We start from the raw sequence: 57,341 nt of genomic DNA, 5'->3' as shown, positions 1-57,341 counted from the left end.
CCAACTGACCCGGCTCGGCCTGCGGGCCCTCGCCCACGGTGATGTCCTCGATCACGAGGTCGGCCGGCGGCGCACCTTCGATCGGCCCCACCTCGGGCTTGCCCGAACGGGCGTCTGCTGCCTGGTTCATGCGGGAACTCCTGCCGTTTGGGTGATGTGTCCGGTCACCGTCGATCCTGCCGGATCGTCCGTGGCGAATGTCCGGCGGACCCGTCACCTGCCCAACCGGCGGTGTGAAGCCCTCGAAACACGCCCGGCGGGGATGAAGTTTGGGCGCACGAGCTTGCGGGCGTCACCGATGGTGACGCCCGCTGTGGAGGTGGTGCGGTGTTCGGTCATCGCAGCCAGGGCAGCTGTCGGACGATCGGCAGCTTCGCCCAGATCCGGCCGAGGCCCCAGGTGTCGCCGGCGTTGACAAGCGCCAGGACTGCGAGCACCGCGGCGTAGATCAGGTGGTCGTCCATGAAGGGGTTGTTCTCCGGAGGCAGGACGGCGGTCCACATGAGAACCAGCAGCAGCCCACCGGCGACGGCGGCGATACGCATTCCGATGCCGAGCAGGAGAGCGACGCCGATACCCGCCAGGCCGATCATGAAGAGCCAGTCCGCCCAGGCGGCGCCGGCGATCCCGGTGTAGAGGTCCTTGAACGGCCCGCTCACGCCGAAGGTGAGGAAACCCTTGGTGGGGCTGCCCCCGTTGATCCAGGCGTTCTTCGACTCGGTGGCGAACCCGAGGCCGAACAGTTTGTCGATGAACGCCCAGAGGAAGATCCAGCCGAGTGCCATCCGGGTGCCGGCCAGGATGTAGCGGGTGGCCCTCTCCCGGGTGGTGTCGGCCGCCGGAGCGGTGGTCTTCGCGGTGTTCCGCTCGATCGTCGCGGTCATGATGTCCACGTCCCTTCTCTGCCTCGCACCGCGCTTCCCGGTGGCATCTCTATTGGACACTTGCGGCGTCGCCCCTGGCAGGGCCGACCGGACCGCGATGGCCCGGGACCTTCGACCCCTCCCGACCCGGTCCGTCGGCACTGACCACCGTCACTGTCTGTCACTAACGTGCGAGGTGCAGGCGTACGAGGGAGGCCGTGATGAGGACCTGGCAGGTGGGCGATGTGATGACCCGGGAGGTCGTGACCGTGGAGGCCGCGACGCCGTACCGGGAGATCGTCGATGTGGTGTTGCGCCGCGGGGTCAGCGCGGTGCCGGTGGTCGACGGGTCCCGCCGGGTGTTGGGCGTGGTGTCCGAGGCGGACCTGTTGCACCGGGTCGAGCGCGCCGGTGAGCCGGCGCAGCGGCGGGTCTTCGAGAGCCGCCGTCGGCGCGGCGCGCGCGGCAAGAGCGAGGCGTTGCTGGCGGGCGGCCTGATGACAGCGCCGGCGGTGAGCACCCACCCGGAGGCGCCGTTGTCGGCAGCCGCACGGCTGATGGACCGCGAGCAGGTCAAGCGGCTGCCGGTCCTGGACGACCTGGGCCGGCTGGTAGGCATCGTCAGTCGCGCGGACCTGCTGCGGGTGCACCTGCGGTCGGACGCCGAGATCCGCGAGGACGTGGTCCAGGAGGTGCTGCGCCGGGTGCTGGCAGTGCGGGACGGCCTGGTGACGGTCACCGTACGCCACGGTGAGGTGACCCTGGCCGGTCGTCTGGACCGCCGTTCCGCAGTTGACCTCGCCGGGCGACTCGCGGGCCAGGTCAGTGGTGTCGTGCGGGTGGTCAACGCCATCGCCTACGACGCCGACGACACTGTCGCCGACCCCGCTCAGGTGATGCCTGTCGCCTGAGTGTCGCCGGTGCTCCGGCCGTGAGCTTCGGCCGGAGCACCGACGACAGGCGGGCCGTTTCGCCTAGGCTCGGTAACGGCCGGGCCGGCGGGCCGGTTCACCTGTCAGCGGCGGCGTACGAGCGAGGCAGCGGGGCGGTTCGCCGTGGGCGAGGCGGTGGAGCACTGGTGACTGATGTGGTCGCGGTGCCGCTGTGGGCGTGGCTGGTGGTCGGTGTGGTGATCACCGCGCTGCTCGCGGTCGACCTCGTGTCGCACCGCGACAGCCACGTCATCGAGCTACGTGAGGCGCTGCTGTGGAGCGCCGCCTGGATCGCCGCGGGCCTGCTGTTCGGGGTGGGCGTCTGGTGGGGCCTCGGCGGCGACGCGGCCATCGCCTACTTCTCCGGCTACCTGCTGGAAAAGGCGCTCTCGGTGGACAACGTGTTCGTCTTCGCCCTGCTCTTCGGCTACTTCCGGGTGCCGGCGGGCTACCAGCACAAGGTGCTGTTCTGGGGGGTTGTCGGGGCGCTCGCCTTCCGCCTGCTGTTCGTCGTGGCGGGCGCGCAACTGCTGGAGCGGCTGGCCTGGGCCGGGTACGTGCTGGGCGCCTTCCTGGTCTGGACCGGCTGGCGGCTTGCCGTACGCGGGAAGCCCGACGTCGACCCGGACCGCAACGTGGTGGTCCGGGTGTTCCGCCGGGTGGTGCCCACCGACGCCCGCTATCACGGCGACCGTTTCACCGCCCGGGTCGGGGGTCGCCGGGTGGCGACGCTGCTGCTGGTGGCGCTTGTGGCCATCGAGGCCACCGACGTGGTCTTCGCGATCGACTCGGTGGCGGCGATCCTGGCCATCACCACGAACATCTTCCTGGTCTGGACGGCGACCGCGTTCGCCGTGCTGGGACTTCGCAGCCTCTACTTCTGCCTCGCCGGCCTGCTGCGGCACTTCGGCTACCTGCGCTACGGGCTGGCGCTGCTGCTCGCGTTCGCCGGAGCGAAGCTGATCCTCGCCGGGACACCGGTGGGCGAGCTGCCGATCTGGTTGACGCTCGCAGTGGTGGTGGTGACCCTGACGGTCGCCGTCGGGGCGAGCATCGTCCACAGCGACCGAACCGCCCGCTGAGGGCGTGCGCGGATCAGGGACGACCCGGTTCGATGCGGGCTGTCACGTCGAGGTGCGCCGGTTGGCAGCCGGCGGTCACTGCGAAGCGGCGGACCGCGGCGTCGACGTGTTCGCGGGCGCCGCCGCAGGTGTCGGCGGCCAGGTCCACGCTGATCCACACGTCGGGGTGCGGCGGCGCGCCGGTCAGCACGACCCGTGCCCGGCGTACGCCGGGGCCGCCGGTGAGGTCGCGTTCCAGCGCGTGGGCGAGCACGTCGGCGGCCAGTCGGGTCCGGCCCGGGCGTCGACCGGGGTGGCTGAGCGTTCCGCGCAGTGCGGTGCCGGGCTGCCGCAGCTCCCGGGCGAGCAGTCGTTGCCCGGCCAGGGCGAGCAGCACGCCCGCGACCGCCGCGGCCAGGGTGCTCCACGGGGTAGCCAGCCGCCACCGGTCCAGCAGCGCGGTACTGAGCACCGTCGCGTCCGGGTTTCCGCCGTACGTGAGGGCGAGCGTCGCCGTACCGACGGCCACCAGCAGCAGCGCGACGATGGTCCAGAGCAGCCGGTGCGCGGCGTTCGTCATGCGGGCCGTCCACGGGGTGGCAACCGGACCTCGATCCGGTCTGTGGGTGGCGCGGCCAGCCGGCGTAGTTCCTGACGCACGGCGTACTCGACCTCCGTGCGGGCTGCGGGATCGCCGGTGGCGCGTACTCGGGGACGCCACCGGCCGTCGCGCCGCCGGACCTGGACGCGGGCCCGGCGTACGCCCGGAACGGCGCCGGCCACGTCGGCGAGTCGCCGCTCCACGCTGCGGCGGTGCAGGTGCCAGCTGTCGGCGTCGTCGAGGCGCAGCCGTACCGGCGTCCACCGGCGTAGTTGGGCGACGAGGATGGCCAGGCCCAGGAGTACTGCCGCACCGGCTACCGCCCGGACCGTCGGGTCCCGCAACCGGGTGGCGGTCAGCGTGTCGTACCAGCCGGTACGGTCCAGCACCGACGCCGGCCGGTGCAGGCTGACAAGCAGCGCCTGCACGGCCAGCAGGGCGCCACCGAGCAGCAGGGCGGCGGCCAGCAGCAGCGAGGCGACCCGGTTGACCGTACGCACGTCAGCTGCCGTCCACGCCGGGGACGAGCAGGTCGTCAACGGTGACGGTCACTGTCGCCACGGTCAGGCCGGTGCTCGTGGTGATCCGGTCGGCCACCGCTGCCCGTACCGTCTCGGCGACGGCGGCCACGTTGTGCCCGTACCAGGTGATGAGGTGCAGGTCGAGGCCCACGGATTGGTCGTGCAGGCGTACGGAGGCCGGGTTGACCGCGCAGACGCCGTCCACCTGCCGGGCGGCCTCCGTCGCGATCCGCGCGACTGTCGCCGCGTCGATGATCGGCTCGGGCAGGGCGACGCCGGGCGCGGTGGGCGGGTGCGCGGTCATCGGCGACGCCGGGAGTCGGCGCGGTCGCCCAGTCCGGTGACCGCGAGGTCGCCGTCGAGCACCCGGACCACGAGCCAGCCGAGCAGGCCGGCCAGCACGGCGCCGACGGTCACCTCGACGCCGGCGAGCGCCCAGACCGCCACCCCGAGGAAGCCGGCGAGGAAGCCGAACTGCTGACGCGACATGTCACCTCCCGACCGGCGGTACCGGCGATCCCGCTGGATACACAGGGAGGCCATCCCTGGAACGTCAGCGAGATGTGATCTGCATCACACGGTGCCTCGGCTCGCCATGATCGACCACCTAGACTCGGCCCGGTTCGAGCGACCGGGGGATGGCAGATGACGAGCAGCGACGAGCGCGGCTGGCTGCGGCCCCTGTCCGCCGACGGTGGGCGCGACGCGCTGTTCACCCGCGCCGGTCACCGGGTGTACGCCGACTGCCGGCTCAGTGAGCTGGTCCCGGGGCGTCCGCCGGGCGTCACCGGCAGCCAGTGGAGTTCGGCCAGCCGGGCGGCCTTCGACCTCGTGGTCTGCGCCGCCGACTCCGGCCGGCCGGTCGTCGCGGTGGAGATCGGCCCCGTCGCGCTTCCCGGTTCGGCCGAGCAGCGCGCCGAGCGACTGAAGGACGCCGTCAGCGCGGCCGTCGGGCTGCCCGTGCTGCGGGTCGGCTCGCCGACGCTGCGGGCCGTCGACTCCGGCCGGCGCCTGGTCGAGTACGTCATCGACGCGCGCGCCTACGCGTCAGACGCCGGGATGGGCGGTGCCGAGGACGAGCCGGCCCCGGTGGGTTTCCGGGACATCCTCGGGCGGCTCCCGGACGGGCGTACCGGCCCGGTCAACGACCTCGGCGCGTTGAGTCGCGCGGCGGCGGTCGACGCGTACGTGGCGGGGCGGCTGGCCGACCCGATCGTGCGCGCGCTGCACGTGCGCTGGGCGGACGGCCCGGCGCAGGGGTGGAGCTGGGTGCAGGTCCGCCCGGACGTGTGTCTGGTGGAGCGGGTCTCGGTGACCGAGCAGAGGTTCTCCTGTGGAGTCGACGCGGCCCGGCTGGCCGAGGATCTCGCGGCGGTCGCCGTCGGTGTGCGGCTGCGAGGGCTGGAGCCGGACGACCCGGCACTGCGGGCGCGGGCCGATCTCACCGCGGAGATCGTCGCGTTGAGCCGGCGCCGCCACGAGTTGGTCGGCGGTTTCGCGTTCGACCATCTCTGCGTCGACTGATCGGCCGTTTCCCCTCTGACCTGCTGCGCCTTCGGTCAGTGCCGGGTCGGAGCAATTTTTTGTGCGCCGGGTTGAACCTTCCCGGACGCGGTCCCGTACTCCTGCGCGAATGAAGAGGATCTCCCCATCCGCGTCGACCGGACGCGGGAGACGGTGCGGAAAGGGCATCGTCGGCCATCGACACGTTACCGGGTAGGTCGCGGTGGTCGCCGCCGTGGCGTGCCATCTCACATCCGTCGGTCCGCCGAGGGCAGGAATCCACTACCGGATCGAGAAGGAGAGCAATTCGATGCGCAGGTCCACTCGGGCGCGCCGGCCATCCGGCATCGCGCGGAGCAAGCGTCTGCTGGCCGTTGTCGGCACGCTCGTGGTCTTCGGCGGAGTAGTCGCCGTCACCCAGATTTCGTCGGCCCAGGACCGGCGGACGAACAAGCCCCGGCCGGCCGCCGGACAATGCGTGGAGCCGAGCCCCGGATCGACCGCGCCGAGCGGCAACTCGACAAGCCGAACCTGGCAGAACGGCCGGTGGGTACGCAATCACTGGGGTGACGGTCAGCAGTCGGTCGCGGAATGCGAGGACGGTAAGGACGGCACTGTCGGCACCGGTTCGGCAATCGCCTGCCCGGATGTGGCGGCGCGGCTGCCGCAGGTGCCGGACCGGGCGCGCGCAGAGGTCGACCGCAATCTGGCGCAGTTGCAGACCCAGATCGCGGATGCCGACCGCCGGCTGGCCGCCGAGGGCAACAAGGGCGAGACGTTCATCCGCAACGCGATCCTGCAGCCGTTGGCCGCCAAGCGGAAGGCGGTGTTGGACCGGATCACGCTCGCCATCGACCGGGTGGGGCCGCGCCCGCAGGGTCTGGCGCAGCTCGCCGATTGCCAGGTGCAGCCGACCGGCAACACGGGCGGTAACAACGGTGGCGGTAACAACGGCGGTGGGAACAACGGCGGTGGGAACAACGGCGGTGGGAACAACGGCGGTGGGAACAACGGCGGTGGGAACACCGGCGGTGGGAACACCGGTGGCGGCAACAATGGCGGTGGCAACAACGGTGGCGGCAACAATGGCGGCGGGAACAACGGTGGCGGCAACAACGGTGGCGGTAACGCCCCGGGTGCCGGCCTCGGCGTGCTGGCCAACAACTGCGACGAGAGCCAGTTGCAGGCGCACGACGGCTTCCAGAACGGCAACCGCTGCGTGAGCACCGCGTTCGGTGAGGTCGGCGCCGCCGCCAACAACCCGTCGCTGCTGATCACCCAGTTCCCGCAGCAGGTCGACCGCAACCAGACCTTCACCCTGCGGATCAGCACCCGCAACCTGGTCCGGGACCGCTTCCTCGCGGCCGGTCAGGGCGGGTACTACGTGGAGAGTTCGCTGCTCAACGCCCAGGGCCTGGTGCGGGGTCACTTCCACACCGCCTGCCGGATGCTGGACAGCCTGACCGCGCCGCCCGAGCCGCAGGAGGTGCCGGCGTTCTTCGTCGCCACCGAGGACGGTCGCGGCGGTGCACAGCCCGACGAGGTGACCATCCAGGTCCCTGGCCTGCCGGAATCGGGTACGGCGCAGTGCTCCGTCTGGGCCGGCGACGGGTCGCACCGTCTGCCGATGATGGAGCGGGCCAACCAGACCCCGGCGTTCGACGCGGTGCGTATCGAGGTCAACTGATTCGGAGTGGACCGGCGGCGGCCGGCCACCCGGGGTGGTAGCCCCGGGTGGCCGGCCGCACACAAACTGACGGGGTCACGCCGTTGCCGGCGGGACCCCGTCGTTGTGTCGCCCGATCAGCGGTTCTTGTACGCCTCGACGACCTCGACCGGGATCCGACCCCGCTCGGAAATCTTGTAGCCGTTCTTGACGGCCCATTCCCGGATGGCCCGGTTCTGCTCCCGGTCCATTCCCGCGCCGCTGGGCCGTCCAGGGCGCCGAACGGTCCGCGTGCTCTCCGCCGGGCCCCGACCGATGCGCCGGCCGGCATTGATGTACGGATCCAGAGCCTTGCGCAGCACGCCGGCATTCTCGTCCGAGACGTCGATCGTGTAGGCCGCGCCGTCGAGGCTGAACTCGACGGTCCGGTCGGCCTTCCCGCCGTCGAGGTCGTCCGTCAGCACCGTGATTACTTTTCTCGCCATTGCCAATTACTCCCTGTGTGTGGCGGGATGTGCCCAAAGTCTGACCTATCATCCGGGGAAACCGCAACAATATGCGTCCCATTCATTTCGGCGGGTCGCGATTGGGTGACGAGCAAAACCGGGAACAGCTGCTGAATCAGCGGCGCTGGCGCAATGTCATTCGGTGAGGAGACCGCTCTGACCGGCGACGGCAGCGGCCTCCGCGCGGTTGGACACCCGCAGCTTACGCAGCAGCGCGGCGGTCATCCGTTTCACCGTCCGCTCCGACACGTGCAGTTCCTCGGCGACGTCGAGGGTGTTGCGGCCGGCGGCGATCGCCCGCAGCAGTCGGCATTCCTCGCTGTCCAGGTCGACGGGCGCGGGCCGGTTGGGGCGCAGCAGCGTGCGCAGCAGTTCGGCCGGTAGCACCGCCCATCCGTCGAGGATGGCCAGCAGCGGGGGCAGTAGTTCCTCCGGCTCGCTGGTCTTCGGCAGGAACCCCTCGGCGCCGGCCCGCAGCGCCTCCAGCGCGGGCGCGGGGTCGGTGGAACCGGACATCGCGACCACCCGTACCCGGGGGGTGGTCCGGCGGATCGCGGCGATCGCCCGGATGCCGCCGGGCGGCGGCATGTGCAGGTCGACGAGCGCCAGGTCGGGGCGGCAGCAGCGGACCAGGGCGGCGGCACCGGCGGCGTCACCGGTCGACGCGATCACCTCGGCGCGGCCGTCGGTCGTCGCCGGGAGCAGCAGCTCAAGGCCACGGACGAAGAGGGAGTGGTCGTCCACGACGGCGAGTCTGAGGGTGGGTGCGTCCGGCATGTCTGCGCCGTTCCCCAGCGGGTACCAATCATGCGGGTATGCACCAAAAGAGGGGAGTCGGGTGGATGCACGCACGGCACGGCTTGCGGGGCCTGCTGCGAGAGTTGCGCCGGCCCGCGCCCGGACCGGTCGACGCGACACCGGGCCACTCGGATCTGCTGCTGCGGGTGCTCTGCCACGAGTTCCGTACGCCGGTCAGCACGTTGACGTCGTTGACCCGGGCGCTGGCCGACGAGCGTCGGGCGCTCACCGACGCCGACCGTCAGGCGATCACCGAGTTGGCCCGCGACCAGGCACTGCACCTCCAGAGCCTGCTGCGGGACGCGACCGCGGGCACCGGCGCGCTGACGCCGACAGCCCAGGCGGACACCACAGTGCCCCTGGTCGGCATCCTGCGCGAGGCGGCCGCGCTGGTGCCACCGTCGCGGCGGCGGGCCCGGGCCACGCGCCGGGCGGCCACCTGCCCGGTGCCGGCCGGTCGAACGCGGCAGGTGTTGGTGAACCTCGTGGAGAACGCGCTGCGACACGGGCCGACCGGGGGGCACGTCGGGATCTACGCGGCGCTGCGCGGCTCCGGCCTGAGCATCGTGGTGACCGACCAGGGGCGGGTGAGTGAGGATCTGCTGCTGGCGCTGCGCCGCCCGGCGCCGGCGGTCGGGATGTCCGGGCTCGGCCTGTGGATCGTGCGGCAACTGGTGGCCGTCGACGGGGGAACGCTGCGGGTGTTCCGGCTGCGCCCTCGTGGCGTGGCGCTGGAGGTGCTGCTTCCGGCTGCCGCCCCGCCACGCTGACCCCGTCGGGACGCGGATTGGCCCGGCAGGGTCACCGGTCGGGGAACCGCATCGGTGCCAGCATTCCCGGCACTGAGGAGGATCGATGTTCAGCCACATCAAGGATCTACAGTTCGAGGCCAAGCCGGATGGTCCGGACGCCGCCTTCGCCCGCCGGCTCCAGGAGGTCCTGGGCGGCAAGTGGGGCGAGATGACAGTCGCCAACCAGTACCTCTTCCAGGGGTGGAACTGCCGGCTGCCCGGCAAGTACAAGGATCTGCTGCTCGACGTCGGCACCGAGGAGGTCGGTCACGTCGAGATGATCGTCACCATGATCACCCGATTGCTTGACAACGCGCCGCTGTCGCTGTCGGAGGGCGTCGCGGACAACCCCGGGGGCGCGGCGACCTACGCCGGGTCGAACCCGGCGCACTTCATCCACGGCGGTGGCGGGGCGTTGCCCGCCGACTCCAACGGTGTGCCCTGGAACGGCGCGTTCATCACCGCCAGCGGCAACCTGATGGCTGACTTCCAGCTCAACGTGACCGCCGAGGCCCAGGGTCGACTCCAGGTCGCCCGCCTGTTCAACATGACCGACGACCCGGGCGTCAAGCAGATGCTGCGCTTCCTGCTGGCCCGCGACACGATGCACCAGAACATGTGGCTGGCGGCCATCGAGCAGTTGAAGGAGGACGGCCTGGAGGACATGCCGGTGCCCGAGGCGTTTCCGGATTCGGGCGAGTTCTCCGACGAGTTCAGCTACACCTACCTGGGCTTCTCCGCAGGCACCGACGCCGCGCAGGGGCGGTGGGCGTCCGGGCCCACGCCGGACGGCAAGGGCGAGTTCCGGTACGACGACAACCCGGTCGCGAACGCCCCGGAGCCGGCGTTGGCCCCGGGTGACCCGCGGCTGTACGGCACCAATCCGGGCGTGGTCGGCGGGTGGTGAACACGGTCAAGAGCAAGCTCACCTGATGCCGTCCCGTCGGGTCGCCCGGGTTCCCGTGCGGCCCGACGGCGGGTGTCAGCCCGCGTCCGGCCGTGCCGCTGGAAGTGGTCTGGGTCACATGATGGAACAAGGGGAACGTTTTGTTACTTGAGTGGTACACGCTCAAGTCAACGTGATAGCAGGTGTTCGATGGCAACTCTTCCGGTACTTCCCCTGACCGACGCCGTTCTCCTTCCCGGCATGGTCATCCCGGTGACCCTCGACCCGACCACCCAGGCCGCCATCGACGCGGCGCGGGCGACCGGCGACCGCAAGCTGCTGGCCGTCCCGCGCATCGACGGCGAGTACGGCCCCGTCGGCGTGGTCGCCACCATCGAGAAGGTCGGCCGGCTGCCCGAGGGTGAGCCCGCCGCCGTCATCCGTGGCCTGTCCCGGGCCCGTATCGGCTCTGGTGTGCCGGGCCCCGGCGCGGCGCTCTGGGTCGAGGCGGCCGAACTCGACGAGCCGGCACCCGCCGGCCGGGCCCGGGAACTCGCCCGCGAGTACCGCGCCCTGGTGACCTCAGTGCTCCAGCAGCGGGGCGCCTGGCAGGTCATCGACGCGGTGGAGCGGATGACCGACCTCTCCGAGCTGGCCGACTCGGCCGGGTACGCGCCCTGGCTGACAGTGGACCAGAAGAACGAACTGCTCGCCGCGCCGGACGTCACCGCCCGGCTGGAACTGCTCGTCGGCTGGGTGAAGGACTACCTGGCCGAGCAGGAGGTCACCGAGCAGATCAACAGCGACGTCCGCGAAGGGCTGGAGAAGTCGCAGCGGGAGTTCCTGCTGCGCCAACAGCTCGCCGCGATCCGCAAGGAACTGGGCGAGGACGAGCCCGACGGTTCGGCCGACTACCGGTCCCGCGTCGAGAGCGCCGACCTGCCGGAGAAGGTCCGTGAGGCCGCTCTGCGCGAGGTGGGCAAGCTGGAGCGGTCCAGTGACGCCTCCCCGGAGGCCGGCTGGATCCGTACCTGGCTGGACACCGTTCTCGAAATGCCGTGGGGCACGCGTACCCAGGACAACACCGACCTGGCCGCGGCCCGGGAGGTGCTCGACGCCGACCACGCCGGCCTGGCCGACGTGAAGGACCGCATCCTGGAGTACCTCGCGGTGCGCAACCGCCGGGCCGAGCGCAACCTCGGCGTGGTCGGCGGGCGCGGCTCCGGCGCGGTGCTGGCCCTCGCCGGTCCTCCCGGTGTCGGCAAGACCAGCCTCGGCGAGTCGGTGGCCAGGTCGCTCGGGCGTAACTTCGTCCGGGTCTCCCTCGGCGGTGTGCGCGACGAGGCCGAGATCCGCGGTCACCGGCGCACGTACGTCGGCGCGCTGCCGGGTCGGATCGTCCGCGCCCTGCGCGAGGCCGGTTCGATGAACCCGGTCGTGCTCCTCGACGAGGTGGACAAGCTGGCCGCAGGCTATGCCGGTGACCCGGCCGCCGCCCTGCTGGAGGTGCTCGACCCGGCGCAGAACCACACCTTCCGCGATCACTACCTGGAGGTCGACCTCGACCTGTCCGACGTGCTCTTCCTGGCCACCGCCAACGTGGTGGAGTCCATCCCCGGCCCGCTGCTGGACCGGATGGAGCTGGTCATGCTCGATGGCTACACCGAGGACGAGAAGGTCGCCATCGCCCGGGACCACCTGCTGCCCCGGCAGCGGGAACGGGCCGGTCTGACCGCCGACGAGGTGCAGATCGCCGACGAGGCGCTGGCACTGGTCGCGGGGGAGTACACCCGGGAGGCAGGCGTCCGGCAGCTCGAACGTGGCCTGGCCAAGATCCTGCGCAAGGTGGCGGTGACGCTGGCGACCGACCCGTCGCCGGTACGCGTCGACACCGGCAACCTCGCCACCTACCTGGGACGGCCGAAGTTCACTCCGGAGTCGGCAGAGCGCACCGCTGTGCCCGGCGTGGCGACCGGGCTCGCCGTCACCGGCGCGGGTGGGGACGTGCTCTTCATCGAGGCGACCAGCATGGAGGGCGAGCCGGGGCTGACCCTTACCGGTCAGCTCGGTGACGTGATGAAGGAGTCGGCGCACATCGCGCTGTCGTACCTGCGCTCCAACGGGCGGCGGTTCGGCATCGACCCGAACGTCCTGGCCGGACGCCGGATCCACGTCCACTTCCCGGCGGGCGCGGTGCCCAAGGACGGCCCGAGCGCCGGCATCACAATGGTGACGGCCCTGGCGTCGCTTGTCACCGGCCGGCCGGTCCGCCCCGAGTTCGGGATGACAGGCGAGGTGACGCTCTCCGGGCGGGTGCTGCCGATCGGCGGGGTGAAGCAGAAACTGCTCGCCGCGCACCGGGCCGGCCTCACCGAGGTCATCATCCCGGCCCGCAACGAGCCGGACCTGGACGACCTGCCGGCCGAGGTACGCGAGGCGCTGACAGTGCACACCCTGGCCGACGTGGCCGACGTACTCGCCCTGGCGTTGCGTCCGGCCGACGTCGAAGCGCTGGACGGTCCGGCGCTCGCCGCGGCCTGACGCTCCACCGCAACGGCCCCCACCGTCTCGTGTAGACGGTGGGGGCCGTTTGCGTACTACTGTCTCGGTCGAGCTCTCAACAACCCTCACCGCCGCGAGGCGGCGCCCCCGGAGGAACCCCCGTGAACACCGTGCTCTGGGTCATCCAGATCCTGCTCGCCGCCATCTTCGCCGGCGCCGGCCTGGCCAAACTGACCCAGCCGAAGGAGAAGCTGCGCGACCGGATGGGCTGGGTCGACCCCGTCCCGCCCAGCCAGGTCAAGGCGCTCGGGGCCGTCGAGGTGCTTGCCGCCTTCGGCCTCGTGCTGCCCGCCCTCACCGGTATCGCCACCGTCCTCACCCCGCTGGCAGCCCTCGGGCTGGTCATCGTCATGATCGGCGCCATCCTGGTGCACCTGCGCGACATGAAGAAGCAGGACACCGCCGACCGGCGCCGCACGGAGATCCAGGGCGCCGTCACCTGCGTGGTGCTGCTCGTCCTCGCCGCCGTCGTGGCGTGGGGTCGCTTCGGCCCGTACTCCCTCTGATCCGCGCCGGCGGCGTGCTCAGCGCTCGTCGCCTCCACGGTCTCGACGGACTGTGGCCTTGCGGCCCTTGATCGTGCTCTGGCGCAGCCCCGAGATGACCTCGTCGGCAACCCCCTGCGGCACCTCCACCAGCGAGAACCGGTCGGCGATCTCGATCGAGCCGATGTCCCGGCCACGGATACCGGTCTCCCCGGTGATCGCGCCCACCAGATCCTGCGGGCGTACGCCGGCACGCCGACCCAGGCCCACGAAGACCTGGACGGTGTTGCCGCCGCCCGAACGAGGCCGGCCCCCGCCACGACGATCGCCGCCCCGGCCACCGGCCTCCGGGCGACCCTCACGCGGGCCGCGCACCGGCACCTGCGGGATCTCCTCCTCGTCGTCGGAGCCCGGCGAGGTCACCTCGTGCGCGAGCTTCACGGCGGCGAGGGCGACCTCCATCAGGTCGAACTCGTCGGTAAGCGTCTCCACGATCACCCGGTACGGGTCGAGGTCGTCCTCCAGCAGGCTCTCCCGCAGCGCCGCCTGCGTCAGCTCCAACCGGCGGGTACGCATGTCCGCAACCGTGGGGATCTTGTCGATGGTGATCCGCTGGCCGGTCACCCGCTCGATCGTCTTGAGCATCCGGTGCTCGCGCGGCTCGGCGAGGGTGATCGCCACGCCCTCACGCCCGGCCCGACCCACCCGCCCGATCCGGTGCACGTACGACTCCGGCGCCGACGGCACGTCGTAGTTGACCACGTGGGTGAGCTGCTCGACGTCCAGCCCTCGCGCCGCCACGTCGGTGGCCACCAGCAGGTCGGCCGTGCCGGCCCGCAGGCGCCCCATCACCCGGTCCCGCTGTTCCTGGCTCATCCCGCCGTGCAGCGCCTCGGAGCGGTAGCCCCGGCCGTTCATCGTCTCGGTCAGCCGGTCGACCTCCTCGCGGCTGCGGCAGAACACGATGGCGGCCGTCGGCGACTCCACGTCAAGCACCCGACCCAGCGCGGCAGGCTTGTGCGCCCGCGTCACGATGTACGCGCTCTGCCGCACCCGGGGCGCCTCACCCGCGACCTGCTGCTCCCGGCCGATCTCGATGCGGACCGGCTCGCGCAGGTGCTGGCGGGCCATCCCGTCGATGCGCGACGGCATGGTGGCCGAGAAGAGCACGGTCTGGCGCTGCGCCGGAGCGTGCTCCAGGATCGCCTCGATGTCCTCGGCGAAGCCCATGTCGAGCATCTCGTCGGCCTCGTCGAGCACCACCGTGGCCAGGCCGCCGAGGCGCAGGGTGCCCCGGGCGATGTGGTCCAGTGCCCGCCCGGGGGTGGCCACCACCACGTCAACCCCGCTGTCCAGCGCCCGCAACTGCCTCCCGATCGGCTGCCCACCGTAGATCGGCAGCACCCGCGCGCCCAGGTCCTTGCCGTAGCGGTGGAACGCCTCGGACACCTGCACCGCCAGCTCCCGCGTCGGCACCAGCACCAGCGCCACCGGGTCGCCGCCCTGGCGGTGCGGCGTCATGAGGTTCAGCAGCGGCAGCGCGAACGCTGCCGTCTTGCCGGTGCCGGTGGCTGCCTGCCCCAGCAGGTCCCGACCCTCCAGCAGGGGCGGGATGGCCTCCCGCTGGATGGGAGTCGGCTCCTCGTAGCCGAGGGCTGCCAACGCGCCCAGCAGCTCGGAGCGCAGCCCCAGCTCCGTGAAGGCGTTCGCCTCGTCGGTGGCGTCGGGGGCGTTGTCGGTCGGGGCGTCGTGCTGTGCAGGTGCGGAACTCATGCGTCAAGTTTTTCATCACCCCGTCGCGCCCGCTGCGCCGCCCGGCACAACATCAGTGGCCGTTGCCGTGCGACACCGCTCCGGACCGACGCCAGGGCCGCCCGCCGCCCCGTGTCGGCGGGCGGCCGGATCAGCCGCCGTCCGGTGTCGGCGGGCGGCCGGATCAGCCGCCGTCCGGTGTCGGCGGGCGGCCGGATCAGCCGCCGACGCTCAGGAGCGCGAAGATCATCGTGGCGGCGATGGCCGCGTCCAGCACCCCGCACCACTCGGAGAAGGCGCGTGGCACCACCCGCCCGGTGCGGTGATGCGCAAGATCCCAGACGGCGTGCGCCAACCAACCGAAGGCGACCAGCCAACCGGCGGTCCGCCCACCGGCCGCCACCGCGACCAGCGCCAGGCCGACCCAGCCGGCCAGACCGAGGAACTGCGTGGTGAGCACCCCGGGCCCGCGCAACGTCCGCCGTGCCAGACCGATCAGCAGGTACGCCCCGGGCAGCACCAGCATCGTCCACGGGCTGAGCAGAGCCGGGTCGACCCACATGTCCACGGTCATCAGCAGGGCCAACCCGGTCGGCCAGCGGCGGGCGAGCGCCACGACGGCCGGGTGCCGGCGTACCGCCACCGGTGCCGCGTGCCGGTGCCGCAGCGCCACCAGCACCATCGCCGGCACCATCAGCAGGTGGCCGCCGAGCAGCATCGCGTCGGCGTCCAGCAGACCGGCCCACATCGGCACGAACAGCAGCAGGAACGGGACGTACATCGCGGCGGCCATCTCGCCGACCGCGTCCCATCCGTGCGCCCGGTACCGCATCCAGACGGTCATGCCGATTGTCATGTTGGTGGCCATCGTGAGCGCGGCCACCTCCGGGCTGCCCAGCGCCCCGGCGACGCCGAGCAGCGCGCCGGCCGTCTCCCACACCGGGCCGAGCAGCAGCATCCCGGCGATCATGGCGATCGCCATCTCACCGAGGTGCCACAGCAGGCGCCTGGTGCCGCCGGCCGGCGGGACCCTGCCCGGAGGCGCGGCGTCCGTCGGCGCGCTGTCCGGAGGCGCGTTGTCCGACGGTGGGTTGTCCGGCGGCGCGTAGTTCGGCGGTGTCGTCGGCGGCTGCGGTCCGGTCGGCGGTGCGACGGGAGTGTCGGCGTGTGTCTCTGTCTGTCCCATGACGTTCACACTGCCGGCGCCGCCGCGCGGTGGGCAGGCGCGTCCGTCACCGGAAAACCGTGCGGACCGCACGGGTCGACAGTGACATCTCGCAGGGGTGGACCGGGCGCGGGCCGGTCCTAGGATCGGTGCGTGGCGATCGAGGCGGTGATCCCCCGGGCGGACCGCCGGCTGCACCGGGCCCGGCAGGCGACACTGCTGTCACTTGCTACCGGTGTCTGGGCGAGTGTCCTGCTGCCGGCGGTCGGTCTGACCCGCGAGCCCGACCCACGCCGGGTGGCGCTCGGCGCGGCCGGCATCCTCGCCTTCATGATCGCCCAGACCGCCGTGCTGTACGCGGCAGTGACGCCCTGGCTCGACCCACTGTGGCGTCGCCGTGCCCAGCTGAGCCTGGTCGGGGCGGCGGTCCTTACCGTCCCGTTCGTGGGGCCGGTGGCGGCAGGCGCCTGGCCGACCTGGGCCTGGTTGGGCGCGGCACTGATCGGCATGGCGCCGCTGCTGCTCCGACTGCGGGCGGCACTGGTGATGGCGGCCGGCGTCGTGCTGGTGACGGCGGCTGTCGCCGCGTGGACGGGAGGTTCCGTCGCGCGTCACCTCGCTGTGACCGGCGGAGTCGGCGTCGGCGTCGCCGCCGTCAACGGATTCCAGGTCTGGTTCTGGGATCTGCTCGTGGACGCCCGGCAGGGGCAGGCAGCACAGGCCCGACTGGCCGCCGCCGAGGAGCGGTTGCGTTTCGCCCGCGACGTGCACGACGTCCTCGGGCACAGCCTCACGGTGATCGCGTTGAAGGCCGAACTCGCCGCGCGGCTGGCCACTGTGGACCCGGAGCGGGCCGGCCGGGAGGCCACCGAGGTGCAACGGCTCGCCGCGTCCGCCCTGACCGAGGTACGGGAGACGGTGCACGGCTACCGGGCCGTCGACCTCGGCGAGCAGTTGGAAGCCGTGGTGGGCGTCCTGCGCTCCTGCGGTGTGCGCTGCACTGTCGTTTCACCACCGGCCGACCTGCCCCAGCGTGTCGCCACCGAGCTGGCGGCCGTGCTGCGGGAGGCGGGGACGAACGTGCTGCGGCACAGCCGCGCCGACTGGTGCCGGATCCAGTTTCAACGGGAGGACGACGTGGTCAGGATGACCGTGGCAAACGACGGCGCCGACGACCGAGGGCCCGACGGGCACAGCCACGGGCTGCGTGGGCTGGGCGACAGGCTCACCGCCGTCGGCGGCGAACTGCGGGTACGCCGGGACGACGCGGTGTTCACCATCGAGGCCGCCGTGCCGGTGACCTCGTGATCCGCGTCCTGCTCGCCGACGACGAGGACCTGATCCGGGTCGCCGTCGGCGCGCTGCTCGCTCTGGAGCCGGACATCGAGGTGGTGGGACACGCCGCCGACGGCCCGGCGGCGGTCACCGCGGCACTCGCACACCGCCCCGACGTGGCCGTCGTGGACCTGGAGATGCCCGGCCTGGACGGCATCGCGGTCGCCGCCGAGCTGACCCGCGCCCGCCCTGACTGCGCGGTGGTCGTCCTCACCGGGCACGGCCGTCCGGGTCACCTGCGCCAGGCGTTGACCGCCGGGGCCCGGGGGTTCCTGCCCAAGGGCGCCCCCGGCAGCGCGCTCGCCGACGTGATCCGCCGTGTGCACGCCGGCGGCCGGTACGTCGACCCGTCGCTGGCCGCCGACGCGTTGACCCTTCCCGCCTGCCCGTTGACACCCCGCGAGCTGGAGACACTGCGGCTGGCCGAGTTCGGCGCCCCGGTCGCGGTGATCGCCCGCCGGGTGCACCTGTCCACCGGCACGGTGCGCAACCACCTCTCCGCCGCCGTGCAGAAGCTCGGCGCGGCAGACCGGGCCGAGGCGCTCCGCACCGCCCGAAACAACGGCTGGCTCTAACCCATCCCGCAGCCCACCTCCGCCCGCCCGTCCCAGCCGCCTGTCCCCAGCCGCCCGTCCCCGGTGATCATGAGGTTGACGGGGTCCCGGCCGGCATTTCCCTCCGTCAACCTCATGATCGACCCGAAGGGTGGGGGGTGGGGGGTGGGGGGTGAGGGCGCGGGTGGGGCACGGGGCGCGGGGTGGGGGTGGGGGATAGCTTTTGGGGGTGCGGACGGTGGAGTTGGTTTGTTCGAACGGGTTGGACGGTGCGGTGCGGGCGGTGTGGGACCGGTTGGCGCAGGTCGGGCTGCCCAGCCTGGCCCGCAACACCCACCCCACCAACCGGCCGCACCTGACAGTCGCCGCCGTGGACGAGTTCCCACCCGGGGCGGAGCACCGCATCGCCGACCTGCTGGACGCCGCGCTTCCGCTGCCGGTCACGCTCGACCGGGTCGTGGTCCTCGACGGCAGCGCGCCGTTGGTCTGGCTCGTACGCCCCACTCCGGCGTTGACCGCGCTCCACGCCGCCGTCTGGGACGTTCTCGCCGACGCCGACGGGCACCGCCCGTGGCACGCGCCGGGGGCGTGGGTGCCGCACCTGAGCCTTGCCCTGCGGTTCCGCGACGCGGACCTGCGGCTGGCCCGTGCCGTCACCGGTGGGCAGCGCCCGACGGGCACGTTCGCGTCCGCCCGCAGCTACGACAGCACGGACCGGACGGTGACGCCGCTGACCCGGCTGCGATAGCGCGCCGCGTCGGCCCGGACGGCCCGGGTGCACAAGGGCCGTCCGGACGTCGACGTCCTAGCGGTAGAAGCGCAGGTAGTCGAACTCGGCGGTGACCGACGGTTCGGCGCCGCCGTGCGCGACGAGCCCGATCCGGGGGGTGGTGTCAGCCGGGAAGGTCCACACCGCACCCCAGGTCCAGGTACGCCCGTCCCGGCTGGAGCCGGCCCGGAAATCGTGTTCACCGGTTGCCCGGTCGACGTGGTGCGCCAGGCGCAGCCACGTGGTGGTGGCCGGGGTGCCGACGATGCTGCCGCCGTAGACCGGCTGGCCGGCGTACGGCAGCTCGTAGCCGTACTCGACCTGGCGGGTGTTCCAGATCGCCACCTGGGCGAGGCGGGCGAACCGGTCGTCGTCCACGTAGGCGACCAGGCCGGCCTGCTGGTAGTTGCGGACGGTCTCCTCGCCCAGGTCCAGGGTCACCTTTGTCTCGACGACGTAGTCGCCGGTGGGCGCGTCGCGCAGCAGCACACCCGCCGTGTTGCCGGTGCCGGTCAGGTCGGCGGCCTGCACCGGCCAGCGCAGCGCCCCGCCGGAGACGGTGGCCGCCGGATCCTCGCGCACCCACCGCCAGTCGCCGTCGAGCCCGTCGTCGAACTCGTCGGAGTACGCCCGCAGCGGCGCACCGGTCACGCGGGGTTCGGGCACCGCCCGCTTCGCCGGCTGGTACAGCCGGGCCACGCTTACGTTGTCGAACTCGGCCGGGCCGCCGGTGGCCGTCAACCCGACCGGCCCGGCCGCCGGGTGGTCCAGCCGCAACGACACCACGGCGAGTTGGTCACCCAGTCGGGCCGGGCTCAGTTCGGCGACGAGCTGCCGCCCGCGTACCTCGATGGCCAGGTTGTGCTGGTCGGCCTGTGCGAAGCCGGCGGGCAGCGGCGCGGTGGCGGTCCTGCGGCCGTCGCTGGCGACCAGACGGCCGCCGTCCACCCGGACCGCGACCCGGTCGCCCAGGGTGATGCCGACGCTTGTCGCGCCGGACAACCGCAGGTCGGCCTCCGCGCGCACGTCGCCGCCGACTGTGGTACGGCTGGTCAGCGCGCCACTGCCGGTGAGCCGGCCGTCGGCGACCCGCCACTGGCCGGCGCGTCGCCAGTGGGCCAGGTCGGCGGTGTCGAACCGTTCGTCGACCCGTCCGGTCGTGACCGGCGCGGGTCGGAGCCCGTCGGACGGGCCGGCGCCCGCGTTGACAGTCGGCCAGCCGTCGATCCAGTCGAGCCGGTCCAGCAGCATCGGGCGTTCGTTGATGCCGAACGGTTCGTCGAGGTACGGGTCGGCGCGGTCGATTGCGTGGTAGACGATCCAGTCCTGGCCCGACAGGTCGGTGACGAACCCGTTGTGTCCGGCGCCGATCCACCGGTTGCCGTTCTGGGTGAGGACCGGGGTGCCGCCGGCCCGGGACGCGGTCAGCGTGACGCCGTCGCGGTCGGTGAACGGGCCGCGCGGGCTGCGCGCGCGTCCGACCTGGACGGAGTAGCCGGTGGCCGGGCCTGCGCAGCAGTTCGCCGTGGACGCGAACAGGTAGTACCAGCCGTCGTGGCGCAGCACGTAGCTGCCCTCGAACTTGTTGTCGACGGCCACCAGCGTCGGGGCGCCGACCGCCCGCAGCCCGTCCGGGCTCAACTCGGTGACCGAGATGCCACCGTAGTAGCTGCCGTAGTAGAGGTAGTGGCGCCCGTCGACGTCGGTGAACTGGCTGGGATCGATGGTCCACAGGTAGCCGCCACCGCCGCCGGGGCGCGGCGCGACGACGGGCTGCGCGGCGAAGGTCCACGGCCCGGTCGGGCTGGGCGCGGTGGCCGCGCCGATGGCGTAGTCGCTGCCCTCGGCCGAGACGGTCGTGTCGGTGACCGTCACGTACATGACCCACCGGTCGCCGATCCGGCGCACGTCAGGTGCCCAGAACGCCGCACCGGCTGCGGCGTAGGGCGGGCGCTGGTCCGGGCCGAACGCGTCGCCGACGTACGTCCAGTCGACAAGGTCTGCCGAGCGGGCCGTTGGTACCCGGTGGAACTCGTGTTCGCCCTCGCGCAGCGGGTCGGTGGTGCCGTAGGCGTACCAGAAGCCGTCGTCGCCGCGGACGATGACCGGGTCGGCGAATGTGTCGCCGACGGCGGCGGAGACCGGGTTGCGGTAGCGCGACGGGCCAGGTGAGCCGGCGACTGACGTGGACGGGGTCGCGGCCAGGATCAGAAGGAGCACGGTGGCGAGCGCGCCGCCGCGGCGGAAATGTCGCATGGGGCCTACCTTCGCGAGAGTGGGTGGCGGTGTGGCGACAGGGGACGGTGTGCGCCCTCGTTTCTACAACGATGGATACAACGTTGTAAAGGGCGGGGCCTGCCCGCCGGATGTGCACGGGCGGGATCCGCCCGAACGGTGCGACGCGGTCGCAGCGATGATGGGGGCATGAGTGGTGGCACCGAGGGACGGCCGATGGCCGAGCTGGCCACGCTGCTGGCCGACGGCACCCGCGCCGACATCTGCGTGGCGCTGCTCGACGGCCGCGCCTGGACCGCCGGCGAGTTGGCCCGTCGGGCCGGCGTCGCCCCGTCGACGGCAAGCGACCACCTCACCCGTCTCGTCAGGGGTGGACTGCTTGTCGAAGAGCGGCAGGGCAGGCACCGGTACCTGCGGCTCGCCGGGCCGTCCGTGGCCCAACTGATCGAGGCGCTGGCCGGCCACGTACCCGCCGCACCCCGTCCGGCCACGTCACTGCGCGCGGCCACGGCCGCAACCGCGATGGCGTACGCCCGGACCTGCTACGACCACCTGGCCGGGCGGCTGGGCGTGCTGATGTACGACGCGCTGCTGGCCGGCGGGAAACTGGACCGGACCAGTGGGCTGGCGCTGACGCCCGATGGGTGGGCCTGGGCCGCCGGGCTGGGCGTACCTGTGGATGTGCTGCGCGCCGGGCGGCGTCCCGTGGTCCGCGACTGCCTTGACTGGACCGAGCGCCGCCCCCACCTGGCCGGCGCTCTCGGCGCGGCACTCTGCCGACGCTTCGCCGAACTGGACTGGACCACTCCCGGCGCCGGCCGCGCGGTCCGGCTGACGTCGGTCGGCCGCACGGCCCTGGCCGAAACCCTCGACGTCAGCGACGAGTCCCTTGCTCCCGCCGGCTCTCCACCATTGGCCAGCGGCCGGGCCTGATGCCGGATGGCGTCGCGCGCGCCCGCGTGACTGGCGACCTGACCGGCCGGGCTCACCCGGTCCAGCGTGGCCGGGCCGGTTCCCCCACCCGCACCAGCGGCCGGCCCTGCATCCGGCGCCCTGGCGCGGCCCTGTGCCTCGGCCGCTGGCGCCCGCCAACGCCACCACCGATCCGGCCAGGCACGGTGGTCCGTGCCGCCTGGTGCCGGCGCAGCCACGCCACCGCCGCCATCAGCAGCACGAGCACGACAACCATCCGCAGCGTGGTGATGACGGTCTGCGGGCCCGACCCGTACTGCAGGGCGCACTGCCCGAGCCCCATCGCGAACACCACCCGTACGGTGCTCATCGAGCGGAGCGCGAACGCCTCCGCAGCCCCGAAGCCCAACCCGAGCAGCAGGGCGATGAGCAGCAGCCCCACCGGCCCGTAGTAGGCGACCACCGACCCGAGGATGGTGGGCAACCAGTCGACGTACTGACTCAGCCCGTGTGCCGAGTCGATGTACGCCTCTTCACTGCGCTGCTCCAAGCTGCGGTTCTGCAGTTTCTGCGGGGAGAGGAAACTGGGAACGAGCATCGCCAGGTTGTTGCCAATCGTTTCCGAGCCGACGGGCTGGCCCGCGCCGCGAAGGCTGTCGAACACGAGAGCCCCGAAGGTGTTTCCGTCGAACCTGTAGATGACGTCGTTGGTGATCGCTTCCCGGCTCTGCGCGGTGTGGATCGACGTCGCGCCGTCCAGCAGCGCCTCGACGCGTTGCCCGCTACCGGCACCTGCGTCGAAGACCTCCCGGCCGGCGACCGCGCGGGTGGAGGAGATCAACGCGGTGAACGCGGCGACGATCACCACCATGAGGGCCACCTGCCGTCGAGACGGTCGGAGGCCGTGCAACGCTGCGCCGATCAGGGTGAGGACCGCCGCGAAGACGATCATTGCCCGGGTGCCCGCCAGCGCGAGCAGCACGCCCTGCACCGCCAGGACGGGCACGAGCCACCGCATCCCCCAGCGCACCAGGATGACCGCTCCGATGATGCCGACCACCGGCACCAGGAACTCACCGGCCAGATCGACGAGCACCCCGCCACGCTCGGGGATGTCGCTATCGGCGGCCACCGGTGCCAGCGGTTGCAGCGCACCCTTGCCCTGACCGGTCGCCACGAGGAGCGGCAGGACCAGAAGGAGCAGCCACGGTAGGCGCAGCCGTGCGAGACCGGCCTCGTCGTGGGCGTGGGCGGCCGGCTTGCGGCGACGCGAGTGCATCACGACCGACCCGTAGGTGACGGCGTAGCAGGCGATGGCGACGGAGACGAGCAGTATCCAATTGTCGATCAACTGCTGATCGACGTACGTGCGGAAGAAGTTGCGCCCCGGCCACATCGCCTGCATGACCTCTGTGACGCCGTGGAAGACCACGGCAGCGGCCAGCATCAACGCCCCCGGCCTGCGCCCCCATTCACCTCGGACCACTGTGTGCACCCAGATCAGGGCCGCCGCCTGAATCGTCAGACCCGCCCACACCGCCACCGTCACAACTGGTTCCCCCGAACCTGCACCCGGGCTGGATGTCGATCTCCGGCAGCCGGCACCAGCCCCAACCACCAGACCGCCGCACTACTCAACGCGCCGGCGCGAGTCAAGTAACCGCCCCGACCCGAACGGCACCCGTTCGCGCCACGGGGGCGTTCCCCCGCCCGAAAGTGGGCACAAGATCCAGGATCCAGTTGGTATCGCTCGCGGTCGAGGCCACCGGATCCTGGATCGAGCACGATCATGCGGGCGCAGGGGCGGACTGTTCGGTCGGGGGCGAACGGTTCGGGTCCTACGGTCGGGCGGTGACCGACACCTGGCCTGTCATCGCGCCCGCCGCCGCAACCCCGGCATGTGGCCCACCCTCGTTCGAGCCCGCCCGTGGCTGGTGGGTGACCCGCCACGCCGACGTCCGGGTGGCGCTCACCGATCCGGCCTTCCAGGTGCCGGCCGTCGACACCGGTCCGGCCGGCACACTCGCCTGGCTGCGCTCCGAGGTCAGCAGGTTCAGCCCGCCACAGCGGCACGCCGGGCGGCGGGCGATCGGAGTGGACGCGTTGGCCGCCCTTGATCCGGACGACCTGCGACACGAGGCGGGCCACCTCACCACAGGTGTCCTGGACGCCGCCGGTGACCGCCTCGACGTGATGCGTCACCTGGCCAGGGCGGTGCCGCTGCGGGTGCTGGCACGGCGGCTCGACTACGCCGATCCGGTCGCCGCCGCGTCGGCGGTGGAGGTCGTCGCCGCCGCGTACCACCCGGGGGCCGGCCCGTCGCTTGTGGAGCGGGCCGACCGGGCGGTGGCGACGTTGCTGACGCTGGCACCGGCTGGCCCGCCGCAGGTGCGGGCGAACCTGATCGGCCTGCTCGTCCAGGCGTGCGACGCCACCGCCGGTCTGATCGGCGCCGCCACCCACCACCTGCTGGCACCGGCCGCGCCCCGACCGCCCTGGGCGGCGGAAACCACCGAGATGCTGTCCGAGGTGCTCCGGCTCGACCCGCCGGTGCCTGCCACCCGCCGGGTGACGGTCACCGGGGTACGCCTGGGCGGTCGTCACCTTCCGTCGGGCAGCCCGGTGCTACTGCGCTTCGACGCGGCCAACCGCGACCCGCAGGAGTTCACCGACCCGGAGGCATTCCGGCCGGGTCGGCCCGGAGCGCGGATGGTGACCTTCGGCGCGGGGGAGCGCGGCTGCCCGGGTGACAGGCACGCCGTCGCCCTCGCGGCCGGGGTGTTCGACGTGCTGCGGAAGCGGTGCCGGCGTACCGATGCCGCGCTGCGGCATGAGCCGCACCCCACACTGCGCGTGCCGACGGCGCTGGAGGTGACGCTCCGATGACCGGCACCTCTGTCCACACCGCGCGGCGTGCGGCGTTCCACGCCCTGCACGACGCCGGCCGGTCCGGCCGGCCGCTGCTGCTGCCCAACGCCTGGGACCACGCCTCGGCGGCGGCCCTCGCGGCGCGCGGCCATCCGGCGATCGGCACCACAAGCCTCGGCGTCGCCGCGGCCGCCGGCCGACCCGACGGCGTCGCGGCCACCTCCGTCGAGACGCTGGCTCTGGCCCGCCGGGTCGCCCGGCTGCCGGTGCTGCTCACCGTCGACGTGGAGGCCGGGTTCGGCGACGACCCCGCGACCGTCGCCGGGTACGTGTCGGAGCTGGCCGGGCTCGGCGTGGTCGGGATCAACCTGGAGGACGGACGCCCCGACGGCACCCTCGCCGACCCCGACGGCACGGCCGACACCATCGCGGCAGTGAAGGCGGCCGTACCGGACCTGTTCGTCAACGCCCGTACCGACGCGTGGTGGCTGGGCGTGGCCGACCCGTTGCCGCAGGGTCTGGCCCGCGCCCGGATCTACCGGTCCGCCGGAGCGGACGGGATCTTCGTGCCCGGCGTCGTCGACGAGGTGACGCTGCGTGTCCTCACCGGGCGGATCGACGCGCCGGTGAACGCGCTGTACCAACCGGGCGGGCCGAGCGTGGCCGAGCTGGGCAGCGCCGGGGTCGCCCGGGTCAGCACCGGCTCCCTGCTGTTCCGCGCCGCGTTGGCCGCCGCGCTCGACACCGCCGACGTGGTGCGCTCCGACGGGGTCGTCGACCCGGCGGGCCTGCCGTCGTACGCCGAGGTGCAGGGCCTGGCGACGGCGGCCGGTGCCTGACGGCGCGGCCCGTCGCCTTCAGTCGCCTGACCCGCTCCCGTGTGTCGTGCCTGCGGCGCCTCGCCCCACCCGCTCCCGTTCGGGGCAGATAGGAGGATTGTTCGGTACATGCCGGTCCCGATGATTACGGTGTGTTTCAGGGCGATCTGCCAGTGCCGTGACCGGAGAAGGGACCCCGTCATGCGAGTGCCCAGTCGTAGCCCGGGACAGCAGCCCGGCACGCCCGCGTCGCCCACCGCACCGGCCCGTCGCCAGCCCTTCGGCAGCAGCCCTCGACGGCTCGCCGCCACCGCACCCGACCTCGCCGCCTACCGGGCGGCAGTGGCCGAACTGCTTGTCGAGGTGGGCGCCCTTGCCGACGCGGCCAGCACCCGGGCCCGGCAGGTGCTCATCGACCAGCGGCTGCGCGAGCCCGCCCTGGCGGCGGTGCTCGACGCCACCCCGCAGGGTCTCCTCGGCGCGCGCGAGACGCTGCTGCTGGAGATGGCCCGCTACCAGCCGAACGACCGCACCTCGGCGCGGGACCTCACCGCGCTGGTCCGCATCTACCTGCTCTCCCGCATCGACGTGCTGTGGTGGCAGGACGCGCCGGTGTTCGTCACCGACGACCAGGTGAACGGCAGTGCCGAGCTTGTCGACCTGGAGTGGCTGCGCCGCCGCGACCTGCTGAGCTTCCGCTACCAGGAGCAGCCCGCCACAGTGCTGGGCCGCGCGGCGCGCGGGCTACGCCGCCGACTGCGGCCGGACGCGACACCGCGTACCGCCGGACTGCTGTTCCGGCGCGCCCGGCGGGAGGTCGTGGCGCTGCTCAACGACCTCGGGCGGGAGTTCGCCGCCACCGCGCCCCCGGCCACGCCGCCACTGTGGGTGACAAGCCTTGTCCGCAGTACGGAGCATCAGTACCGCCTGCGCCGCCTCGGCTACGCGGCGATGCTGCCCAGCGGACACTGCCTCGGCTACTCCGTCGACGTCGAACTGGCCTGGTTCGAACGGTTCGGCGCCCGGGAGGCCCTCGCCGAGTTGCTGCTGGCCCGGCAGGAGGCCGGCGAGCTGAACGTGATCGACGAGGGACAAGCCTGGCACCTGTGCCTGGCACCCACCGCCCGGCGCCGCCTGCGCCGGGCGTACGAGGCCGAGTTGGGGGTCTGAGCCCGTGTGTGGCATCGCGTTGAGTATCGGCCCCGAGGCCGACCCGGCCACCTTCCGGCGGATGCTCGCCGCCCTCGCCGCCCGAGGCGAGGTCACCGAGACCCGTTCCGAGAACGGGCTGCTCGCCGGCACCCGCCGGCTGCGGATCGTGGACCGGGACCGGGCCGTGCAGCCCTGGACCTCCACTGACGAGCGCTTGTTGCTCTGCTTCAACGGCGAGATCTTCAATCATCTCCAGTTGCGCGCACAGCTCACCAACCTCGGGCAGGTGTTCCGCACGCACAGCGACACCGAGGTGCTGCTCGCCGCGTTCCAGCAGTGGGGCGAGGCGGCGGTGACCCGCCTGCGCGGCGAGTACGCGTTCGCCATCGTCGAGCGGGCCACCGGCCGGGTGTACCTGGCCCGCGACCCGCTCGGGGTGAAGCCCCTGTACTGGTCGCGGCGACCCGGCTGTCTGCACCTCGCGTCCGAGGTCAAGGCGCTCGTCGGGCATCGCGCCCCGATCGTCGAGGTGCCGCCGGGGCAGCACGGCTGGGCCGAGCCCGACGGGCAGGTGCGCCTGCGCCCGTACGTCGACCTGCTCACCATCGGTGAGGGCCTACCGGTGATCGACGACCCGGACGAGGCAACGGTGCTCGTCCGCGCCGCGTTGAGCGACGCCATCCGGATGCGGGTGGACACCGATCTGACAGTCGGGGTGGTGCTGTCCGGCGGGCTGGACAGCTCGCTCACACTGCGGCAGGTGCGCGACATCCACCCGGACTGTGTGGCGGTGACCGTCGGTGTGCCGGACAGCCCCGACGTGACGTACGCCCGGCGGCTCGCCGCCGACCTCGACGTGCCGCACGTCGTTGTCGAACTGAAACCGCGGGACATCCGGCTGGCCGACGTGCGCGAGGCAATCCGGATCTCCGAGCTGACCGAGTACGGCGACATCATCAACGCTGTCGTATCGGTGCCGATCTTCCGGCGGCTGCGGGATCTCGGCGTCAAGGTGGTGCTCACCGGCGACGGCTCCGACGAGCTGTTCGGTGGGTACTCCATGTACCACCAGGTCGACCCGGTCGCGTCCCGCAGGCTGTTCCTGCACCGCATCCGCAACCTGTGCCGTACCGAGTTGCAGCGGGTCGACCGCGCGGCCATGGGCCACGGCGTGGAGGCCCGGGTGCCGTTTCTCGACCTCAGCGTCGTGGAGTTGGCGATGCGGCTGCCGCTGGACCTGAAGCTGCGCGACGGTCAGGAGAAGTGGATCGTCCGGCGGGCGTTCGCCGACGCCCTGCCCGACTACGTGCTGCGGCGGCCGAAGAACCCGATGTCGTACTCGTCGGGGCTGCACGAGCGGGTCCGGCTGTACAAGCCGCTGTTCGCCCGGATGCACCGGGCGTTCGGCTACGACCTGCTGGAACCGGTCCGCCGGGACTTCGACACCGTGCTGAGCCGGTGCGGCAACGACCTGGACCGGGCCATCGCCGACGGGATGAACCGGCCCGACTACACGGTCCTGGAACATGCCCGCGACCTGGTCGGCGCGGCCAAGTGGAACGCCGCGCCGATGGTCCGCCGGCTCGTCGGCCCGCGCCCACCCCGCCGCTGACACCACTGCGGGGCCACGCTTGACTCTGACACGATGTCAGGGGCGAGTGTGGGGGGACCATGTTCACCATCGGAGACTTCGCCAGACTCGGCCGGGTGTCGGTGCGGATGCTGCGCCACTACGACAGCATCGGCCTGCTGCGGGCGGCAAGCGTCGACCCGCACACCGGATACCGGTTCTACCGCGCGGACCAGCTGCGGCGGCTCAACCGGGTGATCGCCCTCAAGGAGCTGGGCCTCACCCTCGAGCAGGTACGCACGATCGTCGACGACGCCGTCGACGTGGCCGAGCTGCGCGGCATGTTGCGGCTGCGCCGCAGCCAGCTTGCCGAACAGTTGGCCGCCGACACCGCCCGGTTGAGGGCCGTCGAGGCGAGGCTCCGGATGATCGAATCGGAGGGTCGGATGACCACCCAGGACGTCGTACTCAAGGAGATCGCGCCGGTGCGCCTCGCGGAGCTGACCGCCGTCGCGCCGAGCTACCAGGCCGAGGACATCGGCCCGGTGATCCAGCCGCTGTACCCCGAGCTGTTCGGCCGGTTGTCGGCCGCCGGTGTCACCCCGACCGGGCCGGCCATCGCCTGGTACGAGCCCGCCAACCCGGACGGTGACGAGGTCGTCGTACACGCCGGGGTGATCGTCGATGCCGAGGTGTCCACGGGTGCCGACGTCGCGGTGCGTGACCTGCCGGAGCTGCGCAGCGCCGCGACGATCATCCACCACGGCGCGATGGACGACGTCGAGCCCAGCATGCAGGCCCTCGCCCGGTGGATCGAGGAGAACGGCTACCGCACCGACGGCTTCGCCCGCGAGGTGTACCTGGAGTACTGCCAGGACACCCCGGAGAAGGGCATCACCGAACTTCAGCTCGCCGTGTACCGGGGCTGACGGGACACCGGCTGATCTCTTCCCTCGTGGTGCGGGCGCCCGGCCGGGCAGCGGCGCGGGCGCCTCCGCTCAGCTCACCAGCAGCAGCGCGCCGACCGCGGCGAAGGTGCCGGTGACGGCCAGCAGCGCGCTGCTCAGCACGAACCGGCGCATCGGCACTGTCACCCCGGCCGCCCGGCACCGCTCGAACCACAGCAGGGTGGCCAGCGACGCCCAGGGCGCGGCCAGCGGGCCGATGTTGGTGCCGATGAGCAGGGCCAGCAGGCGGGTCCCGTCGCCGGCCGGCAGCACCGACTCGCCGGCCAGGTACGCCGGCAGGTTGTTTACCGCGTTGGCCAGCAGCGCCCCGGTGCCTCCGGCGCGCAGCGCACCGGCCGTCCCGCCGTCGGTGCCGAGTAGCCGGGCGACAAGGTCGTCCAGCCCGTAGCGGCCGAGGGTCTGCACCACCAGGAACAGGCCGGTGACGAGCAGCAGCAGGCGTACGGGCACCAGGGCGGGACGGAGCGTGGCGGGGGAGCGGACGAGGAACCCGACAAGCACCAGCGCGAGCGCGACGGTGGAGGCGACACCGATCTCCACACCGGCGAGGATGCCGGCAACGAACAGCAGGCAGCCCGCGAGGGCGGTGCGGTACAGCACCGGGTCGGCGGGTACGTGCCGGGCGGGTGGGACGAAGCGCCCGCCGTCCGGCCGTTCCCGCCGCCACCAGGCGTACCAGAGCAGCGTCATGGTGACCGCCACGGCGGCGGCCTGCGGCAGCGCCATCCGCGCCGCGTACGCCAGCGGGGGTAGCCCCACGCGGTCGGCGGCCAGCAGGTTGGTCAGGTTGGACACCGGCAGCAGCAGGCTGGCGGTGTTCGCCAGCCAGACCGTGGTGACGGCGAGCGGGCCGGCCGGGACGCGCAGGCTGCGGGCCAGCGCGAGCAGCACCGGGGTGAGCAGAACGGCAGTGGTGTCCAGGTTGAGCACGAGGGTGGTCGCCGTGGCGAGGCCGCCGCAGAGCAGGAACAGTGCCGCCCAACTGCCCCGGGAGGCGCCGGCCAGCCGGCTGGCCAGCACGTCGAAGACGCCGGCCACGGCGGTCAACTCGGCGAGCACGATCACCGTGCCGAGGAACAGCAGCAGCGGCAGGACGCGGTGCACTGTGGCGGCGGTTTCCGCGCGGGGGAGCAGCCCGCCGAGCGCGCAGGCCGCGCCGGCCACGGCGAGGACGACAGCCACCAGGTCGAGCGGATGGGGACGCCAGCGCCGGGTCGGCTCGGGCGGGGAGAGCGGCGCGTCGGCGACGGCGACAGACTTCACGTCTGACCACGTTCGCATCAACGCCGGCCCGCCGCCCGTCGTGGTGACCAGTCCCACCAGCGCGGGAACCGCGCGCTCCGACCCGTCGCGCTGGACCGCCGCGACGGACCCCGACAGACGCACCGTTTCGGTCGGTAACCGTCGATCGGCCCCAGAGCGTCAGACGGATGTGCGGAGGACTCTGCCGGCCGCTGCCGATGAGCTGACCCCCGTGGCTCTGGAACGTGGCCGGGCCCGGCCCCCGAGGTTCGGGGACCGGGCCCGGCGTCATGCGCGGTGCCTGCCAGATGGGTGCGTGACGCCTACCAGCTCAGGTAGCTGGGCTGGGTCTGCACGTTGAGCTCCTTGTACTTGACCAGCTTGGCCGTCCAGGTGCGCCAGTCGTTCAACTCCAGGACGTCCAGGCCCTTCACCATGTCGTTCGAGTAGATGTAGCCGTTGTAGTAGTACGCCGACCAGGTGCCACCGCCGACCAACGTGTCGGCCGAGAGCGGACCGCGCTCCCAGAAGGCGATCTCCTTCGGCTTGGCCGAGTCGGTGAAGTCCCAGACCGAGATGCCGCCCTGGTACCACGCCTGGACCATGATGTCCCGCCCGAGCACCGGGATCAGCGAGCCATTGTGCGCCACGCAGTTCTCGGTGTCCGCGTTGTTGCGGGGGATCTTGTAGTAGCTGCGGAAGTTCATCTTCCGGGCGTCACCGCGACCGGTGACGTCGTAGATGGCGTCCGCGCCCCGGTTCGGGCCGATGGCTTCGTTGCAGGTCGCCGCGCCGCCGCCACCCAGCTCGTCGGTGAAGATCACCTTGGTGCCGGAGTTGTTGAACGTTGCCGAGTGCCAGAACGCGAAGTTCGTCGTGTCCCGCACCCGGTCGATCACCCGAGGCGCCTCCCGGTTGCGGATGTCCATCAGGATGCCGTCACCCATGCAGGCGCCGGCGGCCAGGTCCTTCTCCGGGTAGGCGGTGATGTCGTGGCAACCGGTGGTCGCCGAGCCGCTCGTGCTGCCCGGGAAACCGCCATCCGGGAACAGGTTCGGCGTCGAGACCACGGCAGCGTCGGTGGGCTTCTTCAGCGGCACCTTGACGATGGAGATGGAGTCGTGCGGCGGCTGGCAGTCCGGGAACTCGGCCCGCGGACTGTACGACGAGACGTACAGGTAGACCGCCTTGCGGTCCTTGCCCGGCACCAGCGTGTGGGTGTGCGATCCGCAGGCCGTCTCGACGGACTTGATGTACTGCGGGTTGGCCTTGTTCTTGATGTCGAAGATCTTGATGCCCTCCCACGACTCCTTCACCGACGCCGGCTGCGTGGTGCTGTTGCAGGAGTCGTCGCTGCGGGACGAGTCGGTGGAGAGGAAGAGCAGGTCACCGTGGACGGAGATGTCGTTCTGCGACCCCGGGCACAACACCCGCGACGTGACCTTCGGCGCGCTGGGCCGCGAGATGTCGTAGATGACGAAGCCGTTGTAGTTGCCCGCGAAGGCGTACTTGCCCTGGAAGGCGAGGTCGCTGTTGGTGCCGTCGAGGGGCGCGACCTTCGGGACGTTGGCGATCTGGCGGAGGTTGGGGCTGCTCACGATCTCGTCGACGCCGGGGATCGTGTTGGCGGCAGCGGGCACCGGGGTCGACTGTGGAACGACCTGGGCGCTGCTTGCCGGTGCGGTGAGGACGCTGGCGACGAGGAGGCCGGTGGCGGCGAGCGCCACGATCCGAATCTGTCGTAACTGTGGTTTGTGGAGTCTGATCATCGGCGGGGCCCTTCGCACGGGGAGACGATGGTGCGCACATTACCGCCGGAAGACAGGTGTCGATGTGAGCTGCGTCACATGCCAAGCGCTTTGTCAATGGATAGCATCGCGACTACCTCGACCCCAGGGAGTGGCCCATGACGAGTCGGCGCGCACGGTTGCTGGCGATTGTCACACTGGTGCTCCTGCTGCCGATAGTGGCGTTCGTCGTCCTCCGCGCACGGGACACCACCTCCGGGACGCCCGCCGCGCAGCCGGTCTCCGCGCCGAGCACGGCCGCGCCGACCGTCAGCCCGGTACCCACCGACCTCACGGTCATCGCACCCGGTCGGCCCGGCGAGCCCGCGGCCACCCGGCCGGCCCACGAGGTCCGCGACGCCGGCGCCGCCCCGCACAACTCGTTCGACGTCTGGTTCGTCCGGATGATGATCCCGCATCACGCGCAGGCCCTGGAGATGGCGCAACTGGCGCCCGACCGCGCCGCCAACCCGGCAGTCCGCGCCCTCGCCGACCGGATCCGGGCGAGCCAGGGCCCGGAGATGGGCCTGATGCGCGGCTGGCTACAGACCCGTGGCCTCCCGGAGGACGCCCCGGGGCACGACCACGGCACCATGCGCGGAATGCAGTCACCGGAGGCGTTGCGGCAACTGGCCGCCGCCCGCGGAGCCGAGTTCGACAGGCTCTTCGTCCGGATGATGACCGAACACCACGAGGGTGCCATCGAGATGGCCACCAACCTGCTCAAGGTCGGCTCCGACCTGACGCTCGGCGAGTTCGCCAACTCCGTCGCCACCGAACAGACCGTCGAGATCGACCGCATGCGCCAGGCCCTCGCCGGCTGAGCGAAAGGGCGGCCAACCGGCGCGTACGCTGGGTGACCGTGAGCCGCACGCTGTTCGGTCGCCCGCTGCGCGGGGTCGCGTTCGACGTTGCCGTCTCGGCCGGGGTGCTGCTCTTCGGTCTTGCCGGGGCGACCAACCAGCCGGGCGGCTGGGCCGCCAGCGGCGTCGGAGCGGCGATGGCCGTGGCGCTGCTGTTCCGCCGTCTGCACCCGAGCGCTGTGACAGTGGTGGTCGGGACGCTCGCCCTGTTGCAGGTGATCGCCGGGTGGGGCCCGCTCGCCTTCGACGTCGCCGTCCTGATCGCGCTCTACAGCGTGGTGAAGTACGGCAGACGCCTGCGCGACGGCGTCCTGGCCGGTGCGGTCGCTGCCGTGGGCGTGCTGCTCGCCGCCGCGCAGACCCCCGCCGGCATCAGCTGGTGGGGTACCGCGATGTGGTACGCGCTCGTCACCGGAGCGGTGTGGCTGGTCGCGCTGAACGTGCGCACCCGCCGGCTGTACGTGCTGAGCCTGGAGGAACGCGCCAGCACCCTGGAACGCGAGCGGGAGGCCGAGTCCCGGGCGGCAGTCGCCGAGGAACGCACCCGGATCGCCCGCGAGCTGCACGACGTGGTGGCGCACAGCATGGCCGTGATGATCGTGCAGGCGGACGGGGCGCGGTTCATGCTCGACCGCGACCCCGAGCAGGCGCGCACCGCCGTGAAGGTGGTCGCCGACACCGGTCGGGCGGCGCTGGAGGAGATGCGGCGGCTGGTCGGGGTGCTGCGCGACGCGGGTCCGTCCGACGCAGGCGGATCGGCGGTGGTGGCCGACCCGGAACACCGCCGCCTCGCCCTGGCCGAACTGCCCGATCTGCTGGCCCGGTTCCGCGACGCCGGGCTGCGCGTGCGGGACACCGTCACCGGCGCCGCGCCGGCGATGCCTCCCGGCCTGGAGCTGACCGTCTACCGGGTGGTGCAGGAGGCGCTCACCAACGCGCTCAAACACGCGGGAGTCGACGCCGACGTCGAGGTGACCCTTGCCTACACCGACGACGCCGTCGTGGTCCGGGTCGTCGACGACGGCCAGGGCCGCCCGGTGGTGAGCCCGGCGCCGTCCGGCGGGCACGGCCTGCTCGGCATGCGCGAGCGTGTGACGGTGTACGACGGCACCCTCACCGCAGGCCCCCGACCGGCCGGGGGCTGGCAGCTGGAGGCCCGGCTACCGCTACGGTCGGAACCCGCAACGGAGGTGATCGCGGCATGACGGTCCGGGTGGTGATCGTGGACGACCAGGCGCTGGTACGCGCCGGGTTCCGGATGGTGCTGGACTCCCAGCCCGACCTGGAGGTGGTCGGAGAGGCCATCGACGGCGCCGACGCGCTGCGCGTGCTCGCCCGCACCGACGCCGACGTGGTCGTGATGGACATCCGGATGCCCACGATGGACGGGGTGGAGGCGACCCGCCGGATCTGCGCCGAGCGCCCCACCGGCCCGCCCCGGGTGCTGGTGCTGACCACCTTCGACACCGAGGCGGACGCGTTCGCCGCCCTCCAGGCAGGGGCGAGCGGCTTCCTGCTCAAGAACGTCCCGCCGGAGGAGTTGCTTGCCGCGATCCGGGTGGTGGCCCAGGGCGACTCGGTGGTCGCGCCGTCGATCACCCGTCGGCTGCTGGACCGGTTCGCCGGCCAGTTCGACGCCGGCCCCACCGCCGACCCCCGGCTGGCGCAGCTCACCGACCGGGAGCGGGAGGTGCTGTTGCTCGTCGCCCAGGGGTTGTCCAACGCCGAGATCGCCGCGAAGGTGCACGTGGCCGAGGCGACGGTGAAGACCCACGTCGGTCGGATCCTGGCGAAACTCCAGCTCCGTGACCGCGTCCAGGCAGTGGTGCTTGCCTACGAGAGCGGACTGGTCACCCCCGGCAGGTGACCCGCCGTACGACCCGGGGCGTATGGCCGGCGGGCCGAGGGCTACTCAGGGCGTACGCGGGTCGAGCGCGCAGGTGGAGAACGATCGGAGCGCACCGGCCATAGCGTCGAGGGGACCGATCCACGCCTGTACCGGGAGCCTCTCCATGATCCGAATGACGCTGCGCTCGCTGCGCGCCGAAGCCCTGCGCATGCTGCTCTCCGCGCTGGCCGTCGTGCTCGGCGTCGCGTTCATCGCTGGCACTCTGATCTTCGCCGACGGGATGCGTGCCGGCGCGTACGACCGGGCCGGTGTGTTCGACAGGCACACCGACCTCGGTGTCTATCCGCGCGGCGACACTCCACTGCCGGCCAGCCTGGTCGAGCGGGTCCGGGCTGTCGACGGGGTGGCCGCGGCGGCCGGGGAGTTGACCGGCACGGCGGGGATTCTCGGCGTCGCCGGCCGGCCGGTGCTCGGGTTCGCCGTGCTCGCCGCCATCCCCACCGAACCAGCCCTGCGCTCGTACGACGTGGTCGCCGGCAGGCTGCCCGACAGCGCCGGGGAGGTGGTGCTCGACGCACCCACAGTTGCCGAGGAGGGCTTCACCCTCGGCGCCCCGGTCCAGATCGGCGGCACCGGTGGCGCCGCCCGCCCGTACACCCTTGTCGGGACCGTCGACGTGGCCGGCACCACCCGCGACGTCGGCGGACCGTTCATCGGTCTGGTCGGGTCCGACGCCCTCGCGGTCACCGACGGGCGCGGCTACGGCCGGATCATGGTGGCGGCGCGGGCCGGGACCTCCGGTGCGGCGCTTGCCGAGCGGGTACGCGCGGCCGTCGGCGCCGACGTCGAGGTGAAGGGCCGCCAGCAGATCCTCGACGACGCCGTCGACGACGCGGTCCGTGACCTCAACCAGTTCACGATGCTGCTGCTCACGTTCGTCGGTGTCGCGGTGGTGGTGGCCGGCTTCGTGATCGCCAACATCTTCGCCATCGTGCTGGCCCAGCGCACCCGGCGGACCGCGCTGCTGCGCCTGGTCGGCGCCACCCGGGGGCAGGTCTTCCGGGCCGCCCTGCTGGAGTCGGCGCTTGTCGGGTTTGTCGCCTCCGCGCTCGGTGTGCTGCTCGGTGTGGGCCTCGCCGCCGCGATGCGGCCGCTGATGTCCCGGCTGGACGTGCCGTTCACCGGCGGGCTGACAGTGGCCGGCTCGACAGTGCTGACCAGCCTGCTCCTCGGCACCGCGCTCACAGTGGCCGCCGCGCTGCTGCCGGCCTGGCGGGGCACCCGGGTAGCGCCGGTGGCCGCGCTCACCGACGCCGCGGTGCAGCCCAGCCAGGGCGCCGGCCTGCTGCGACTGGCCCTCGGCGCGGTGGTGCTCGGCCTCGGCATCGCCACGCTTGTCGGTGCCGCCAGCGCTGGGCAGGTGCTGCTGGTGGCACTGGGCGGAGTGCTCGCGTTCTTCGGCATCGTGCTGTTCGGGCCGGTGCTCGTACCGGCGCTGGTCCGGGTGATCGGCTGGCCCGTCCGCCGGCTGGTCGGAACGACAGCAGGGCTGGCGGTCGAGAACGCGGTCCGTAATCCGCGCCGGGTCGCCGCGACCGCGACGGCCCTGGTCATCGGGATCGGGCTGGTGTCGGCGTTCGTTGTCGGGGCGCGCAGCACCAAGGACGGCATCGAGCGCAACGTGGACGCCCAGATCGGTACGGACTTCGTGGTCACCGGCATCGGGCAGGACCTGCCCGCGCTGCTCGCCGCCGAGCTGGCGGCACTGCCGGAACTGGGCGTTGTGCACGAGCAGCGCACCATGATCAGCGACGACGTCCGGATCCGCACCGCCCATCCGGCGCTGGCCGGCCGGACGCTCAGCGGCGACGTCGGGCGGCTCGGGCCGGGGCAGGCGCTCGTGCACAGGGAGTTGGCGCAGGCGCGCGGCTGGCAGGCGGGCTCCCCGCTCACCATCGCGGGACGGTCGTTCCAGGTGGGCGCTGTGGTCGCCGACGACGGGACCGCCCCGGTCGCCGGTGCCGTGCCCGCGGGACACGTCATCTACCTGACCGGCGCGGACTTCACTGCCCTCTTTCCCGACCAGCGGGGCTTCCTCGCCGAGATCGACCCAGCTCAGGGCGTGAGCGCCGAACGGGCCCGCGACGCGATCGAGGCGGTGCTGGCCCGCTACCCGACGGTCAACCTGCTGGATCAGGGCGCGTACAAGAAGATGCTCACCGGCACTGTCGACATGCTGCTGGCGTTCGTCACCGCGCTGCTCGGCCTCGCCGTGGTCATCGCCCTGGTGGGCGTGGCGAACACGTTGAGCCTCTCGGTGGTGGAGCGCACCCGGGAGAACGGCGTGCTGCGGGCGGTCGGGATGACCCGGAGCCGCATGCGGGCCATGCTCGCCGTGGAGGCGGTGCTGATGGCGCTGGTCGGCGCGGTGCTCGGCATCGGGCTGGGCACCGGGGTCAGCGCCGCGGCGATGGCAGTGCTCGCCCGCCTGGGTGGCGACTTCCACGTGGTGCTGCCACTGGGTCAGCTCGGGCTGATCCTCGGCGTCGCGGTGCTGGCAGCCCTGCTCGCCTCGGTGCTGCCGGCACGCCGGGCGCTCTCCCGACCCGTGGTCGAGGCGCTCGGCGAGCAGTGACCGGCGCCTCAGCGGCCCCGTCGGCAGGTGTCGACACCCGCCGGCCGGTCCCGCCGTCTTCCCCGGCGGCGGGACCGGCCAGCGGTGCCGGGCCTAGAGGCGCTCGACCATCGGGCCGACGCACCGGTTGCGGGTGTCGAAGACGTACCGGGCGTGCTCGACCACCAGGTCGTAGTCGAAGCTGTCGTGGTCGGTGACCACCACCACCGCGTCCGCGTCCCGCACCTCCCGCTCGGTCAACCCGACCACTGTGATCCCTGCCGGGATGTGGTGCGCCTCGGCGTACGGCTCGACGGCGTGGACCTCGGCGCCGAGCACCTGGAGGCGGAGGGCCACGTCGACAGCGGGGGAGTCGCGCATGTCCCCGGTGTTCTTCTTGTACGCCAGCCCGAGCAGCAGCAGCCGAGCGCCGTTCACCGCCCGACCGTCCCGGTTCAGACCCGCCGTGATCCGCTGCGTGACGTGCTCGGGCATCTCGTGGTTGACGTCGTTGGCCAGCTCGATGAACCGGAACTGCCGGCCCAGGCGTCGCTTGACCTGCCACGACAGGTAGCACGGGTCGATCGGCAGGCAGTGCCCGCCGACACCTGGGCCCGGCCGGAACGGCAGGAAGCCGAACGGCTTGGTCTCGGCGGCCTCGATCGCCTGCCACACGTCGATGTCCAGGTGGTGCGAGAGCATTGTCAACTCGTTGATCAGCGCGATGTTGACCTGGCGGAACGTGTTCTCGATCAGCTTGGTCAGCTCGGCGACCTTTGTGGAGTCCACAGGCACCGTGTGCTCCACAAGGCGCTTGTAGAAGCCGTCCACCCGGGCCAGCGACGCCGGGTCCACACCGGAGACCACCTTCGGGGTGTTCTCCAGACGCCAGGTCGGGTTGCCCGGGTCGATCCGTTCCGGGCTGTAGCCGAGGTGGAAGTCACCAGGGCTGGTCAGCCCGCTTGCCGCCTCCAACAGGGGGCGCAGCAACTCCTCGGTCGTGCCCGGGTACGTGGTCGACTCCAGGATCACCGTGCAGCCCGGCCGCACGTACGGGCCGATGCCGACGCCGGCCTGCTCGACGAAGCTCAGGTCCGGGGTGCCGTCGCGCAGCGGCGTGGGGACGGTGATGACGCAGATGTCGAAGCCCTCGGCGTCGGTGTACTCGGTGCTGGGGTGGTATCGGCCGCTGCCCAGTGCCCGGCCCAGCCGATCGGTGTGGATGTCCTCGACGAACGACTCGCCCGACGCGAGCCGCTTCACGCGGTCGGCGTCGACGTCGAGGCCGACCACGTCGAGTCCGGCCTCGACGGCGCGCATCGCCAACGGCAGTCCGACGTACCCCTGGCCGATCACGACCAACTTCTCAGCACTCACGCAGGCTCCCGCAGCAGGTGGAAATGACCTGCTCAGAGCCTAGAGAGAAGAACGGCGACGTAAGTCCGTTTTGGGGATAGTGGTGCTCGTGGGAATCAGAGACCGGCCGGAGGAGCGTCCGGATCGGTCGGCGCGGTCGTGGTGGGCACCGGGTCGGGCGGGGCCTGCGTCTGCGTCGGCGCTGGCGGGACGCTCGGCGTGGTTGGCGACGTGCCGGGGGGACTCGCCGTCGGCGACGGGCTGGTGGCCGGCTCGCTGGGCTGCGTGCTCGGCGTCGGGGTGATCGAGGTCGAGGAGGTGGGATCCGGAGTGTTCGGCCGGCTCGGGCGGCCCGGATCCTCGGTGATCTGCTCGTTGGCCGCCGGCACCTCCACCTGCTCGGTCGGCCTCTGCGACGGTGCGTTGGTCGGTAGGTTGACCGCCGGCTCGTCGCCGGCGTTGCCCACCGCGCTCAACGCCGCCCCGAGACCGACGAGCGCGACAAGGACCGCTCCGGCCGCACCGACAAGCGGCCCGCGACGCCGCCGCCGCCCGGACTCCGCCGCGGTCGCCACCGCCGCGCCGAGCGGCACGTCGGTGCTGGTGCCCGGCCCGGCCCCGCGCAGCGGGGCCGCCGACGCCATCGCCGTCGGCGGCTCGCCGCCGGTCACCGCCGTACGGGCTGCCTCGGCCATCGCCGAGCCGCTGCTGAACCGGTCGGCCGGATCCTTCGCCAGAGCCCGCGACACAAGGGCGCGAACCGCCTCCGGGATGTCGTGCGGCAACTCCGGCGGCTCGTCGTCCAGGTGCCGGACCGCCACCTGGAGGGGGTTGTCGCCGGTGAACGGCGGACCGCCGGTGAGGCAGCAGTACGCGACAGCGCCCAGCGCGTAGATGTCGGTGGCGCCGCTGACCGGGCGACCCGCAGCCTGCTCGGGCGCCATGTAGAGAGCCGTGCCCGGCACCGCGTTGGTGCTGGTGATGCTTGTCACGTTCGTCGAACGGGCCACGCCGAAGTCGACGAGGACGACAGTGCCGTCCTCCTGGACCAGCAGGTTGCTGGGCTTGACGTCGCGGTGCACGATGCCGCCCCGGTGCGCCGCGCTCAGGGCGTGGGCCGCCTGGGCCACGATCGACATCGTCTCGGCCACGTCCAGCCGACCGGCCGCCTCGATCCGCTTGGACAGCGGCTCGCCGTCGACGAACTCCATGACGAGATAGTCCGCCCGGCCGCCGGAGGGCAGGTCGTCCTCGCCGACGTCGTACACCTGGACGATGCCGGGGTGCCGCAGCGCCGCCATGATCCGTGCCTCGGCCCGGAACCGAGCGATGAAATCGGGGTCGGAGACAAGCGCCGGCAGCAGGACCTTGACCGCGACCTGTCGGCCGAGGACCAGGTCAGTGGCACGCCAGACGTCACCCATGCCGCCGGTGGCGACACGTTCGTCCAGGCGGTACCGCCCGCTGAGCACAACCTCCGATGACAACACAGCCTTACCGTACCCAGAGTGGCGCGGAACGGCGCGCCGCGACCGGGCGGCCAGGTGGCCGTACTCACCGGCAACAGCGCCCCGACCTCTGTGGACGTGGCCGGTGTGTGACGCCACGACAGCATCCCGTGAGAATGTGCGACACAGTCCTGCGTGCCGCCGGCCCGATCGCCACCACTCGGCGCCCGCGACGGTGCGAAGCGTCCGTTCCGTACCGTCTGTTACGGCGGCACGCCGGTGGAGCGGCTTGAGAATTGTCACTCATCCGTGACACGGCCCCAACTTGTCGCCCCGGTGGTCCCCTCCTACCGTTAGCCCGGCTCGGGCCGCCCGGCGGGCAGCGCGTCGAGAGCTGACCACCGTGGCGCTGGCCCCGACACCTCGCCCGGCCGGCCCGGAGGCGGGCAGGATCGGACTTCGGCGGAGGGCGGTGCGGGTGCGGGAGCTGTCCCAGACGGTCACCGCCGCGCAGGCCGGGGACGAGGATGCCTTCCGCCTCCTCTACCGGACTCTCCAGCCGGGGCTGCTGCGCTACCTGACAGCCCTGGTGGGCGCGGACGCCGAGGACGTCGCCTCGGAGACCTGGTTGCAGATCTCGCGCGACCTGCCCAGCTTCACCGGCGGCGAGTTCCGCGCCTGGACGGTCACCATCGCCCGCAACCGGGCGATGGACCACCTGCGCCGGCTGCGCCGCCGGCCATCGCTGCCGGTTCCGGTGCAGGCGCTCACCGAGTTGGCCGGCGACGCCGACACCGCCGAACGGGCGGGCGAGACGATCGGCACCGAGGCGGCCCTGGCGCTCATCGCCACCCTGCCGCCCCGCGAGGCCGAAGCCGTCCTGTTGCGGGCCGTGATCGGACTGGACGCGGAGTCCGCCGGTCGGGTGCTGGGCCGGCGGGCCGGGGCCGTCCGCACCGCCGCGCACCGTGGTCTGCGACGGCTCGCCGCCCTGCTGGACCAGTCGGCGACGGCCACAGCGTCGCCCGCTGCTGTCGCGCTTCCACCGACGGTTTGCCCCTCGGCCGACGCCACGACCATGCCGAGGGCCGACACGACGGCCCGCTCGGCCGCCGAGGGTGTCGCGCCGGAGACGGTCCAGGCGTCGCCCGCACCCCGCACGCGGACCGGCAGCTCCCGGCCGACGTCGCAGGCCGAGCAGGCGGACGGCTGACGTGAGGGGATTCCCGATGAACCCGTACCGGCCGGATCGGCGTGCCGACCGCGCCGAGACCGAGCGACTGCTCGACGCGGCCCACGCCGAGGCGACGGCCGAAACTGCCTCGACCGAGCCGGTGGCCCGGCTGCTCGCCGCCGCTGCCGCGCCGGCCCGACCAGAGGAGTTGGCCGGTACGGAGGCCGCCGTCGCCGCGTTCCGGGCCGCCCGGGCCGCGGAGGGCGTCACCGCTGCGCCACCGGTGGCCCGCCGTCCGCATGGCCGCCGGTTGACCACCGGAGCGCTGGCCTGGATCGGCGCGGTGGCCGCGACCGCCACGGCGGGTGCCGCGTTCGCTGCGGCCGGCCTGGACCTGACGCCCGATCCGGAGCCGCCGGCACCCACCAGCGCGCCGTCCACCTCCGGCGGCACCGCGGCGTCGCCGTCGGTCGCGCCGAGCCGGCCGACGCCGTCGACCACGCGGCCCGGCGTGCAGCCCGCCCCGCCCACGCCGCAGGCCGGGGCGTCGCCGAACAGCCACCTGCACGGGTTGTGCCGCGCCTGGCAGGCCAAGAAGCCCGCGCAGCGGGAGAAAGCCCTGCGGACGCCGTCCTTCCAGCGGCTGGTGACCGCCGCCGGCGGGGCTGCCGAGGTCGAGGCGTACTGCCAGCGGTTGGTGCCGGAGGCGAAGCCCGGCAAGCCCACGCCGCCCGGCCCGTCGACGCCGCCGGAATCGGCGAAGGTCAAGCCGTCGCGGTCGGCGGAGCCCGGTCCGGCCTGAGCGGCGGCCGGCACGGTTCGTTCCGCCCTGCACCGGGAAACTCGTCTGTTAGACAGGGGTTGGTGGCGTCGCCGACGCCGCGACGGTGTCACAGGGTGGGTTTACGGTGGCAGAGTGTTTCGGATGTGGCGCACGCAGAGGAGGCACCACCGGTGGTGACATCGCCCGAGTTGGACCGCAGCGCGATCCTGAGTGAGTCCGCTGCCGCAGGCCGGCACCTCGCCCGGATCTGCTTCAAGACCGGTCCGCCGACGCATACTGGTGTCGAACTGGAATGGACCGTGCACGACGCCGACGATCCCGCTCGGCCGGTCGACCTGACGCGCCTGCGGGCGGCGCTGGGCCGACACAGCCCCGTCACGCTCGACGCCACGAGCCCCGCCGTGCCGCTGCGACACGGCGGCCTGGTGACCCTGGAGCCGGGTGGCCAACTGGAGATCTCCACCCCGCCGCGTTCCTCGATCGACGCGCTGATCCGCGCCACCGAGGCCGACATCGCCCAGGTCACCGACCTGTTGGCCGCCGCCGGTCTGGTCCTCGGCCGCAGTGGCATCGACCCGCACCGCAGGCCCTGCCCGGTGGTGGAAACTCCCCGCTACCGCGCTATGCGCGGTGCCTTCGACAGGCGTGGCCCGGCCGGCCGGACGATGATGTACAGCACCGCCGGCCTGCAGATCTGTCTCGACGCCGGCGAGCCCGACCAGGTGGCGGCACGGTGGGCGGCTGCCCACGCGGTGGGCCCGCCGCTGCTTGCGGTGTTCGCCTCGGCCGACCGCCACGCGGGCCGACGCACCGGCTGGGCCTCAGCGCGGATGGCCGCCTGGTTGGCGATCGATCCGGCCCGCACCCGCCCGGTCTGGGTGCCGGGCCAGGCCGACGACGATCCGACGGCCACCTGGATCCGGTACGTGCTGGCGGCGCCGCTGCTGTGCCTGCGCCGTCCGGGCGCCGACTGGGCGCCGCCGCCAGGCGTGACGTTCGCCGACTGGATCGACGGGGCGTTGCCCGACCCGCCGACCACCGATGACCTCGACTACCACGTCAGCACCCTCTTTCCGCCTGTGCGTCCGCGCGGCTACCTGGAGCTGCGGTATCTGGACGCCCAGCCGGGTGGGTCCTGGCGTCTGCCGCTTGCGGTGCTGAGCGCCCTGTTCGCCGATCCCGGGACTGTCCGCGCGGCGTACGCGATCGGCGCCCCGACGGCGCACCGGTGGTCGGCCGCGGCCCGGCACGGCCTGGCCGACAGCGAGCTGGCCGCCGCGGCGGCGGCGCTGCTCGACCTGGCCCTGTCCGCCCTGCCCCGGCTGGAGCTGCCGAGCGGCATCCACGACGAGATCCGTGCAGAAGTAAGGCGGCGGTCGGCCGCCATAGAAAGGGGAGTCCGGTGACCGCGAGGAGTGAGCCGGGGTTGCGAGCCCCGCAGTCGGGTGCGGAGGGCGGTGCGGTGACCGCGAGGAGTGAGCCGGGGTTGCGAGCCCCGCAGTCGGGTGCGGGTGTGGTGGAGGGTGAGCAGTTGCGGGGGCGGATCGCTGCGGAGTTGGCGCGCGCCCGGTCCCGCACGGCTCTGTTGACGGAGGCGGTGGACGACGATGACCTGATGCGTCAGCATTCGCCGCTGATGTCGCCGCTGGTCTGGGATCTGGCGCATGTCGGTAACCAGGAGGAGCTGTGGCTGGTCCGTGATGTCGGTGGTCGGGAGCCGGTCCGGTGTGACATCGACGAGTTGTACGACGCGTTCAAGCAGCCCCGCCGGGATCGTCCGGCGCTGCCGTTGCTGCCGCCGGCAGAGGCGCGCGCCTATCTGAGCACGGTCCGCGACAAGGTGCACGACCTGCTCGACACTGTGCGTTTCACCGATCGGCCGCTGGTGGCCGACGGGTTCGCCTTCGGCATGATCGTCCAGCACGAGCAGCAGCACGACGAGACGATGCTCGCCACCCATCAGCTGCGTTCGGGGCCGGCGGTGCTGCACGCCCCGCCGCCGCCCGAGCCGCGCGTGGCTGTCGGCGGGGAGGTGCTGGTGCCGGCCGGTGAGTTCACAATGGGCACCGACACGGACCCGTGGGCGTTGGACAACGAGCGGCCCGCGCACCGTGTCGACCTGCCCGCGTACGTCATCGACGCGGCACCGGTCACGAACGGCGCGTATCAGGCTTTCATCGACGACGGCGGCTACTCCGATCCGCGCTGGTGGAGCGCGGCCGGCTGGGAGCACCGGGTCCGGGAGCAGCTCGTGGCGCCGATGCACTGGCGTCGGGATGGGGCCGGCTGGGCGTACCGGCGGTTCGGCAGGTGGGAGCCGGTCCGCGCCGACGAGCCGGTGGTGCACGTGTGCTGGTACGAGGCGCAGGCGTACGCCGCCTGGGCTGGTAAGCGTCTGCCGACGGAGGCGGAGTGGGAGAAGGCTGCCCGGTGGGATCCGGCGACCGGGCGGTCGCGGCGTTACCCGTGGGGCGACGAGGACCCGACGGAGGCGTACGCCAATCTGGATCAGCGTCATCTGCGGCCGGCGCCGGTGGGCGCGTACCCGGCGGGGGCGTCGCCGTTGGGTGTGCACCAGCTCATCGGGGACGTCTGGGAGTGGACGTCGAGCACGTTCGGTGGGCATCCGGGCTTCACCGTGTTTCCCTACCGGGAGTATTCGGAGGTCTTCTTCGGCGACGACTACCGGGTGTTGCGTGGTGGCTCGTTCGGCACCGACCGGTCCGCCTGCCGGGGCACGTTCCGTAACTGGGACTATCCGATTCGGCGGCAGATCTTCAGCGGTTTCCGCTGCGCCCGTGACGCCGGCCCGGACGAGTCGGGCCGGTGAGCGGTCGCCGGGCGGGCGGGCCGCGCTGATGTGTCGTCATCTGGCCTACCTGGGTCCGCCGGTCACGTTGGCCGAGGTGTTGTTCGACCCGCCGTATTCGCTGGTGCGCCAGTCGTGGGCGCCGCGCGACATGCGGGGTGGCGGCACGATCAACGCCGACGGGTTCGGTGTCGGCTGGTACCCGGGCGATGGTGATCCGGTGCGGTACCGGCGTGCCCAGCCGATCTGGAGTGACCCGACGATCGCCGACCTCGCGGCGGTGACGCGTGCCGGCGCGGTGCTGGCCGCTGTCCGTTCGGCAACGGTCGGGATGGCGGTGCTCGACGGGGCTGCCGCGCCGTTCGCCGAGGGGCGGTGGTTGTTCAGTCACAACGGTGTGGTCCGGGGCTGGCCGGACGCTGTGGTGCCGCTCGCCGAGGGCCTGCCGGTGCGTGACCTGTTGACCTTGGACGCGGCCACCGACTCGGCGCTGCTGTGGGCGCTGGTGCGCCATCGGCTGCGTGCCGGTGACGATCCGGCGGAGGCGGTGGCCCGGACGGTGGCCGACGTCGCCGCGGCGGCTCCGGGGTCGCGGTTGAACCTGCTGCTCACCGACGGGCGGCAGGTGGTGGCGAGTGTGTCCGGGCACGCGCTGTCGGTGCGCGCGCAGCCGGGTTCGGTGCTGCTCGCCTCCGAGCCACACGACGACGACCCGCTGTGGCAACCGGTGCCCGACGGGCAGTTGGTCGTCGCCACCGTGGACGAGGTGCGGGTACGCCCGTTGCCGGCCCGGTGAGCCGGCCGGGAGGGCACGCGACGTGTTGACGAGCAGAGAGGAAGGACCGATGACCGCTGAGCCGTTGGAGATCTACCTTGAGCAGCAGGATCTGGAGCGTGGCCTGCGCGAGGACGTCCGGGCCGGGCTGACCGCGGAGGCGAAGTGGCTGCCACCGAAGTGGTTTTACGACTCCCGGGGCAGCGAGTTGTTCGAGGAGATCACCCGGTTGCCGGAGTACTACCCGACGCGGGCCGAGCGGGTGGTGTTGGCGGAGCGCGCCGACGACATCGCTGCGGTGACCGGTGCCAAGACCCTGATCGAGCTCGGCTCGGGTTCGTCGGAGAAGACCCGGCTGCTGTTGGACGCGTTCACCCGCCAGGGTGGGCTGGGCACGTTCGTCCCGCTCGACGTGTCGGTGAGCGCGCTGGCGGGGTCGACAGCGCAGATCGCCGCCGACTATCCGGGGCTGCGGGTCCGGGGCATCGTCGGTGACTTCACCCGGCAACTCGACCGGCTGCCCACCGGCGGCCGGCGGCTCGTGGTGTTTCTCGGTGGCACCATCGGCAACCTGCTGCCGGCCGAGCGGGCCGGGTTCCTGGCCGCGATGCGCGAGGCGTTGGAGGCCGGCGACTGGCTGTTGCTCGGTACCGACCTGGTGAAGGATCCGGCGGTGATCGTGCCCGCGTACGACGACGCGGCCGGGGTGACAGCCGAGTTCAACCGCAATGTCCTGCACGTGGTCAACAGGGAGTTGGGCGCTGATTTCGACCCGGAGGCGTTCGCGCACGTGGCGCGCTGGGATCCGAGCCACGAGTGGATCGAGATGCGGCTGCGGGCGACGCGACCGATGCGCGTGCGGGTGCTGGACCTGACAGTGGAGTTCGCCGAGGGGGAGGAGTTGCGTACCGAGGTGTCGGCGAAGTTCCGTCGGGAGGGGATCGCCGCCGAGCTGGAGGCGGCCGGCTTCGTCGCGTCGGAGTTCTGGACCGACCCGGAGGGGCTGTTCGGGGTGACCCTCGCCCGGGCGAGCTGAGGCGGGTCACCCGTCTCGTCGGGTCCGACGGTGATCGGCTAGGCTGGACGCGCGAAGGGGAGTAGCCCCCAATGTCGTGGTCGACATACTGGTGCGTTTCGCATCCGGCCACGCGGCCTCGGTTTCCGAGGCGGGCGAGACCTTCGACTCAGGCTGTTGCAGCCGGGTCGAGGGCGCCCCTGTACCTCCTCCCGGTGTGATCGGGAAGGACGTCATGGAGGGTTTCCTCGTCGCGCTCGTCGTCAGTTTCGGCGTCATCTTCGTCGCCGAGCTGGGAGACAAGTCCCAGCTGATGGCGTTGACCTTCGCCACGCGGTTCAAGCCCATTCCGGTGCTGATCGGCATCACCATCGCCACGGCGGTGGTGCACCTGGCGTCGGTCGCCATCGGGTCGGGTCTGGGCGCCGTGCTGCCCACGGAGTGGATCTCCCTGGTCGCCGGTGTGGCGTTCCTCGGCTTCGGCGCGTGGACGTTGCGCGGCGACAAGCTCACCGAGCAGGAGAAGCAAAAGGCCGAAAAGACCGACAAGACCGCCATCGTTGCGGTTTCGGTGGCGTTCTTCCTGGCCGAGCTGGGCGACAAGACAATGTTGGCGACGATCACCCTGGCCACCCAGTACGGCTGGTTCGGCACCTGGCTGGGCTCGACGATCGGCATGGTGGCCGCGGACGCGCTGGCCATCCTCGCGGGCCGGATGCTGGGCCGCCGGCTACCGGAGAAGACCATCAAGTACGTCGCGGCGGTGCTCTTCGCCATCTCGGGCCTCTGGCTGGTCCTGGAGGCGGTGAAGGACCTGACCTGAGCGTCGACTACCCGCCCCGGCGGCGGGTAACGGCACCCTGTGGAGCCGGCGGAGCTGCTACGCCAGGGCGATGAGGTGCTGGTCGCCGTGGTGGAGGTCGCCGGAGCCCTGGTGATCTTCGTGGGTGCCATCTGGGCGGCGGTGCGGTTCGTGGTCGAAGGGCTGCGACACCGCACCGCCGCCGTGTTCACTCCGATCCGGCTGTCCCTGGGCCGGTTCCTGACCCTTGGCCTGGAGTTCCAGCTGGCGGCGGACGTGCTGCGGACCGCCGTGTCGCCGTCGTTCGCCCAGATCGGCCAGTTGGCGGCGATCGCCGCGATCCGGACGGCGCTGAACTATTTCCTGGGCCGGGAGATCCGTCAGGAGCAGCAGCAGGTGGCCGAGGCGCAGCACGGGGCGTGACGGCCGGCCTCGCCGGTGCGGCGGCGGTCAGTCCCGGCGCGGTTCCTGGAACACGTCGGGCACCCCGTCTCCGTCGGCGTCCACCTGTTCTCGCAGTGCCACCCGCCGGTACGCGGCGTTGCGGCGGACCAGCACGGCGGCGGCCAGGCCGGCGGAGATCACCGAGCCGATGAGCACTGCCGCCTTGACCCGGTCGTCGGCAACGCTGCCGGAACCGAAGGCAAGGTCGCCGATGAGCAGCGACACGGTGAACCCGACGCCGGCCAGCAGCGCGATGCCGAGCAGGTCGGACCAGGTGATGTCCTCGTCCAGTTGGGCGCGGGTGAACCGGGCCAGCAGGTAGGTGGAACCGAAGATGCCGAGGCCCTTGCCGAGCACGAGGCCGGCGACGATGGCGATCACCACCGGGTCGGTCAGCAGGGCGCCCAGGTCGGTGCCGCGCAGTGTCACGCCGGCGGCGAACAGGGCGAAGACCGGTACGGCGATGCCGGCGGACACCGGTCGCCAGAGGTGTTCCAGGTGCGCGGCGAGCCCGCCGACCTGCTCGCTGGTGTCGGCGGGCGCGGCGCCGGCGCGTCGGCGGGCCAGCACCGGAACGGTGAACCCGAGCAGGACGCCGGCAACAGTGGCGTGCACCCCGGAGGCGTGCACCAGCGCCCAGGTGGCCAGCGCGAGGGGGATGAGCGCCCACCACCAGGTCCGGCCGCGTTGTACGAGCCACGCGAAGAGCCCGATGGGTGCGAGCGCCGCGAGCAGCGGCAGCGGGTGGAAATCGGCGGTGTAGAAGATGGCGATGATGGTGATCGCGAACAGGTCGTCGACCACGGCGAGGGTGAGCAGGAAGGCGCGCAGCCCCTGGGGCAGGTGCGAGCTGATCACCGCGAGCACGGCGAGGGCGAACGCGATGTCGGTGGCGGTGGGGATCGCCCAGCCGCGTAGACCGTCGCCGCCCGCGGTCAGGACGACCGCCACGTAGATCAGGGCGGGCAGCGCCATTCCGCCGAGCGCGGCGACCACCGGCAGCGCCGCGCGTCGCGGATCGCGCAGGTCGCCGGCGACGAACTCACGCTTGAGTTCCAGCCCGACCACGAAGAAGAAGATGGCAAGCAGGCCGTCGGCGGCCCAGGTGGCAATTGACAGGTCGAGGTGCCAGCGCGCGCCGCCGGGCCACGGCACCCAGTCGGAGAGCCTGGTGTACGACTCGGCCCACGGCGAGTTCGCCCAGACCAGTGCGAGGACGGCGCCGACAAGCAGCAGGGCGCCGCCGACGGTTTCGGTGCGCAGCACGTCGGCCACGTGTCGGGCCTCGGGCCAGGACGATCGTGTCAGCAGCCGGCGGCGCGGCGGGGTGTGGTCGTGCATCGGGCGGTGTCACCTCGGGCATCGGGACGGCAGGGATCCACTCGCCGACCAGGCTTCCCGGCACACCGCCGTCGACCCTATCCGTGCTGTCGGCGGGTGGCGACCGCGGGGCGACGTGTCGTTGCGGCTCGATCCGATGGTGGTCCGGCACCTGAGCCGATCGGTTGCCGCTTGATCGGTTGTGGACTTTTCCGCGTTGTCACCGCTGCCGAATGGCCGTTTCTCGGGTTGGGCATGCGAGCACACTTGCCGTCGCCGAAAATACATAACTCCGGACATAAGGCGTATGAGCGGCTTTAATGGTTTCACGAGTTAACAAACGACCTTGGGGGTTTTCGTGAAGTTCTTTGGCGTAACCGGACCGGCACGGAGGCGCTCCTGATGGACCTGCTCCGCCAATTGCGCCACGTGCGTCGGCACTGGTGGGTCGTACTGGTCACGGTCATGGTGGCCCTGGGCGTCTCGGCGTTCCTGACCGTACGGGCCCAGCCCCGGTACGTCGCCTCGGTGACCTTCTTCGTCACCACCCCCAACCAGGGCGTCAGCGAGGCCTACCAGGGTGGCCTCTTCCTGCAGCAGCGCGTCAAGTCCTACGCCGACCTGCTCAGCAGCGACCGCCTGGCGCAGAGCGTGGTGGCCGAGACCCCCGTCGGGCTCACCGCGGACGAGGTGCAGCGTCGGGTGAGCACCTCCACCGAAGCCGGCACGGTCCTGCTGCGCGCCTCGGTGACCGACACCGATCAGACCCGCGCGTTGCGGATCACCGAGACCCTGGCCGCGAGGTTCGTCGACCTCGTACAGAAGGTCGAGACGCCGCCCGACGGTAAGACGCCGATCAAGATCGAGGTGGTGAGCGGCCCCCGGGTCAGCGCGAGCCCTGTTTCCCCGCAGCCGGTGCGCAACCTCGTCCTGGGTGGACTGCTCGGTCTGCTGCTCGGCGTCGGCCTGGCGATCCTGCGGGGCGTCGCCGACATCCGGCTGCGGGACTCCGCAGGTCTGCAACGCGCCACCGGAAGCCCGCTGCTCGGCGAGATCCCGTTCGAGGCCACTGCCCGCACCGCTCCACTGATCGTCGGTGAGGCGGCGACCTCGGCGCGGGCCGAGGCGGTCCGCAAGTTGCGAACCAACCTGCGTTTCGTGGACGTGCACGAACCGGCCCGCGTCATCGCCGTGACAAGCGCGCTGCAGGGCGAGGGCAAGACCACGCTCTCCTGCAACCTGGCCATCGCGTTGGCCGAGGCGGGCTGGAGGGTGCTGCTTGTCGACGCGGACCTGCGCCGCCCCAAGGTCGACGACTACCTCGGCCTGGACGCCGGTGTCGGCCTCACCGACGTGCTGGTCGGCGACGTGCAGGTCGGGGACGTCGTGCAGCGCTGGGGCGACAAGTCCCTCCTCGTGCTGCCCAGCGGCTCCGCACCGCCGAACCCGAGCGAACTGCTCGGCTCCAAGGCCATGGCGGACCTGCTGCTCGCCCTGCGCGAGTCGGCCGACATCGTCATCATCGACACCGCGCCGCTGCTCGCGGTGACCGACGGTGTCGTGGTGGCCGTCCAGGCCGACGGCGCGCTGCTGGTCAGCCAGCAGGGCCGTACCTCACGGACCCAGGTCGCCGCCGCTGCCCGCTCGCTGCACTCGGTGTCGGTGCGGTTGCTCGGCTGTGTGCTGAACATGGCCAAGGTGCCCAAGGCCGAGGCGTACCAGTACGAGGCCTACCGGGTGGTCGCCTCCACGGCGACGCCGTCGGTGCCGACCGACCGGGCCACGTCCGCCCGGCACAGCGAGGACGCCGGAGTCAACGGTGTCAGCGACCGCACCCAGGAACTCACCCGGTTGCCCCGATGAGCGCGGCGAGGGGTCGTAGCGAACGTTCGATCTCCTCGGCGCAGCGTCGGAAGTCGGCGGTCGTACCGCCGATCGGGTCCCGCAGGTCATCGGCGTCGGGGGCGGCGGGTTGCAGCCGCCCCCGGGCCTCGGCCGCGGCGGCGATCGCGGCCCGCAGCGGGTCGACGGCCGGCTCAGCGGGGGGCTCGGCCGCCGAGGCCAGCCGCCCGAACTGGCGCAGCGTGAACGTCCGGTGCAGAGCACCGGGCGCCAGCGCGGTGCAGACCGAACGCTGGCGCCGGGTCGCGGTCAGCACGAGCGTCGCCTCGGTCAGGTACTCAGGGCGCAGCGTCCGGCTGGCGAACGCCGCCGGGTCCGCGCCGTGCTCGGCCAGGACCTCCATGGCGTACGGATGCATTGCCATGCCGTCCATCGCGTCGGTGCCGGCGCTGGACACCAGCACCGGCCGGTCGGCGAGCAGGCGACGGGCCACGTATTCGGCCATCGGTGAGCGGCACAGGTTGGCGTGGCAGACGAACAGCACGCGGTCGACCATCGGGAGCCCTCTCGTCGGTGCGGACGCGGGTCGCCGCACCGCGAGGGTGGTGCGTCGACGCCGGTGGCCGCGCGGTGAGGGGTTGTCGGCATCGTACGCGGGCCGGGTGCCCTTCGGTCGCGGTGCCGCGCCGACCTTCGTCGATCCGGGACCGACGGCGGTGGCGTCGTGAAGGTCGGCATCCTGTCGTACCACTTCCCGCCCGAGCCGGCCTTCATCCCCGGCAGCCTCGCCGAGGAGTTGTCCGCGCGGGGCCACGACGTCCGGGTGCTCACCGGCTTTCCGGACTACCCGGGCGGTCACGTCTACCCGGGCTGGCGGCAGCGCTGGCATCACGAGACGCACAGCCGGCGGCTGGCCGTCCGTCGGGTGCCGCGCTACTCCGGTCGTGGCGGGTCCACCGGGGCGCGGATGGCCAGCTACCTCTCGTTCGCCGGCAGCGCTTCACTCGCCGCGCGCCGGTTCCTCGGCGACGTGGATGTGCTCTACGTCTTCCAGTTGCCGGCCACCACGTTCGCCACCGCCGCCGTACTCCGGCTGCTGCCGAAGGTGCCGGCGGTGCTGCACGTGCAGGACGTCTGGGCGCGCGACGGCGCGGACGATGCGGGCGACGACCGCTGGTCGGCACGGTTGGGCACCGCGATGACGCGGATCTACCGGTCCGCCGCGCGGGTCGCGGTGACCGCGCCGTCGATGCGGGACCTGGTGGTCGCCGCCGGCGCCGACCCGGCCCGGGTCCGGCTGGTGCTGAACTGGACCGACGAGCGGATCTTCCATCCGGCGACGCCAAGCGCGGCGGCCCGCCAGATGGTCCGCCGCGACGACCGCTGCGTGGTCATGCATGCCGGGACCATCGGCGCCCGCCAGGGCCTGGAGACGGCGGTACGGGCCGCAGCGGCCCTGGACCGCACGATGGATCTGGTCCTTGTCGGTTCGGGCGCTGACGAGCGGCGGGTGCGGGGGCTCGCCGCCGAGCTGAGCGCGGAGAACGTCCGCTTCCTGGAGCGGCGCTCGCCTGTCGACATGCCCGAGTTGTACGCCGCCGCCGACTACCAGCTGGTCATGCTGCGCGACCTGCCGGAGCTTCGCGGCATGGTGCCGGCCAAGCTCCAGGCCGCGCTCTCCTGCGCCGTGCCGGTGGTCGCCTCGGCCGGTGGTGACACCGCCGAGCTCGTCGAACGTACGCGAGCGGGCCTGTCCTGCCCGCCGGAGGACTGGGCGGCGCTGGCCGACCGGTTCTGGCTGGCCGCCACCATCCCGCCGTCGGCACGCACCGAGATGGGGCGCCGGGGCCGGGAGGCGTACCTGCGGGAGATGTCCCTGCCGGCCGGGGTGGACCGGATCGAGGGCCTGCTGCACGAGGCGGCCGGCCGGACCCCGCAGGTAGTGGGGCAGCCGCGAGAAGACCTCGCGTAAAGGACGAAAACTGCCATAAGCGCACGAGCTTCCCCCAGGCATGTTAAGAACGTCAGGGAATCAGACCTACTGTCCGATTCCGCGAAATGGAGTGTGGTGTGACGGAGAGCGAACAGCCACGTCGACGGCGAAGCCGATCCCGGCGTCGCCGCCGGGCGCGACTGCGCCGGGCGCTGCTCGCTGGCCTGGTGGCCGGCTGCCTGCTGCTGGCCAGCGGCGGGTGGGTGGGCTTCCGGGGCTGGCAGGCGCGCGCCCACCTGATCAACGCCGCCGGCCTGGCCCGGGAGTTGAGCGCGCAGGTGGTGGGCGGGGACACCGACCGCGCCCAGCGCACCCTCGCAGCCCTCCAGGAGCAGGCCGGCGCCGCCCGGTCCGCCACGACTGACCCGAGCTGGCACGTCGCACGGCGGACCCCGTTCGCCGGCGACGACCTCGACGCCGTCCGGCGGATCGCCGTCGCCATCGACGACCTGGCCCGGCACGCGTTCCCCACGCTGCTGCGCGCCGACCTGACCAGTCTGGTGCCCTCCGGCGGCCGGCTGGACCTGGCGAAACTCACAGCGGTCTCCGCCGAGCTGTCCCAGGCCGACGAGGCCGTGCAGAGCACCCGCCGTGACCTGGCCGCCGTGCCGGCCGACCGGCTTGTCAGCCAGATCCGGCAGGCGCTCACCGACCTACGCGGCGAGATCGACCGCCTGGCCAGCCTCACCGCCGCCGCCGACCAGGGCGCCCGGCTGCTGCCGCCGCTGCTCGGCGCGAACGGCTCGCGGCGATACCTGCTGGTCTCGCAGAACCTGGCCGAGCTGCGCGCCACCGGCGGCATGTTCGGCGCGTACGCGCTGATCGAGGCCGACAAGGGCTCGGTCCGGATGGGCCGCCAGGGCAGCAGCGCCTCCTTCGGCCGGTTCGTTCCGCCGCTGAAGCTGTCCGCCGAGACCCGGGCCCTCTGGACCGACCTGCCCGGCATGTACCCGGCCGACGTCAACCTCACCCCGCACTTCCCGACCGCCGCATCCCTGTACCGGGAGATGTTCCGCCGCAAGACCGGCACCACTGTCGACGGTGTGCTCGCTGTCGACCCGGTGGTGCTGTCGTACCTGCTCAAGGCCACCGGCCCGGTAGCGGTGCCCGGCGGCGTTCCCCTGGCCAGCGAAAAGGTCGTGCAGACCCTGCTCAACGAGAGCTACCAGCGGCTGGACATCAAGCAGCAGGACGAGTTCTTCGCCTCCTCCGCCGCCGCTGTGTTCGACGCCTTCTTCACGAAGAATGTCAACCCACGGGTGTTGTTGTCCGCATTCGACCGTGCTATCACCGAACGCCGGATATTGTTCTGGAGTGCCCGACCGGAAGAACAGCGGACATTCAGCGACAGCCGGATGGCCGGGACGCTCCCGGAACAGGACACCGTGCCGACGGTCGGCGTCTTCCTCAACGACGGCAGCGGCGCGAAGCTCGGCTACTACCTGCGGCCGACGGCGAACCTGACAGTCGGCGAATGCCGGCCCGACGGCCGCCGCGAGCTCCGGCTGCGGGTGACCCTGCGCTCCACGGCGCCGAAGTCAGGACTCAGCGAGTCCGTCCTCGGCCTCGGCATGGCTGGCGACCCGTACACCGCTCGCACGTTGGTGTCGGTCTTCAGCCCGGCAGGGGGCGCCGTGCTCGACGCCCGGCTCGACGGGTCGGAAACCGCGCTCGGAAGCGGCACCGAACGACGCCGCCACGTTGCCACGGCCAACGTCGAGGTCGGCCCCGGCGCTGAACGGACGTTGGAGATGACGGTCTTGACCGCCAAAACCAGCGTGGGGCAGGCCGAGTTGTGGCTGACTCCGACCGCCAGCCCATGGACCACCCAAGTTCATTCCGCACCACGATGTGACCAGTAGGAGGGAACCAATCATGCGGCTATCCCGCATCATCATGGCGCTCACGGTCGGTCTGGCCGTGGTGGCCGTGCCGACCGCAGCGGGGGCGGCACAGCCGCAGCCGACGCCGTCCGCGACCACGGATCCGACCCAGCCGCCGGCGTACACGCCGCAGCTCGCGTCGCTGACAGTCAACCGTCCGACGATCTACCTCGGCGAGACGGTCGTCCTCACCGGCACCGGCTTCGGTCCGAACGAGACAGTCGACATCACGGTGACCGTCACCCCGCTGGCGGCCCCGGCTCCCGGCCAGGCGCCGGCCCGCCGCAGCGACGGCAGCACCGTGGCCATGGCCCCGGTCGCGTACCAGGCGAGCGCACCGCTGAACTTCACGGCGCGTACCAACGCCCAGGGTCGGTTCACCAAGTCCTACCGGCCGTCGGTGACCGGTCTGCTGACCTTCACCGCCACCGGCCGGGAGTCCGGCCGCACCGCCACCGCCGAGCTGCGGGTGCTGCACAAGAAGCAGCCGCTGCCCGTCACCGGTGACAGCATGGGTACGCCCATGAAGCTCGGTGGCGGCCTCGTCGGCGCCGGCGCGATCATGCTGCTGCTGACCCTGGCCTGGCGTCGCCGCCAGCGCTTCGGTGGAGCCGCGCACTGATCCGCATGACCCACCGGGCAGTGCCCGGATCGCACGTCAGGTTGGCGCCCGTCGGAGTGTTCCGGCGGGCGCCAGCCCTGTGCCGTGTCTGGGTTGCGCGGCAGGTTGGTGCTGCGTCGAAGTGTTCCGGCGGACCCCAGCCCTGTGCGGCGTCTGGGTTGCGCGTCAGGTTGGTGCGCGCGGGGTGTTTCGGCGGGCGCCAACCTTGTGCGGTGTCTGGGGGTGGCGCGTCGTTCCCGTAGGTGGTTGACGTGATGTGGCGGGTGTTCGGGGCGGGGGCCCGCCGTGTCCCGGACAACCCGTCCGGACACGCCGAGTCCGGCTTCGGGTGGTCGGGCTTGGATCCCTGCACGGGGTACGAGATCCCGCCCCGATGGTGCGCGTTCGTGTGCTGGTGAGCGGACGAGGCCCCCCGAGTAGCCCTCGCCGACGGCGACCACCTCTACCAAGCCGCCCATCGCTTCCCTGAGCGGGGCTGGCGTGCGCGCCGGCAAAGGGGCGTTGGCAAAATGGCCGTAACCGGCGATATGGGTCGAGGTATGCAGTTAAGTCTGTGTTGCTCGGCGCCTCTGGTGGTTGATCGACTCGGGTTCCTTGTAATCGGTGTGTCCGACTGCGATGGATGCCCCGGTTTCAAGGAACCCGAGTCGATCACCGCCCGGCTGCCCGGTTCGGCGGCGCCTGGAGGCGGGGCGTGGACGATATGTCCGTTGGTGAGGTTTTCGGGGTGTGACCGGTGGCATCCTCAGGCCGGAATCGTGGCGGCCCCGGCCGGGTTACATACCCTGACGGTCGCAGTACCACCGGCCGCAGGCGATCCCCTCGCCGGGATGCACTGCCCGGCCACAGGCCGGTCGGCCAGGATCGGCGCAGGGATGCACCACTGCCCGCCCGCTCGGCCCGATGGAATGCCTGGCCCGGCCCGGTGGTTACACACTGACCGACCGCAGCAGGACGGGCGATGCCCCGAGGTCCGTGAGCAGCAGATTAAGGCCCCGCGCCAGCGGCTTCACGGGCTAGACACATGGGCCAGACCTACGGGCCTAGCCCCCGGGCCTAGACCCACGGGCTTGACTCGCGGGCTTGTCCGATCGGCTCGGGCAAACGATGGCCCGTCCCCCGGGAATGGCTCCGGCCGCCGGGTGGTTACACATGGACCGGCCGCCAGAGGCGCCCCCCGCGCCCGGCCGCCGTGGACGACGACTTCCCCCTTCTTGTTTTGTGCAGCGCCGGACGAGGTGCTCACACCCACATCCGCTGTTCCCCCGATCGCGGTGTGTGGGTGTTTCCTACCCCTGAAGGAGCTACCCCCATGAACACGATCTTCCGTAAGAGCATGCTGTCCGTTGCCGGTCTCGCCTTCGCCGGTGGTGTCTTCGCCGGCCCCATCGCCGCCCACTCCGCCGCGCCGGTGGATGGCAAGCCCGTCGCGGTCGTGCAGGCCGA

The 57,341-nt window shown here is 72.2% G+C and carries 51 protein-coding genes (1 of these 51 running past the window's edge); 33 read left to right on the top strand and 18 right to left on the bottom strand.

Features of this window, described 5'->3' with window-relative positions:
- On the bottom strand, nt 1-130 hold the beginning of the coding sequence (locus tag ACPXB1_RS11015; RefSeq protein ID WP_355589320.1) for an FKBP-type peptidyl-prolyl cis-trans isomerase. 263 nt of this gene lie to the left of the window's left edge; the window shows 130 of its 393 coding nt (coding positions 1-130); the start codon lies at nt 128-130; its stop codon lies beyond the left edge, outside the window.
- Nucleotides 131-335: 205 nt separating this feature from the next.
- Nucleotides 336-893: a hypothetical protein gene (locus tag ACPXB1_RS11010; protein WP_355589322.1), complete on the bottom strand. Its 558-nt coding sequence runs from the start codon at nt 891-893 to the stop codon at nt 336-338.
- Between the two features lie 191 nt (nt 894-1,084).
- Between ACPXB1_RS11010 and ACPXB1_RS11005 the strand changes: the two genes are divergently transcribed.
- Nucleotides 1,085-1,774, top strand: a complete 690-nt coding sequence (locus tag ACPXB1_RS11005; RefSeq protein WP_355589324.1) for a CBS domain-containing protein — start codon at nt 1,085-1,087, stop codon at nt 1,772-1,774.
- A 176-nt stretch (nt 1,775-1,950) separates the two neighbouring features.
- The gene (locus ACPXB1_RS11000) at nt 1,951-2,877 is read left to right on the top strand and encodes a TerC/Alx family metal homeostasis membrane protein (RefSeq protein ID WP_355589452.1); all 927 of its coding nucleotides are present in this window, start codon (nt 1,951-1,953) and stop codon (nt 2,875-2,877) included.
- Between the two features lie 13 nt (nt 2,878-2,890).
- Here the strand turns inward: ACPXB1_RS11000 and ACPXB1_RS10995 are convergent, their stop codons facing one another.
- From ACPXB1_RS10995 to ACPXB1_RS10980, 4 genes are read right to left on the bottom strand one after another with little or no spacing between them, the layout of a single operon-like run.
- Nucleotides 2,891-3,436 (bottom strand): hypothetical protein, encoded by a 546-nt coding sequence (locus ACPXB1_RS10995; protein WP_355589326.1) that lies wholly within the window; start codon nt 3,434-3,436, stop codon nt 2,891-2,893.
- Nucleotides 3,433-3,957 carry a DUF6286 domain-containing protein gene (locus ACPXB1_RS10990; protein WP_355632812.1) on the bottom strand — a complete coding sequence of 175 codons (525 nt, stop codon included), beginning with the start codon at nt 3,955-3,957 and terminating at the stop codon, nt 3,433-3,435. Before ACPXB1_RS10990 ends, ACPXB1_RS10995 begins: the two co-directional genes overlap by 4 nt.
- 1 nt (nt 3,958) lies before the next feature.
- Nucleotides 3,959-4,282 (bottom strand): Asp23/Gls24 family envelope stress response protein, encoded by a 324-nt coding sequence (locus ACPXB1_RS10985; RefSeq protein ID WP_355589330.1) that lies wholly within the window; start codon nt 4,280-4,282, stop codon nt 3,959-3,961.
- A complete protein-coding gene (locus tag ACPXB1_RS10980) occupies nt 4,279-4,467 on the bottom strand; it encodes a hypothetical protein (RefSeq protein WP_425735174.1) in 189 nt (62 codons plus the stop codon). Before ACPXB1_RS10980 ends, ACPXB1_RS10985 begins: the two co-directional genes overlap by 4 nt.
- 156 nt (nt 4,468-4,623) lie before the next feature.
- Here ACPXB1_RS10980 and ACPXB1_RS10975 point away from each other — a divergent pair, with 156 nt between their 5' ends.
- Together ACPXB1_RS10975 and ACPXB1_RS10970 are read left to right on the top strand one after the other, a co-directional pair.
- A complete protein-coding gene (locus ACPXB1_RS10975) occupies nt 4,624-5,502 on the top strand; it encodes a hypothetical protein (protein ID WP_425735173.1) in 879 nt (292 codons plus the stop codon).
- 289 nt (nt 5,503-5,791) lie between these two features.
- Nucleotides 5,792-7,168 carry a hypothetical protein gene (locus ACPXB1_RS10970; protein WP_425735172.1) on the top strand — a complete coding sequence of 459 codons (1,377 nt, stop codon included), beginning with the start codon at nt 5,792-5,794 and terminating at the stop codon, nt 7,166-7,168.
- Nucleotides 7,169-7,284: 116 nt separating this feature from the next.
- Here ACPXB1_RS10970 and ACPXB1_RS10965 read toward each other — a convergent pair whose 3' ends face one another.
- On the bottom strand, nt 7,285-7,632 hold the full coding sequence (locus ACPXB1_RS10965; RefSeq protein ID WP_355589338.1) for a histone-like nucleoid-structuring protein Lsr2: 348 nt from the start codon (nt 7,630-7,632) through the stop codon (nt 7,285-7,287).
- A gap of 156 nt (nt 7,633-7,788) precedes the next feature.
- On the bottom strand, nt 7,789-8,397 hold the full coding sequence (locus tag ACPXB1_RS10960) for a response regulator transcription factor (RefSeq protein WP_355589340.1): 609 nt from the start codon (nt 8,395-8,397) through the stop codon (nt 7,789-7,791).
- Between the two features lie 98 nt (nt 8,398-8,495).
- On the opposite strand from ACPXB1_RS10960, the gene ACPXB1_RS10955 reads away from it, so the two are divergent.
- The 4 genes from ACPXB1_RS10955 to ACPXB1_RS10940 all read left to right on the top strand — a co-directional run bounded on the left by ACPXB1_RS10955 (nt 8,496) and on the right by ACPXB1_RS10940 (nt 13,196).
- Nucleotides 8,496-9,221 (top strand): sensor histidine kinase, encoded by a 726-nt coding sequence (locus ACPXB1_RS10955; RefSeq protein ID WP_355589342.1) that lies wholly within the window; start codon nt 8,496-8,498, stop codon nt 9,219-9,221.
- An 85-nt stretch (nt 9,222-9,306) separates the two neighbouring features.
- On the top strand, nt 9,307-10,149 hold the full coding sequence (locus ACPXB1_RS10950; RefSeq protein WP_425735170.1) for a manganese catalase family protein: 843 nt from the start codon (nt 9,307-9,309) through the stop codon (nt 10,147-10,149).
- 189 nt (nt 10,150-10,338) lie between these two features.
- A complete protein-coding gene (gene lon / locus ACPXB1_RS10945; protein ID WP_355589345.1) occupies nt 10,339-12,669 on the top strand; it encodes an endopeptidase La in 2,331 nt (776 codons plus the stop codon).
- Between the two features lie 122 nt (nt 12,670-12,791).
- Complete coding sequence (locus tag ACPXB1_RS10940; protein WP_425735169.1) at nt 12,792-13,196, top strand: DoxX family protein; 405 nt, start codon at nt 12,792-12,794, stop codon at nt 13,194-13,196.
- Nucleotides 13,197-13,214: 18 nt separating this feature from the next.
- Here the strand turns inward: ACPXB1_RS10940 and ACPXB1_RS10935 are convergent, their stop codons facing one another.
- Together ACPXB1_RS10935 and ACPXB1_RS10930 are read right to left on the bottom strand one after the other, a co-directional pair.
- Nucleotides 13,215-14,948, bottom strand: a complete 1,734-nt coding sequence (locus ACPXB1_RS10935) for a DEAD/DEAH box helicase (protein WP_425735168.1) — start codon at nt 14,946-14,948, stop codon at nt 13,215-13,217.
- 196 nt (nt 14,949-15,144) lie between these two features.
- The gene (locus ACPXB1_RS10930; protein WP_425735167.1) at nt 15,145-16,113 is read right to left on the bottom strand and encodes a hypothetical protein; all 969 of its coding nucleotides are present in this window, start codon (nt 16,111-16,113) and stop codon (nt 15,145-15,147) included.
- Nucleotides 16,114-16,245: 132 nt separating this feature from the next.
- On the opposite strand from ACPXB1_RS10930, the gene ACPXB1_RS10925 reads away from it, so the two are divergent.
- The 3 genes from ACPXB1_RS10925 (at nt 16,246) to ACPXB1_RS10915 (ending at nt 18,729) form a co-directional block, all read left to right on the top strand.
- Nucleotides 16,246-17,400, top strand: a complete 1,155-nt coding sequence (locus ACPXB1_RS10925; protein WP_425735166.1) for a sensor histidine kinase — start codon at nt 16,246-16,248, stop codon at nt 17,398-17,400.
- Nucleotides 17,397-18,002, top strand: a complete 606-nt coding sequence (locus tag ACPXB1_RS10920; RefSeq protein ID WP_355589355.1) for a response regulator transcription factor — start codon at nt 17,397-17,399, stop codon at nt 18,000-18,002. The genes ACPXB1_RS10925 and ACPXB1_RS10920 overlap by 4 nt, the downstream gene beginning before the upstream one ends.
- Nucleotides 18,003-18,210: 208 nt before the next feature.
- Complete coding sequence (locus tag ACPXB1_RS10915; RefSeq protein ID WP_425735165.1) at nt 18,211-18,729, top strand: 2'-5' RNA ligase family protein; 519 nt, start codon at nt 18,211-18,213, stop codon at nt 18,727-18,729.
- A gap of 57 nt (nt 18,730-18,786) precedes the next feature.
- Here ACPXB1_RS10915 and ACPXB1_RS10910 read toward each other — a convergent pair whose 3' ends face one another.
- Nucleotides 18,787-21,006, bottom strand: coding sequence for a family 43 glycosylhydrolase (locus ACPXB1_RS10910; protein ID WP_425735164.1), 2,220 nt, complete (start codon nt 21,004-21,006; stop codon nt 18,787-18,789).
- Between the two features lie 168 nt (nt 21,007-21,174).
- On the opposite strand from ACPXB1_RS10910, the gene ACPXB1_RS10905 reads away from it, so the two are divergent.
- Nucleotides 21,175-21,918, top strand: coding sequence for an ArsR/SmtB family transcription factor (locus tag ACPXB1_RS10905; protein ID WP_355589361.1), 744 nt, complete (start codon nt 21,175-21,177; stop codon nt 21,916-21,918).
- A 52-nt stretch (nt 21,919-21,970) separates the two neighbouring features.
- Here the strand turns inward: ACPXB1_RS10905 and ACPXB1_RS10900 are convergent, their stop codons facing one another.
- Nucleotides 21,971-23,446, bottom strand: a complete 1,476-nt coding sequence (locus tag ACPXB1_RS10900; RefSeq protein WP_425735163.1) for a hypothetical protein — start codon at nt 23,444-23,446, stop codon at nt 21,971-21,973.
- 302 nt (nt 23,447-23,748) lie between these two features.
- Between ACPXB1_RS10900 and ACPXB1_RS10895 the strand changes: the two genes are divergently transcribed.
- From ACPXB1_RS10895 to ACPXB1_RS10875, 5 genes are all read left to right on the top strand, one after another.
- Nucleotides 23,749-24,783, top strand: a complete 1,035-nt coding sequence (locus tag ACPXB1_RS10895) for a cytochrome P450 (protein ID WP_425735162.1) — start codon at nt 23,749-23,751, stop codon at nt 24,781-24,783.
- On the top strand, nt 24,780-25,604 hold the full coding sequence (locus ACPXB1_RS10890; protein WP_425735161.1) for an isocitrate lyase/PEP mutase family protein: 825 nt from the start codon (nt 24,780-24,782) through the stop codon (nt 25,602-25,604). Before ACPXB1_RS10895 ends, ACPXB1_RS10890 begins: the two co-directional genes overlap by 4 nt.
- Before the next feature lie 180 nt (nt 25,605-25,784).
- The gene (locus tag ACPXB1_RS10885) at nt 25,785-26,753 is read left to right on the top strand and encodes a DUF5715 family protein (RefSeq protein ID WP_355631778.1); all 969 of its coding nucleotides are present in this window, start codon (nt 25,785-25,787) and stop codon (nt 26,751-26,753) included.
- 4 nt (nt 26,754-26,757) lie between these two features.
- Nucleotides 26,758-28,347 carry an asparagine synthetase B family protein gene (locus ACPXB1_RS10880; protein WP_355589370.1) on the top strand — a complete coding sequence of 530 codons (1,590 nt, stop codon included), beginning with the start codon at nt 26,758-26,760 and terminating at the stop codon, nt 28,345-28,347.
- Between the two features lie 59 nt (nt 28,348-28,406).
- A complete protein-coding gene (locus ACPXB1_RS10875) occupies nt 28,407-29,234 on the top strand; it encodes a MerR family transcriptional regulator (RefSeq protein ID WP_355589372.1) in 828 nt (275 codons plus the stop codon).
- Between the two features lie 69 nt (nt 29,235-29,303).
- On the opposite strand, the gene ACPXB1_RS10870 is transcribed toward ACPXB1_RS10875, so the two are convergent.
- Complete coding sequence (locus tag ACPXB1_RS10870; RefSeq protein ID WP_355589374.1) at nt 29,304-30,536, bottom strand: SLC13 family permease; 1,233 nt, start codon at nt 30,534-30,536, stop codon at nt 29,304-29,306.
- 302 nt (nt 30,537-30,838) lie between these two features.
- Nucleotides 30,839-32,284 (bottom strand): LVIVD repeat-containing protein, encoded by a 1,446-nt coding sequence (locus ACPXB1_RS10865; protein ID WP_355589376.1) that lies wholly within the window; start codon nt 32,282-32,284, stop codon nt 30,839-30,841.
- Nucleotides 32,285-32,421: 137 nt separating this feature from the next.
- Between ACPXB1_RS10865 and ACPXB1_RS10860 the strand changes: the two genes are divergently transcribed.
- The 4 genes from ACPXB1_RS10860 to ACPXB1_RS10845 all read left to right on the top strand — a co-directional run bounded on the left by ACPXB1_RS10860 (nt 32,422) and on the right by ACPXB1_RS10845 (nt 37,649).
- Complete coding sequence (locus tag ACPXB1_RS10860) at nt 32,422-33,126, top strand: DUF305 domain-containing protein (protein ID WP_355589378.1); 705 nt, start codon at nt 32,422-32,424, stop codon at nt 33,124-33,126.
- A gap of 32 nt (nt 33,127-33,158) precedes the next feature.
- Nucleotides 33,159-34,370 carry a sensor histidine kinase gene (locus tag ACPXB1_RS10855; protein WP_355589380.1) on the top strand — a complete coding sequence of 404 codons (1,212 nt, stop codon included), beginning with the start codon at nt 33,159-33,161 and terminating at the stop codon, nt 34,368-34,370.
- On the top strand, nt 34,367-35,032 hold the full coding sequence (locus ACPXB1_RS10850) for a response regulator transcription factor (RefSeq protein WP_355589382.1): 666 nt from the start codon (nt 34,367-34,369) through the stop codon (nt 35,030-35,032). Before ACPXB1_RS10855 ends, ACPXB1_RS10850 begins: the two co-directional genes overlap by 4 nt.
- A gap of 145 nt (nt 35,033-35,177) precedes the next feature.
- The gene (locus tag ACPXB1_RS10845) at nt 35,178-37,649 is read left to right on the top strand and encodes an ABC transporter permease (RefSeq protein ID WP_425735160.1); all 2,472 of its coding nucleotides are present in this window, start codon (nt 35,178-35,180) and stop codon (nt 37,647-37,649) included.
- A gap of 93 nt (nt 37,650-37,742) precedes the next feature.
- On the opposite strand, the gene ACPXB1_RS10840 is transcribed toward ACPXB1_RS10845, so the two are convergent.
- Entirely contained in the window at nt 37,743-39,005 is a 1,263-nt protein-coding gene (locus ACPXB1_RS10840) for a nucleotide sugar dehydrogenase (RefSeq protein WP_425735159.1), read from the bottom strand.
- A 95-nt stretch (nt 39,006-39,100) separates the two neighbouring features.
- Nucleotides 39,101-40,474 (bottom strand): serine/threonine-protein kinase, encoded by a 1,374-nt coding sequence (locus tag ACPXB1_RS10835; RefSeq protein WP_082377683.1) that lies wholly within the window; start codon nt 40,472-40,474, stop codon nt 39,101-39,103.
- Between the two features lie 436 nt (nt 40,475-40,910).
- Between ACPXB1_RS10835 and ACPXB1_RS10830 the strand changes: the two genes are divergently transcribed.
- From ACPXB1_RS10830 to ACPXB1_RS10795, 8 genes are all read left to right on the top strand, one after another.
- Nucleotides 40,911-41,645, top strand: coding sequence for an RNA polymerase sigma factor (locus ACPXB1_RS10830; RefSeq protein ID WP_082377689.1), 735 nt, complete (start codon nt 40,911-40,913; stop codon nt 41,643-41,645).
- A gap of 16 nt (nt 41,646-41,661) precedes the next feature.
- The gene (locus ACPXB1_RS10825) at nt 41,662-42,408 is read left to right on the top strand and encodes a hypothetical protein (RefSeq protein WP_425735158.1); all 747 of its coding nucleotides are present in this window, start codon (nt 41,662-41,664) and stop codon (nt 42,406-42,408) included.
- Between the two features lie 152 nt (nt 42,409-42,560).
- Entirely contained in the window at nt 42,561-43,796 is a 1,236-nt protein-coding gene (egtA, locus tag ACPXB1_RS10820) for an ergothioneine biosynthesis glutamate--cysteine ligase EgtA (RefSeq protein WP_425735157.1), read from the top strand.
- A gap of 107 nt (nt 43,797-43,903) precedes the next feature.
- Nucleotides 43,904-45,220, top strand: coding sequence for an ergothioneine biosynthesis protein EgtB (egtB, locus tag ACPXB1_RS10815; RefSeq protein ID WP_355632232.1), 1,317 nt, complete (start codon nt 43,904-43,906; stop codon nt 45,218-45,220).
- Nucleotides 45,221-45,248: 28 nt separating this feature from the next.
- The gene (gene egtC / locus ACPXB1_RS10810) at nt 45,249-45,995 is read left to right on the top strand and encodes an ergothioneine biosynthesis protein EgtC (RefSeq protein ID WP_355632229.1); all 747 of its coding nucleotides are present in this window, start codon (nt 45,249-45,251) and stop codon (nt 45,993-45,995) included.
- A 49-nt stretch (nt 45,996-46,044) separates the two neighbouring features.
- Nucleotides 46,045-47,010, top strand: coding sequence for an L-histidine N(alpha)-methyltransferase (gene egtD, locus ACPXB1_RS10805; RefSeq protein WP_355589396.1), 966 nt, complete (start codon nt 46,045-46,047; stop codon nt 47,008-47,010).
- Between the two features lie 214 nt (nt 47,011-47,224).
- Nucleotides 47,225-47,812, top strand: coding sequence for a TMEM165/GDT1 family protein (locus ACPXB1_RS10800; RefSeq protein ID WP_355632227.1), 588 nt, complete (start codon nt 47,225-47,227; stop codon nt 47,810-47,812).
- A gap of 39 nt (nt 47,813-47,851) precedes the next feature.
- Nucleotides 47,852-48,214, top strand: a complete 363-nt coding sequence (locus ACPXB1_RS10795) for a DUF1622 domain-containing protein (RefSeq protein WP_355589398.1) — start codon at nt 47,852-47,854, stop codon at nt 48,212-48,214.
- Between the two features lie 27 nt (nt 48,215-48,241).
- On the opposite strand, the gene nhaA is transcribed toward ACPXB1_RS10795, so the two are convergent.
- On the bottom strand, nt 48,242-49,576 hold the full coding sequence (gene nhaA / locus ACPXB1_RS10790; RefSeq protein WP_425735156.1) for a Na+/H+ antiporter NhaA: 1,335 nt from the start codon (nt 49,574-49,576) through the stop codon (nt 48,242-48,244).
- Between the two features lie 381 nt (nt 49,577-49,957).
- Here nhaA and ACPXB1_RS10785 point away from each other — a divergent pair, with 381 nt between their 5' ends.
- Nucleotides 49,958-51,418, top strand: a complete 1,461-nt coding sequence (locus ACPXB1_RS10785; protein ID WP_167943898.1) for a polysaccharide biosynthesis tyrosine autokinase — start codon at nt 49,958-49,960, stop codon at nt 51,416-51,418.
- Here the strand turns inward: ACPXB1_RS10785 and ACPXB1_RS10780 are convergent.
- Nucleotides 51,399-51,953 carry a low molecular weight phosphatase family protein gene (locus ACPXB1_RS10780; RefSeq protein WP_167943897.1) on the bottom strand — a complete coding sequence of 185 codons (555 nt, stop codon included), beginning with the start codon at nt 51,951-51,953 and terminating at the stop codon, nt 51,399-51,401. The two genes, ACPXB1_RS10785 and ACPXB1_RS10780, sit on opposite strands and share 20 nt — an antisense overlap.
- 168 nt (nt 51,954-52,121) lie before the next feature.
- Here ACPXB1_RS10780 and ACPXB1_RS10775 point away from each other — a divergent pair, with 168 nt between their 5' ends.
- The 3 genes from ACPXB1_RS10775 to ACPXB1_RS10765 all read left to right on the top strand — a co-directional run bounded on the left by ACPXB1_RS10775 (nt 52,122) and on the right by ACPXB1_RS10765 (nt 55,895).
- On the top strand, nt 52,122-53,369 hold the full coding sequence (locus tag ACPXB1_RS10775; RefSeq protein WP_425735155.1) for a glycosyltransferase family 4 protein: 1,248 nt from the start codon (nt 52,122-52,124) through the stop codon (nt 53,367-53,369).
- 98 nt (nt 53,370-53,467) lie between these two features.
- Nucleotides 53,468-55,252, top strand: coding sequence for a DUF4012 domain-containing protein (locus ACPXB1_RS10770; protein ID WP_231640213.1), 1,785 nt, complete (start codon nt 53,468-53,470; stop codon nt 55,250-55,252).
- A 13-nt stretch (nt 55,253-55,265) separates the two neighbouring features.
- Nucleotides 55,266-55,895 (top strand): hypothetical protein, encoded by a 630-nt coding sequence (locus ACPXB1_RS10765; protein WP_053660146.1) that lies wholly within the window; start codon nt 55,266-55,268, stop codon nt 55,893-55,895.
- The last annotated feature ends 1,446 nt before the right edge of the window (nt 55,896-57,341 follow it).

It is taken from the genome of Micromonospora sp. DT68 (genome assembly GCF_049847245.1).
GTDB lineage: Bacteria > Actinomycetota > Actinomycetes > Mycobacteriales > Micromonosporaceae > Micromonospora > Micromonospora profundi.
This window is presented reverse-complemented; position numbering and strand designations above follow the sequence as displayed.

Coding starts and splice junctions, on each gene's coding strand:
- ACPXB1_RS10885 (WP_355631778.1), top strand. CDS start 25,785: ATGCGAGTGCCCAGTCGTAGCCCGGGACAGCAGCCCGGCACGCCCGCG.
- ACPXB1_RS10825 (WP_425735158.1), top strand. CDS start 41,662: ATGAACCCGTACCGGCCGGATCGGCGTGCCGACCGCGCCGAGACCGAG.
- egtC (WP_355632229.1), top strand. CDS start 45,249: ATGTGTCGTCATCTGGCCTACCTGGGTCCGCCGGTCACGTTGGCCGAG.
- egtD (WP_355589396.1), top strand. CDS start 46,045: ATGACCGCTGAGCCGTTGGAGATCTACCTTGAGCAGCAGGATCTGGAG.
- ACPXB1_RS10860 (WP_355589378.1), top strand. CDS start 32,422: ATGACGAGTCGGCGCGCACGGTTGCTGGCGATTGTCACACTGGTGCTC.
- ACPXB1_RS10780 (WP_167943897.1), bottom strand. CDS start 51,953: ATGGTCGACCGCGTGCTGTTCGTCTGCCACGCCAACCTGTGCCGCTCA.
- ACPXB1_RS10950 (WP_425735170.1), top strand. CDS start 9,307: ATGTTCAGCCACATCAAGGATCTACAGTTCGAGGCCAAGCCGGATGGT.
- ACPXB1_RS11005 (WP_355589324.1), top strand. CDS start 1,085: ATGAGGACCTGGCAGGTGGGCGATGTGATGACCCGGGAGGTCGTGACC.
- ACPXB1_RS10975 (WP_425735173.1), top strand. CDS start 4,624: ATGACGAGCAGCGACGAGCGCGGCTGGCTGCGGCCCCTGTCCGCCGAC.
- ACPXB1_RS10910 (WP_425735164.1), bottom strand. CDS start 21,006: ATGCGACATTTCCGCCGCGGCGGCGCGCTCGCCACCGTGCTCCTTCTG.
- ACPXB1_RS10930 (WP_425735167.1), bottom strand. CDS start 16,113: ATGGGACAGACAGAGACACACGCCGACACTCCCGTCGCACCGCCGACC.
- ACPXB1_RS10785 (WP_167943898.1), top strand. CDS start 49,958: ATGGACCTGCTCCGCCAATTGCGCCACGTGCGTCGGCACTGGTGGGTC.
- lon (WP_355589345.1), top strand. CDS start 10,339: ATGGCAACTCTTCCGGTACTTCCCCTGACCGACGCCGTTCTCCTTCCC.
- ACPXB1_RS10905 (WP_355589361.1), top strand. CDS start 21,175: ATGAGTGGTGGCACCGAGGGACGGCCGATGGCCGAGCTGGCCACGCTG.
- nhaA (WP_425735156.1), bottom strand. CDS start 49,576: ATGCACGACCACACCCCGCCGCGCCGCCGGCTGCTGACACGATCGTCC.
- ACPXB1_RS10875 (WP_355589372.1), top strand. CDS start 28,407: ATGTTCACCATCGGAGACTTCGCCAGACTCGGCCGGGTGTCGGTGCGG.
- ACPXB1_RS10970 (WP_425735172.1), top strand. CDS start 5,792: ATGCGCAGGTCCACTCGGGCGCGCCGGCCATCCGGCATCGCGCGGAGC.
- ACPXB1_RS10850 (WP_355589382.1), top strand. CDS start 34,367: ATGACGGTCCGGGTGGTGATCGTGGACGACCAGGCGCTGGTACGCGCC.
- ACPXB1_RS10955 (WP_355589342.1), top strand. CDS start 8,496: ATGCACGCACGGCACGGCTTGCGGGGCCTGCTGCGAGAGTTGCGCCGG.
- ACPXB1_RS10965 (WP_355589338.1), bottom strand. CDS start 7,632: ATGGCGAGAAAAGTAATCACGGTGCTGACGGACGACCTCGACGGCGGG.
- ACPXB1_RS10995 (WP_355589326.1), bottom strand. CDS start 3,436: ATGACGAACGCCGCGCACCGGCTGCTCTGGACCATCGTCGCGCTGCTG.
- ACPXB1_RS10980 (WP_425735174.1), bottom strand. CDS start 4,467: ATGTCGCGTCAGCAGTTCGGCTTCCTCGCCGGCTTCCTCGGGGTGGCG.
- ACPXB1_RS10865 (WP_355589376.1), bottom strand. CDS start 32,284: ATGATCAGACTCCACAAACCACAGTTACGACAGATTCGGATCGTGGCG.
- ACPXB1_RS10985 (WP_355589330.1), bottom strand. CDS start 4,282: ATGACCGCGCACCCGCCCACCGCGCCCGGCGTCGCCCTGCCCGAGCCG.
- ACPXB1_RS10845 (WP_425735160.1), top strand. CDS start 35,178: ATGATCCGAATGACGCTGCGCTCGCTGCGCGCCGAAGCCCTGCGCATG.
- ACPXB1_RS10890 (WP_425735161.1), top strand. CDS start 24,780: ATGACCGGCACCTCTGTCCACACCGCGCGGCGTGCGGCGTTCCACGCC.
- ACPXB1_RS10765 (WP_053660146.1), top strand. CDS start 55,266: ATGCGGCTATCCCGCATCATCATGGCGCTCACGGTCGGTCTGGCCGTG.
- ACPXB1_RS10935 (WP_425735168.1), bottom strand. CDS start 14,948: ATGAGTTCCGCACCTGCACAGCACGACGCCCCGACCGACAACGCCCCC.
- ACPXB1_RS10800 (WP_355632227.1), top strand. CDS start 47,225: ATGGAGGGTTTCCTCGTCGCGCTCGTCGTCAGTTTCGGCGTCATCTTC.